Raw genomic sequence first — 54,996 nt, 5'->3', positions numbered from 1 at the left:
GAGATATGAGATATGAGATATGAGATATGAGATATGAGATATTTTGAGAGCGACACTTGTTCTAAGCAAGAGAAAATGCCAAGTATTATGATGCCAGATCGAAAAGCAATAGATACAAAAAAGCCGAGCTAGGCTCGGCTTTTTGTATTAACAATCTAGTATAGATTACTCAGCAGCTTCTTCAGCAGCTGGGCGGTCTACAAGCTCAATGTAAGCCATTGGAGCTTTATCACCAGTACGGAAACCACATTTAAGAATGCGAGTGTAACCACCTTGGCGAGCCGCGAAACGCGGGCCTAGTTCATTAAATAGTTTTGCTACCACTTCGTTATCACGAGTGCGAGCGAATGCAAGACGACGGTTAGCAACACTGTCTGTCTTAGCTAGGGTAATCAACGGCTCAATTACGCGACGTAGTTCTTTTGCTTTAGGCACGGTAGTTTTGATAACTTCGTGACGAACAAGAGAGCTAGCCATGTTGCTGAACATCGCTTTACGATGACTGCTGTTGCGGTTGAGTTGACGACCACTTTTACGATGGCGCATGACCTAATCCTTCTAACTTTTCGATTAATCTTCAGCGATTGACGCTGGTGGCCAGTTTTCTAGACGCATGCCTAGAGACAGACCACGTGAAGCAAGCACATCTTTAATCTCTGTAAGAGATTTCTTACCAAGGTTTGGCGTTTTAAGTAGCTCAACCTCAGTGCGCTGTACAAGATCACCGATGTAGTGAATCGCTTCTGCTTTCAAACAGTTAGCAGAGCGAACTGTTAGTTCAAGATCGTCTACAGGACGTAGTAGGATAGGATCGAATTCTGGCTTCTCTTCCTTCTCCTCAGGTACACGTACATCGCGAAGATCTACGAACGCATCCAGTTGTTCAGCTAGGATAGTAGCTGCGCGACGGATTGCTTCCTCAGGTTCTAGAGTACCGTTCGTTTCCATATCGATAACAAGCTTGTCTAAGTCAGTACGTTGTTCTACACGTGCCGCTTCTACAGCGTAAGCGATTTTATCAACCGGGCTGTAAGTAGCGTCAACAAGTAGACGACCGATTGGACGCTCATCTTCTTCAGTATGGATACGAGCTGAAGCTGGAACGTAACCACGACCACGTTCTACTTTGATACGCATTGCGATCTCAGCGTTGTCATCCGTTAGGTGACAAATTACGTGCTCAGGGTTAGCGATCTCTACATCACCATCGTGGGTGATGTCACCTGCAACAACAGGGCCTGAGCCTGATTTGTTCAGTGTAATAAACACTTCATCTTTGCCTTCAGCAACGCGCACAGCCAAACCTTTAAGGTTTAGAAGGATTTCCAGGATATCTTCCTGAACGCCTTCTTTAGTGCTGTATTCGTGTAGCACACCTTCGATTTCAACTTCTGTTACGGCACAACCCGGCATAGAAGATAGAAGAATGCGGCGAAGAGCATTACCTAGAGTGTGGCCGAAACCGCGCTCTAATGGCTCAAGAGTTACTTTCGCGTGTGTCGTATTGATCTGTTCAATGTCAACAAGACGCGGCTTAAGAAATTCTGTTACAGAACCCTGCATTGTGTCCTCTCTTTTTTTAACCTTACTTAGAGTAAAGTTCGACGATCAAGTGTTCATTGATGTCAGCTGATAGGTCAGAACGCTCAGGCATACGCTTGAATGTACCTTCCATTTTGCCAGCATCTACTTCAATCCAAGTTGGCTTTTCACGTTGTTCAGCAACTTCTAGAGCCGCTTTAATACGAGATTGCTGTTTAGCTTTCTCGCGGATAGAAACAACGTCGTTTGCCGCTACTTTGAAAGAAGGAACGTTTACAACTTTACCGTTAACTAGGATAGACTTGTGGCTAACTAGTTGACGAGATTCAGCACGAGTTGCGCCAAAGCCCATACGGTAAACTACGTTATCAAGACGACCTTCAAGAAGCTGAAGCAGGTTTGCACCCGTGTTGCCTTTTAGACGTGCAGCTTCTTTGTAGTAGTTGCGGAATTGTTTTTCTAGAACGCCGTAGATACGACGAACTTTTTGCTTCTCACGAAGCTGAACGCCATACTCAGATAGACGACCGCGACGAGCGCCGTGTACACCTGGTGCGTTATCAATTTTACACTTGGTATCGATCGCACGGACACCAGACTTAAGGAATAAGTCAGTACCTTCGCGACGGCTAAGCTTTAGCTTAGGACCCAAATATCTTGCCATGATCTTTCTCCAATATTCCTAGAAACGAAACTTAAACGCGACGTTTCTTAGGTGGACGACAACCGTTATGAGGGATTGGTGTCGCATCAACAATGTTAGTGATACGGAAACCAGCAGCGTTCAGTGCGCGAACAGTAGATTCACGACCTGGACCTGGACCCTTAACCATAACTTCCAAGTTCTTTAGGCCATATTCTTTAGCCATTTCACCACAACGCTCAGCTGCAACTTGTGCTGCGAACGGAGTAGATTTACGAGAACCGCGGAAACCTGAACCACCTGCTGTAGCCCATGCAAGAGCATTGCCTTGACGGTCAGTGATAGTTACGATTGTGTTGTTGAAAGAAGCATGAATGTGCGCTACGCCATCAGCTACTTGCTTGCGTACGCGCTTACGCGCGCGAGTTGGTTGTTTTGCCATTGTACTCTACCTTATCCGACTATTTCTTGATCGGCTTGCGCGGACCCTTGCGGGTGCGAGCGTTGGTTTTAGTACGCTGTCCACGTAGTGGTAGACTGCGACGATGACGAAGACCGCGGTAACAGCCAAGGTCCATAAGACGCTTGATGTTCATCGATACTTCACGACGTAGATCACCTTCTACAGTGTACTTAGCTACACCATCACGCAGTTGATCGATCTGCTCTTCAGTTAGTTCACTGATCTTAGCATCTTCAGCAATACCCACTTCAGCTAGAATAGCTTGAGAGCGAGTTTTGCCGATACCGTAGATTGCAGTAAGTGCAATTACAGAATGCTTGTGATCAGGAATGTTAATGCCTGCTATACGGGCCATTATTCACTCCTAAGGGGTTCATAAAAGAATTATCCGCAGCAAAGCCCGTTATGGATACGCTGCGGCATACTACTTCTTTTGCACGCAAAAGGTAGGCCGAGGAATATACTCGACTCTACCTTGTATTTCAAGTAAAAATTTCTGCTGATTAGCCTTGGCGTTGCTTATGCTTTGGCTCACTGCAAATCACGCGAACGACACCGTTACGCTTGATAACTTTACAGTTACGGCAGATTTTTTTAACGGAAGCACGAACTTTCATTGCTAAACTCCGTAAATGGAACTGAAATTATTACCACCGAATTAACGGCCGTAACCTTTCAGATTCGCTTTCTTTAACACAGAATCATACTGTTGTGACATCAGATGAGTCTGTACCTGTGCCATGAAATCCATGATAACTACCACTACGATTAGTAGTGAAGTACCGCCGAAGTAGAAACGAACGTTCCACGCGACCATCATGAATTCAGGAATCAGACATATAAAAGTAATGTATAGAGCGCCCGCAAGGGTTAGTCTAGTCATCACTTTATCGATATATTTCGCTGTCTGCTCACCTGGGCGGATACCGGGTACGAATGCACCAGACTTCTTCAAGTTATCAGCTGTTTCACGTGGGTTAAACACCAACGCTGTATAGAAGAAACAGAAGAAGATTATAGCTGCTGCATAAAGCATTACATATAGAGGCTGACCTGGGCTAAGAGCTAATGACACGTCAGTTAACCAACCGAACGCGCTGCTTTCACCATTTTGACCAAACCACTGTGCTAATGTTCCTGGGAACAAAATAATGCTCGATGCGAAAATCGCTGGAATAACACCTGCCATATTAATTTTAAGTGGCAAGTGAGAGCTTTGTGCTGCAAAAACCTTACGACCTTGTTGACGTTTCGCATAGTTAACAACGATACGACGTTGACCACGCTCCATGAAAACTACGAAGTAGATAACAGCAAAAGACAATACAGCAATCAACAGCAGAAGAAGCACATGCAATTCACCTTGACGCGCTTGCTCGATTGTTTGACCGATTGCAGAAGGCAATCCAGCAACAATACCTGCAAAAATCAGAATGGAAATACCATTACCGATTCCTCGCTCAGTGATTTGTTCACCTAACCACATTAAGAACATGGTACCAGTTACTAAACTCACGGTAGCAATAAGCGTAAACATGGTTTGGTTGATAACAACCAGATTGTCGACCATGTTTGGTAAGCCCGTTGCAATACCAATAGCTTGGAATGTTGCAAGTACAAGCGTGCCGTAGCGTGTATATTGGCTTATCTTACGACGGCCTGCTTCACCCTCTTTCTTGAGTTCCGCTAACGCTGGATGAACTACAGTTAACAATTGGACTACGATCGATGCCGAAATGTACGGCATGATACCCAATGCTAATATAGATGCACGCTCAAGAGCACCACCGGAGAACATGTTAAACATTTCAACGATGGTACCTTTTTGCTGATCGAACAAATCGGCAAGTACAGCTGCGTCAATACCAGGGATCGGCACAAAAGAGCCGGCTCGGAATACTAAAAGTGCACCAATTACGAATAATAAGCGCGACTTTAGTTCACTTAAGCCGCTCTGAGCACTACGAAAATCTTGTCCTGGTTTCTTAGCCATCTGTACCTCGTTCCTCGAGATTATTCCTCGATTTTACCGCCTGCAGCTTCGATTGCAGCTTTAGCGCCTTTAGTCACGCGTAGACCTTTAACAGTCACAGCTTTGCTTAGGTCACCAGAAAGAACGATCTTAACGAATTCGATGTTCTTAGTGATAACGTTAGCAGCTTTAAGGCTGTTAAGATCAACTACGTCACCTGTTACTTTCGCTAGCTCAGCTAGACGAACTTCAGCAGACACTAGGCTCTTACGAGAAGTGAAACCGAATTTAGGTAGACGTTGTTTTAGAGGCATTTGACCGCCTTCAAAACCTGGACGTACAGAGCCGCCAGAACGTGACTTTTGACCTTTGTGACCGCGGCCACCTGTTTTACCAAGGCCAGAACCGATACCACGACCTACACGCTTCTTAGAAGGTTTAGAGCCAGCAGCCGGTGATAGAGTATTCAAACGCATTCTGATTACTCCTCAATCTTAACCATGTAGTAAACCTTGTTGATCATACCGCGTACGCACGGAGTATCTTCAAGTTCTACTGTATGGTTGATGCGACGAAGACCTAGACCTTTAAGACACGCTTTGTGCTTAGGTAGGCGACCAATTGAGCTTTTAGTTTGAGTTACTTTAATAGTTGCCATCGTGTGCTTACTCCGAAATAGATTCAACAGTTAGACCACGTTTAGCAGCAACCATTTCTGGTGACTTAACGTCTACTAGAGCACCAATCGTTGCACGAACGATGTTGATAGGGTTCGTAGAACCGTATGCTTTAGAAAGTACGTTATGTACGCCCGCAACTTCAAGTACAGCACGCATTGCACCACCGGCAATAACACCTGTACCTTCTGCAGCTGGCTGCATGTAAACTTTAGAGCCCGAATGACGACCTTTCACCGGGTGGTGAAGAGTGCCTTCGTTCAGCGCAACAGTAACCATGTTACGACGCGCTTTTTCCATTGCTTTTTGAATCGCAGCAGGTACTTCACGAGCTTTGCCGTAACCGAAACCTACACGACCATTACCGTCACCAACTACTGTTAGTGCAGTGAAGCTCATGATTCGACCACCTTTAACCGTCTTAGATACACGGTTAACAGCGATTAGCTTTTCTTGCAAATCATTAGCTTGTTGTTGTTCTTTAGCCATCTTCCAACCCTACCTTAGAATTTCAGACCAGCTTCGCGAGCAGATTCTGCTAGCGCCGCTACTCGACCGTGGTATTGGAAACCAGAACGATCGAATGCAACTGAAGCTACGCCTTTTTCAAGAGCGCGCTCAGCAACAGCTTTACCAACTGCTTTAGCTGCATCAACGTTACCAGTGTTCTTAACTTGCTCACGGATCGCTTTTTCTACAGTAGAAGCAGCTGCGATAACCTCAGAGCCGTTTGCCGCGATAACTTGTGCGTAAACATGGCGAGGAGTACGGTGTACTACCAGGCGAGTTGCACCAAGTTCTGCAATCTTACGACGTGCACGTGTAGCACGACGGATGCGAGATGCTTTCTTATCCATAGTGATACCTTACTTCTTCTTAGCTTCTTTAGTACGCACATTTTCATCTGCGTAACGAACACCTTTACCTTTGTAAGGCTCAGGAGCACGGTAAGAACGAATGTCAGCCGCAACTTGACCAACTAGCTGCTTGTCACAACCAGTTACAACGATCTCAGTTTGGCTAGGGCACTCAGCTTTAATACCTTCAGGTAGAGCGTGCTCTACTGGGTGAGAAAAACCAAGAGTTAGAGCTACAGAGTTGCCTTTCATAGCAGCACGGTAACCAACACCCTTTAGAGTTAGCTTCTTAGTGAAGCCCTCTGTAACACCTACAACCATGTTGTTAACTAGAGCGCGAGCTGTACCAGCTTGTGCCCATGCGTTAGCAACACCTTCTTTCGGACCGAAAGTTAGGTTGTTTTCTTCCTGTGCAATAACTACGGCGTTGTTAAGAACGCGAGTAAGCTCACCTTTGCTACCTTTTACAGTAACTTCTTGGCCGTTTAGTTTCACCTCTACGCCAGCTGGAATAGCGACAGGTGCTTTAGCAACACGAGACATAATCTACTCCTTATTAAGCTACGTAACAGATGATTTCACCGCCAAGACCTGCTTTACGAGCAGCACGGTCAGACATTAGACCCTTGGAAGTAGAAACAACTGCAATACCAAGACCGCCCATCACTGTTGGTAGAGAGTCTTTATTTTTATAAACTCGTAGACCAGGACGTGATACACGCTTGATTTGCTCGATTACAGGTTTAGCTTGGAAGTACTTAAGAGTAACTTCTAGCTCAGGTTTTGCTTCGCCTTCAACAGCGAAGTCTACGATGTAACCTTCAGCTTTTAGTAGTGCAGCAATTGCAACTTTAAGCTTTGAAGAAGGCATTTTTACAGCAACTTTGTTTGCTGCCTGACCGTTACGAACGCGGGTCAGCATATCCGAAATCGGATCTTGCATGCTCATAAGATTTACTCCAAATGATTAAGTGGCAATTACCAGCTAGCCTTACGAAGACCCGGAATCTCGCCTTTCATGCAAGCTTCACGAACCTTAATGCGGCTTAGACCGAATTTACGTAGGTAACCGTGTGGACGACCAGTTTGGTTGCAACGGTTACGCTGACGTGATGCACTTGAATCACGTGGAAGAGACTGCAGTTTAAGAACCGCATTCCAACGATCTTCTTCAGATGCGTTTACATCGCTAATGATAACTTTTAGCGCAGAACGCTTTTCAGCGAACTTAGCTACTAGTTTTGCACGTTTAGCTTCACGTGCTTTCATTGATTGTTTAGCCATAACAGTAACCCTACCCTTACTTACGGAATGGGAAGTTAAAGGCAGCCAGCAGAGCTCGGCCTTCCTCATCGGAACCCGCAGAAGTCGTGATAGTGATATCAAGACCGCGGACACGATCGACTTTATCGTAGTCGATTTCCGGAAAGATGATTTGCTCGCGAACGCCCATGCTGTAGTTACCGCGACCGTCGAAAGACTTAGCGCTAACACCACGGAAATCACGTACACGTGGAAGTGCGATAGAGATTAAACGCTCTAAAAATTCCCACATGCGCTCACCACGCAAGGTTACTTTACAACCAATTGGGTAGCCTTCACGAATTTTGAAACCAGCTACAGATTTACGCGCTTTAGTGATAAGTGGCTTTTGACCAGAGATCGTTGCCATATCAGCTGCTGCGTTTTCTAGCAGTTTCTTATCGTTGATTGCTTCACCAACGCCCATGTTTAGGGTGATTTTCTCAATCCTAGGGACTTGCATGACGCTTGTGTAGCTGAACTCTTTGGTAAGCTCAGCGACTACAGACGACTTGTAGTAATCATGCAGTTTCGCCATAGTAGAACTCCAAATTACTTCTAATTAGTTAGAAACAGTTTCGCCGTTAGATTTGAAGAAACGAACTTTCTTGCCATCTTCGATACGGAAACCGATACGGTCTGCTTTACCAGTAGCCGCGTTAAAAACTGCAACGTTAGAAGCGTCAATAGCTGCTTCTTGTTCAACGATGCCACCTTGTTGACCTAGAGCCGGAACCGGCTTTTGGTGTTTTTTAACAAGGTTGATGCCTTCAACGATAACTTTACCAGTTGTCAGAACCTTAGTTACTTTACCTTTCTTGCCTTTATCTTTACCAGCAAGAATGATTACTTCGTCATTACGACGGATTTTAGCTGCCATATTGCCGCTCCTTACAGAACTTCAGGTGCTAGTGATACAATCTTCATGAATTTCGCATTACGAAGTTCACGAGTCACAGGACCAAAGATACGTGTGCCGACTGGTTGCTCAGTAGTGTCGTTTAACAATACACAAGCATTACTGTCGAAGCGAATGACAGAACCGTCTGGGCGACGAACGCCTTTACGGGTGCGCACTACTACCGCCTTCAGAACATCACCTTTTTTTACTTTACCGCGAGGAATTGCTTCCTTAACTGTAACTTTGATGATGTCACCGATATGTGCATAACGGCGGTGAGAGCCACCCAGAACCTTAATACACATTACCTTGCGCGCGCCAGAGTTATCTGCTGCGTCAAGTGTACTTTGCATCTGGATCATTGTTAGTGCTCCGCTAAATATTAAAACTAGACCCTCTCGGGTCGGGCTGCCTCTTTAAAAGGGACGCGAATTGTACCACCCTTTTTTTAAATTGGGTAGACAAAAAACAAGCGGCCCCAAAAATAATTTGGAGCCGCTTATAAGTTATAGAATTACAAAGATTAAATCTTCGCTTTTTCTAGAACTTTAACCAATGTCCAAGACTTAGTCTTAGACAGAGGACGACACTCAGCGATTTCAACTTTGTCGCCTAGGCCACAAGTGTTGTCTTCGTCGTGTGCGTGTACTTTAGTCGTGCGTTTAACGTATTTACCGTAAATTGGGTGTTTTACAGTACGTTCGATAGCAACAACGATAGACTTGTCCATCTTGTCACTTACTACACGGCCTTGCTGGATGCGGTTAGTTTCGCTCATTATGCGCCTGCCTTTTCAGTCAAAACAGTTTTCACACGTGCGATATCACGGCGTACAGCTTTTAGAGTATGAGTTTGCTGAAGCTGACCAGTTGCAGCTTGCATGCGCAAGTTGAACTGTTCACGTAGCAAATTCAATAGCTCAGCGTTAAGCTCTTCAACGTTCTTTTCGCGTAGATCTTGTGCTTTCATCACATCACCTGCTTAGTTACAAAAGTAGTTTTAACAGGCAGTTTACGTGCCGCTAGGCGGAACGCTTCACGTGCCAACTCTTCAGGTACGCCATTCATTTCGTACATAACTTTGCCAGGTTGGATTTGAGCAACCCAGTACGCTACTGAACCTTTACCTTTACCTTGACGAACTTCAAGAGGCTTTTCAGTAATCGGTTTGTCTGGGAATACACGAATCCAGATTTGACCTTGACGCTTAATGTGACGTGTCATAGCACGACGTGCCGCTTCGATTTGACGTGCAGTCAGACGACCACGGCCAACAGCTTTAAGACCGAATTCGCCGAAGCTTACTTCAGTACCTTTAGCTAGACCACGGTTACGACCAGTCATAACCTTGCGGAACTTAGTACGTTTTGGTTGTAGCATCGTTCGACTCCTTACTTACGGCCTTTACGCTGCTTCTTAGGCTTGTCGCCTTTAGGCTCTACTGCGTTAGCAGCTGGCATACCGCCTAGAATCTCACCTTTGAAGATCCAAACTTTAATGCCGATCACACCGTATTGAGTGTGAGCCGAAGAAGTTGCGTAATCAATGTCTGCACGTAGAGTGTGTAGAGGCACACGGCCTTCACGGTACCACTCAGAACGTGCGATTTCAGCGCCGCCTAGACGACCACTTACTTCCACTTTGATACCTTTAGCGCCTAGACGCATAGCGTTTTGTACTGCGCGCTTCATAGCACGACGGAACATAACACGACGCTCTAGTTGAGACGCGATGCTATCAGCTACAAGCTGACCATCTAACTCAGGCTTACGTACTTCAGCGATATTGATTTGCGCTGGTACACCTGCGATTTTAGCTACAGCTGCGCGTAGCTTCTCTACGTCTTCACCTTTCTTACCGATAACAACGCCAGGACGAGCTGTGTGAATAGTCACACGGATGCTCTTAGCTGGACGCTCGATAACGATACGAGATAGTGATGCTTTTTGTAGTTCCTTTGTAAGGAACTGACGTACCTTGAAGTCGCCGTCTAGGTTGTCAGCGAAATCTTTGGTATTAGCAAACCATGTAGCATTCCAAGGCTTAACGATGCCAAGACGAATACCATTAGGATGTACTTTCTGACCCATTGCTTACTCTCCTAGTCTTTAGCGATCTGCTACAACAATAGTGATGTGGCTTGAACGCTTCAAGATACGATCCGCACGACCTTTAGCACGAGGCATAATACGCTTCATGATAGGGCCCTCATCTACGAAGATTTTAGCGACATTTAGATCGTCGATATCTGCACCTTCGTTATGTTCCGCGTTAGCGATAGCTGACTCTAGAACTTTCTTAACTAGAACAGCAGCTTTTTTGTTGCTGAAAGTTAGAATTTCTAGAGCTTGGTCTACCGACTTACCGCGAATTTGGTCTGCAACTAAGCGAGCTTTCTGTGGAGAAATACGAGCAAAGTTATGTTTAGCTAAAGCTTCCATCATCTACTCCTTACTTCTTCTTAGCTTTCTTATCTGCAGCATGACCGCGATAAGTACGAGTTGGTGCAAATTCGCCCAGTTTGTGACCGATCATTTCTTCGGTAACGAAAACTGGAACGTGCTGACGACCATTATGGACAGCGATGGTCAAACCAATCATTGTTGGGATGATCATTGAGCGACGGGACCAAGTCTTAATAGGCTTTTTGTCTCCGCTTTCCACCGCTTTCTCTACCTTCTTCAGCAAGTGTAGGTCAATAAAAGGACCTTTCTTGAGAGAACGTGGCATGGCGATTCCTCTTTATAAATTATTTAGTGCGACGACGTACGATGTACTTGTCAGTGCGCTTGTTCTTACGAGTCTTGAAGCCCTTAGTAGGAACGCCCCAAGGAGAAACTGGGTGACGACCACCAGATGTGCGGCCTTCACCACCACCGTGTGGGTGATCCACCGGGTTCATTACTACACCACGTACGGTTGGACGTACGCCGCGCCAGCGTGAAGCACCAGCTTTACCAAGTTCACGTAGCATATGCTCAGAGTTACCAACTTCACCGATCGTTGCACGACCTTCAGAAAGCACTTTGCGCATTTCACCAGAACGTAGACGGATAGTGATGTATGCACCGTCGCGAGCAACGATTTGAGCATAAGCACCAGCCGAACGAGCTAGTTGAGCACCTTTACCAGGCTTAAGTTCAACACAGTGTACAGTAGAACCTACTGGGATGTTGCGCATCGGCAGAGTGTTACCTGCTTTGATTGGCGCATCAACACCAGATTGGATCTGGTCACCGGCTTGAATGCCTTTTGGTGCGATGATGTAACGACGCTCACCGTCTGCGTACAGAACTAGAGCGATGTTAGCGCTACGGTTTGGATCGTATTCTAGACGCTCAACTTTCGCTGGGATGCCATCTTTAGTACGTTTGAAGTCAATTACACGGTAGTGGTGCTTGTGACCACCGCCGATGTGACGTACTGTGATACGACCGTTGTTGTTACGACCACCGTTCTTAGAGTTTTTCTCTAGAAGAGGTGCGTATGGCTTACCCTTGTGTAGGTCAGCGTTAACAACTTTAACGACGTGACGACGACCAGGGGAAGTCGGCTTACATTTAACAATAGCCATTTTTAACTACTCCTGTTATTCCGCGCCGCCAACGAAGTCAAGATCTTGACCTTCTTTCAAAGTAACGTAGGCTTTCTTAACGTCTGAACGACGGCCTTCACGCATACCTTGACGTTTGGTCTTACCCTTTTGAACAAGAGTATTTACAGACTTAACTTCAACTTCAAATAGCTTTTCTACAGCTGCTTTGATCTCTTTCTTAGTTGCATCTTTAGCTACTTTGAAAACGATAGTGTTCGCTTTCTCAGCTGCCATAGTTGCTTTTTCAGAGATGTGCGGAGCACGTAGAACTTTTAAGATACGCTCTTCAGTGATCATGCTAGCATCTCCTCAACTTGCTTAACTGCGTCAGCAGTCATTAGAACCTTGTCGAATGCAATTAGAGATACTGGATCAACACCAGCAACGTCACGTGCATCAACTTTGTATAGGTTACGAGCAGCTAAGAATAGATTTTCATCTACTTCGCCAGTAACAATCAGAACGTCGCTTAGCTCAAGCTCTTTAAGCTTAGCTACAAGTTCTTTTGTTTTTGGTGCTTCTACTGAGAAGTTATCAACAACGATTAGACGCTCTTGACGAACAAGCTCAGAAAGAATGCTCTTCATAGCACCGCGGTACATTTTCTTGTTTACTTTTTGGCTGTGATCTTGTGGTTTCGCAGCAAAAGTAACACCACCTGTACGCCAGATTGGGCTACGAATTGTACCAGCACGTGCGCGGCCAGTACCTTTTTGACGCCATGGCTTAGCGCCACCGCCAGATACTTCAGAACGAGTCTTTTGAGCACGAGTACCTTGACGAGCACCTGCTGCATATGCAACAACTACTTGGTGTACAAGAGCTTCGTTGAAGTCACGTCCGAAAGTAGTCTCGGAAACAGTTAGTGCATCAGCACCTTTAACCATCAATTCCATTACTTACTCCTAGACGTTATGCTTTAACAGCAGGTTTTACGATCACGTTGCCGCCTGTTGAGCCTGGTACTGCACCTTTAATAAGAAGCAGATTGCGCTCAGCGTCAACACGTACGATCTCTAGGTTTTGAGTCGTTACACGCTCAGCACCCATGTGACCTGCCATTTTCTTGCCTTTAAACACGCGACCTGGAGTTTGACATTGGCCAATTGAACCCGGTGCACGGTGAGACAAAGAGTTACCGTGAGTCATATCTTGAGTAGAGAAGTTCCAACGCTTAACAGCGCCTTGGAAGCCTTTACCTTTAGATGTACCAGTAACGTCTACTTTTTTAATTTCGTTGAAAAGTTCTACGTTTAGCTCAGCGCCAACTTCAAACTCTTCGCCGTTTTCTAAACGGAATTCCCAAAGACCGCGACCTGCTTCTACACCCGCTTTCGCGAAGTGACCAGCTTCAGGTTTAGTTACACGGTTAGCTTTCTTAGCACCAGTAGTTACTTGGATTGCTGCGTAGCCGTCGTTCTCTAGAGTTTTAACTTGAGAAATACGGTTCGCTTCAACCTCAACAACAGTTACTGGGATAGAAACGCCTTCTTCAGTAAATACGCGGGTCATACCCACTTTACGTCCGACTAGACCAATCATTATTCTTATCTCCCTTAACCTAGGCTGATTTGAACATCAACGCCAGCTGCAAGATCAAGACGCATTAGAGCATCAACAGTTTTGTCTGTTGGCTCAACGATGTCGATCAAACGCTTGTGAGTACGGATTTCGTACTGGTCACGTGCATCTTTGTTGACGTGTGGAGAGGTAAGAACAGTGAAACGCTCTTTACGAGTAGGTAGTGGGATAGGACCACGAACCTGTGCGCCAGTACGTTTTGCTGTTTCAACGATTTCCGCAGTTGAAGCATCGATTAGCTTGTAATCAAACGCTTTAAGGCGGATACGAATACGTTGGTTCTGCATGAGACAGAGCTCCAATTATTAAAAATTACACAAACAATATCGCCACTCAAACTCGATAAAACGAGAGAATGCCGATTGATTTATGTGAAACCGTAGCATCCAAAATTAGGACGCATTGTCAGTTAACTTTTGAAGTAAAGACAAGCCTTACTATTTTTATTAACCGCGAACATAAGCTGAGTATACATTACTAGGTAAAACCTACTCCTCAGTGCTCATTGGTTCACAACCAGCTTAAGCCAGTGCGGTGCATTATACAGATCACACTTTAACTTGCAAGCTGTGTTTGAAAAATAATCGAAGAATCTATTGAGAGGAGTAATTGGCGCTTTTTTAGCTCTTGGTAGTGCCCTACCGCCGGGAAAAGAAATGCTAGGTAGCCACTAGGATGCGCCTGAGCAGCTACCCTTGTTATCGATATTTTTTAGCCTTCGTCTTCATCGACATATTGAGCTTGTAGGTAATTTTGAATACCTGTCATTTTGATGAGGCCGAGTTGAGTTTCTAACCAATCGACATGTTCTTCTTCATCTTCCAAAATCTCAAGAAACAGATCGCGTGATACATAATCATGAATATCTTCTGCATAAGCGATAGCGTTTTTCAGATCAGGAATGGCTTCCATCTCTAACGATAAGTCACACTCTAGCATTTCCTGAGTATCTTCGCCGATTTTAAGTTTGCCTAGATCTTGCAGATTGGGTAGCCCTTCGAGAAACAAGATTCGTTCAATCAGATGGTCGGCATGTTTCATTTCGTCGATGGATTCATGATACTCCTTGTCGGCTAAATGCTTTAAACCCCAGTCTTTGTACATGCGCGCATGCAAGAAGTACTGATTTATTGCGACAAGTTCGTTACCAAGAATTTTATTAAGATGTTGAATGATGATTGGATCGCCTTTCATGACATAGCCCTCCTCTTTGGCTCTTCTAACTGTAGAACCGAATCGAGAAGTGTCAAAAAAGCTACTGCGCTTTGAGCAGAATTAGCTTGCCTGTTTGAACAGGTCTTTCGCGGTGTCGTCAATGACTTCTTTTGCTGAACGTACACACTTTCCGCATTGACTGCCAAGTGCTGTACACTTTTTAATTCCTTTTATGTCAGTAATGCCCTCTTCTAATACCAACTTGCGGATTTTCTTGTCCGAGACCCCATGGCATAAACAAACGTACATAGTAAAACCTAACCCTTTAATTTGAGGTTAAATATAAAAAGGAATCATTCTTATTACCAGTCAAAATTAGCGTATGTTTATATCGATTGGTTATAGTATTTCGTCGAAAAGAAAGATTAATGGGCTTTGAAGAGGAGATAGTTTAGGTGAGCGACTTAAGCTGCTAAGTAAATAACTGTATTTAAATCGGAATACAGATTTCGGATATTACGTGTTGGGAATTTGCCTTATAACCAAAATAAAAAGGGAAGCCGAAGCTTCCCTTTTTTGATGCGTGCTCTTCTGATGAAGAGAGTGCAAAAATCTAAATGCTATTAAGCGAAGATTTTAGCTACAACACCAGCACCTACAGTACGGCCACCTTCACGGATAGCGAAACGTAGACCTTCGTCCATTGCGATTGGAGCGATTAGCTCAACAGTCATTTGAACGTTGTCACCTGGCATTACCATTTCTACGCCTTCTGGTAGAGTGATGTCGCCTGTTACGTCAGTTGTACGGAAGTAGAACTGTGGACGGTAACCTTTGAAGAAAGGAGTGTGACGGCCGCCTTCGTCTTTAGAAAGTACGTATACTTCAGACTCAAACTTAGTGTGTGGGTTGATAGAACCTTTAGCAGATAGTACTTGGCCACGTTCAACTTCGTCACGCTTAGTACCACGTAGAAGTGCACCAACGTTCTCACCAGCACGACCTTCGTCTAGAAGCTTACGGAACATTTCAACACCAGTACAAGTAGTTACTGTTGTTTCTTTGATACCAACGATTTCTACTTCGTCACCTACACGTAGGATACCACGCTCGATACGACCAGTTACAACTGTACCACGACCTTGGATCGAGAATACGTCTTCGATTGGTAGTAGGAACGGTTGGTCTACTGCACGCTCTGGCTCTGGGATGTAAGTATCTAGAGCTTCAGCTAGCTCAACGATCTTGTCTTCCCATTGCTTCTCGCCGTTTAGTGCGCCAAGAGCAGAACCTTGGATTACTGGTAGGTCATCACCTGGGAATTCGTACTCAGAAAGAAGTTCACGAACTTCCATTTCTACTAGTTCTAGTAGCTCTTCGTCATCAACCATGTCACATTTGTTCATGAATACGATGATGTAAGGGATACCAACTTGACGACCAAGTAGGATGTGCTCACGAGTTTGAGGCATTGGGCCGTCAGTCGCAGCAACAACTAGGATACCACCGTCCATTTGTGCAGCACCAGTGATCATGTTTTTAACATAATCCGCGTGTCCTGGACAGTCTACGTGTGCGTAGTGACGAGTTGGAGTGTCGTACTCAACGTGAGAAGTTGCGATTGTGATACCGCGCTCACGCTCTTCTGGAGCGTTATCGATAGATGCGAAGTCTTTCGCTTCACCACCGTACACTTTAGAAAGTGTAGTACAGATAGCAGCTGTTAGAGTTGTTTTACCGTGGTCAACGTGGCCGATAGTACCAACGTTTACGTGCGGTTTCGTACGTTCAAATTTTTCTTTAGACACGATCGTGTTCCTTCCTAGTTATGATTCGCCACGACCATTATTGGTCGAGACGCGCCAGAAATTGCTATTTTATGCGCCAACTCTCGTTAGCGCAATATTTGGACGCATTAGATCTTTCAAAAAATGAAAAAAATGCAGCCCTATTGTTTAACCACGCTCTGCAATGATTGCTTTTGCAACATTGTTAGGCACTTCAGCGTACTCACTAAACTCCATGGAGTAAGAAGCACGACCTTGTGTCGCAGAACGTAAATCAGTTGAGTAACCGAACATGACAGACAACGGAACTTGTGCACGAATTATCTTCAGGCCAGCTGTACCCTCGTCCATACCTTCGATGATGCCGCGACGACGGTTAATATCGCCAACAACGTCACCCATCCAGTCTTCTGGAGTAGTTACTTCAACTTTCATCATAGGCTCAAGCAGAACTGGTTGCGCTTCAAGTGCACCTGCTCTGAAAGCCATAGAGGCAGCGATTGTAAACGCCATCTCACTTGAATCTGTTTCATGGTAAGAACCATCATATAGTGTAGCTTTGATATCCAGAACTGGATAGCCAGCAAGCACACCATTGTTCATCTGTTCTTCAACGCCTTTAGCTACTGAAGCGATAAACTCTTTTGGTACTGTACCATCGGCAATTTCATCCACGAAGACAAAGCCTTCGCCAACTTCTGATGGTTCCAGTTTCAGCCAAACATGACCGTATTGACCTTTACCACCGTGTTCACGGATAAATTTACCTTCCGCTTTCGCTGTACCACGAATTGTTTCACGGTAAGCCACTTGCGGGTTACCAACGTTGCAGTTCACGCTAAATTCGCGCTTCATACGGTCAACGATGATATCTAAGTGTAGTTCACCCATACCAGAAATCAGTGTCTGGCCGGTTTCGTCATCCATATCGACGCGGAACGATGGGTCTTCTGCCGCTAATTTACTTAGCGCGATAGTCATTTTATCTTGATCGGCTTGTGAGCTTGGCTCTACAACGATCTGAATAACTGGGTCTGGGAATTCCATGCGCTCTAGAACAATCTTATGGTTCTGGTCACACAGAGTTTCACCAGTGGTCACATCTTTTAGGCCGATAATAGCCGCAATGTCACCTGCTCGTACTTCTTTTACTTCTTCACGCTTGTTTGAGTGCATTTGTACAATGCGACCTAAACGTTCACGTTGTTTCTTCACAGAGTTGTAAGCTGTTTTACCGCTTTCAACAACACCAGAGTAAACACGGATGAAAGTTAGAGTACCAACGAATGGGTCTGTTGCGATCTTGAATGCTAGCGCTGAGAACGGTTCTTTGTCGTCCGCGTGACGCTCTGCTTCATTCTCGTCTTCATCGATGCCCTTAATTGCAGGTACATCAACTGGAGAAGGAAGGAAATCAACCACTGCATCTAGAACAGCTTGTACACCTTTGTTTTTGAATGCACTACCACAAGTTGCTAGTACGATTTCATTGGTAAGGGTACGAGTACGAAGACCTTGTTTGATTTCAGCTTCTGTCAGTTCACCTTCTTCAAGGTACTTATCCATTAGCTCTTCAGAAGCTTCTGCCGCTGCTTCAACAAGTTCTGTACGATATTCTTCAGCCATTTCTTGCATGTCTGCTGGAATGTCTTCGTACGTAAAAGTCATGCCCTGGTCAGCTTCGTTCCAGTTGATTGCCTTCATCTTGATAAGATCGACAACACCTTGGAAGTTTTCTTCAGCGCCAATGTTCAGTTGAATCGGAACAGGAGTCGCGCCTAGGCGGTCCTTGATCTGCTCGATAACGCGCAAGAAGTCTGCGCCAGTACGGTCCATTTTGTTAACGAAAACCATACGAGGAACTTGGTACTTATCAGCTTGACGCCAAACTGTCTCTGATTGAGGCTCAACACCAGATGAACCACAGAACACAACAACGGCACCATCAAGTACACGTAGAGAACGTTCTACTTCAATAGTGAAGTCAACGTGTCCAGGAGTGTCGATGATGTTGATACGGTGATCTGGGAATTGCGCTTCCATACCACGCCAGAACGTAGTGGTTGCTGCTGAAGTGATCGTAATACCGCGCTCTTGCTCTTGCTCCATCCAGTCCATGGTTGCTGCACCATCGTGAACTTCGCCGATTTTGTGAGAAAGACCGGTATAGAACAGAATACGTTCACTTGTGGTTGTTTTACCTGCATCTACGTGAGCAACGATACCAATGTTACGGTACTGCTCAATAGGAGTTTTACGAGCCACGGTTGAATCCTCTTATTCGAGACTTAGGGACTATTGCTATACCTAGGATAAAAATTGCCTGCCCTAGAAATAGCAATAGTTCCTAGCGTAAGCATAGGAACTAAAGAAGTGCTGCAAGGAACCTTGCAGCACTAAAAAGGTATTACCAACGGTAATGTGCGAACGCTTTGTTTGCGTCAGCCATGCGGTGAACGTCTTCACGTTTCTTAACCGCAGTACCTTTGTTCTCAGACGCGTCTAGCATTTCAGCAGCTAGGCGTTGAGCCATAGATTTTTCACCACGCTTACGCGCAGCTTCAACTACCCAACGCATAGCAAGTGCGTTACGGCGAACCGGACGAACTTCTACAGGTACTTGGTAAGTTGAACCACCTACACGGCGAGATTTAACTTCTACCGCTGGGCGAACATTTTCAAGAGCTTCTTCAAATACAGCTAAGTGGTCTTTACCAGACTTCTCAGCCATTGCATCTAGTGCAGTGTAAACAATTTTTTCTGCAGTAGATTTCTTTCCGTCAACCATTAGGATGTTAACGAATTTTGCCAGCAGTTCAGATTTGAACTTTGGATCTGGAAGGATCTTACGCTGACCTATTACGCGACGACGTGGCATGGATATTCTCCGTTGTCTTCTTCAGGTTTTTTCCAAAACTTTTCAGAATAATAAATAAAATAGTGTTTGGCCTTACTTAACGATTTCTTTTTAAAAAAAGAGAATCAATTAAGACTTAGGACGTTTCACACCGTACTTAGAACGACCTTGTTTACGGTCATTAACGCCAGCACAGTCAAGTGCGCCGCGAACAGTGTGGTAACGAACACCCGGAAGGTCTTTTACACGACCGCCACGGATTAGTACAACACTGTGCTCTTGTAGGTTGTGGCCTTCACCGCCGATGTACGAAGTTACTTCGAAACCGTTAGTTAGACGTACACGACATACTTTACGTAGTGCCGAGTTAGGTTTTTTAGGTGTAGTAGTGTAAACACGAGTACATACACCACGTTTTTGTGGGCACGCTTCTAGTGCAGGCACGTTGCTTTTAACAACTTGCTTTACACGAGGTTTGCGAACCAACTGGTTAATAGTTGCCATTAACTAGCTCCTGAAATTTACTTGAAAGTAAGCTTTGTGAAAAATCTATCCCTAACTACATGTCGCAATTAGGGACGCAAAATTCTATTCAGCAGTGGGATGTGTGTCAAGAAATATACAGATCTTTTTTAGCCGTCTAGAGCTCAGGATGGTCTAGTTTTGACCAAACTGATAGAACATAGCTACCAAGTAACTGATTTGTCATTTAAAACCGTCAATTCAACAAAGCCATCAAAGCCTATTTGCGGGATGGCTTCAGAGGCCAACTGTTGTAGGCCGCGACTCTCTAGATCGGGTTTTAATACCGACATGTGCTCGACTGCACTGATTTGAGTGAATAACTCATGATTTGGAAGGCAAAGATACACTGCATCTTCAACTAACAAGAACTGGTCTTGTGGTTGAGAGTAGATAAGTGCAAGCTTGAGTTTATCCGCTGTTTTAACAATATGAAGCATAGCGATTCCTAGAAAGTCAGTATCTGTTGGCACTGAGCTAACGTCTGCGCTAACTCATCAGCTTCAGCGACGGTGACATCAATCAACAAGTCATCAGCGGAAAGACCAAACTGACTCAGGCTTCGTTGACAAACGTATACCTGTTCGATGTCGTACAGATCCATCAACTTAAACGCCGAAATGTAGTCACGGGACAGTGTCTGTTCAGGCTGCTGTGCTTTGAGAAGTTGTGTCACACCATCACCAACAAAAAACACGGCGATATCTTCACTATATGCGGACGCAGCTAATAACGCGTCTAAACCTTCCCTACCCGCAGCGGTAGTATGAGGAAAGCTATTAAATACAAAGGCTAATTTTCTCAAAACTGTACCACTCTGTCTTGCGTGAGTAGCGCTTCCGATAGGCTCCCTAAACCAGCCTGGGTAAATCCAGAAGCTAAGTTAGAGCCACTCAACTGATGCTGCTCTGCTTCTTCAGAGCTGATGATGCCACGTCTTAGTGCCGCCGCAACACAGGTCTCAAGACTCACATTGTGTTCATTTGCCAATTTCTGCCAAGCCGCAGCCAAATCAAACTCATCATTAGCTGGCACAGTAAGGTCAGAGCCGTTACTTACGCCGTCTTGATAAAAGAATACACTGTGGAGTTTGTGGCCCTGTTGAAGCAGAGCCACGGCAAACTGGTAAGCACTTCTTGCTGACTGTGAACCGTAGAGAGGCCCATTAACTAGGAGTGTATAGCTTAACAACCCTCTTCATCCTCTGTTTTACGCTGACGGATATATAGGTATACTGTGTGCTTAGAAATATTCAATCGCTCAGCAACACGGTTAATCGCATCTTTGATATCAAAAATACCTTTGTCGTACAGCTCCATCACGATTTGACGGTTCTTGGTATTGTTCGATACTGACTTGTCGGCATTGATCTCTTCAATAGTGCGCTCAACCGTTTGGTCGACAAGCTCTTCAACGTCGCTTGCAAAGTTAACTGATGAGGCAGCTTCGTCTGCGTCTTGTGTCGGCATGAAAGATTGCAGCACTTGTGAGAAAGGCGCATCCAGGTTCACGTTAATACACAGCAGGCCAATCACTCGGTCTTCACCATTACGGATAGCCACTGTGATCGACTTCATCAACACGCCACCTTTAGCACGGGTGAAGTATGAGCGTGAGAAGTTACGCTTAGAACCTTCGATATCTTTTAGCATCTTCAATGCAAGGTCAGTAATTGGCGAGCCAACCTGACGCCCCGTATTCTCACCGTTAGCAATTTTAATTGCAGAGGTGTTGAGGTCTTCTAAAGAGTGCAAAACGATCTCACAAAATGGGCCAATTAGACTCGCAATGCCGTCTACCACCGCTTCATAAGATCTTAGAATGATTTTATCGTGTTCACTGAATGGCATGACATTGACTGATTCCATTTCAAGTAACACATCTGCATTGACTGTTTCTGTAGTAGTCACTTATTCCTTACCTTCGTGTGAAAAATCAACAAATTTATGTAAGTTTATCAGAAAATTTTAATTGCACACCTAGCTAACATTGCAACTAGTGATTTAGAACAAGTTTAAAAATCAAATACTCATATTTGAATCATAAAAAAAGCCTAACGTGAAGTTAGGCTTTTTAGTCAATCTGCGCTTTTTACAGCGGGATTTCTTTCAGCTATTACTGAGCAGCAGGTGCTTCAGCGTTATCAATGCTTAGTAGTTCAACTTCGAATACTAGCGTTGAGTTAGCAGGGATTGTCGGTGTGTCTTGCTCACCGTATGCTAGCTCTGGCGGGATTACGAATTTGTACTTAGAACCAACTTGCATTAGTTGTACGCCTTCAGTCCAGCCTGGGATTACGCGGTTTAGAGGGAATGTTGCTGGTTCACCACGGTCGTAAGAGCTGTCGAACTGAGTACCGTCAGTTAGTGTGCCTTTGTAGTGTACTTGAACGGTATCTGTGTCTTTTGGAGAAGCGCCTTCACCTTGTGTCATTACTTGGTAAAGTAGGCCAGATTCAGTTTGCTTAACGCCTTCAGTTTTAGCGAATTCAGCACGGAAGTCATCACCAGCTTTCTTAGTTGCTGCCGATTTCTCTGCCGCTTGTGCTTGCATAGTTTCAGCAACACGCTTGTCTAGAGCTTCAAGTGCTGCACGAGTTTCTTCTTCGTTTAGTGCCGTTTTTTCTGCGAATACGTCTTCAATACCTTGAAGAACCATGTCTTTGTCTAGGTTAATGCCTAGCTCGCTTGGCTTATCAATGCTTGTGCTCAGGTAGTTAGCGAAAGATACGCCGATTGCGTATGCCGCTTTGTCATCTTCGGTTTTAAAGTTTACTGCTTCTACTTTAACTTCTTCTACTTGAGGTGCTTCTGCCTTTGGTTCTTCTTTCTGACAACCAACTGCTAGCATAACCGTTGCGGCAAGCAGTGATACTTTTAAAACTGATTTCATTGAATTCTCCAATTAATGGCCAAGCCATTGGTTATTGTGCACAAATCTAATGATTAGATTGGTGTGAATACGTTAGTTATAACAATATACTAGTCATATGTCTTTCGACACAAACCGGATTATTAGAAGTGATGCAAATATTTTTCCATTCCTTGCTATGTGCAATTGTCATCACCTTGTTAAATGGATGCTTTTTCTTTCAAGACGATGAGCAGCGTTGGGAAATTGAGCCCAGCGGCGCCACCAGCTTTGCTTTAAGCAGAGATGGACGCTTCGCCCTGCTCTACTCTCAGCAGAAACAATTGCTGCTTTGGGACCTTGCCGAAAACAAAGAGTTAGCCCAACTTGGCCCTCAAGATCAGTCCGAAAACCAAGTGTCGCGTATTCGAATCTCTGACAATGGCCGCTTTGCCATTACTGCCAGCCAAATGAACTTCGCCGTTTGGGACCTATCTTGGACCCAAGCTGAAGGACTATGGTCTATCTCTGACGGCTTGATTCGCGATGTTGACATCTCTAGCAATGGTGAAAAAGTACTACTCGGTTTATCGAATGGTAAAGCCATCTATGTGGACTTAGTCACCGGACGCCGTCTGGAGTTCCTTGCTCATAGAGAAAAAGTTAATTCCGTCGCCCTCTCTTCGAACGGTCGCTATGCACTTTCCGGTGGTAACGACTACAAAGCCTATCTGTGGGACACCGAAACTGGCTTGGTATTGCGCACCTTTGAACACAAGCAAAGAGTCGTACGTGTCGCCTTACAACGGGATGGCGAATTAGCCTTTACCTCTGATGGTGGCAATCAAGCGATGATTTGGGATCTTAAAACGGGTGAACCTCAAGCTCAGCTACAGAGTTGGTCGAGACAGCTGATATTCTCCAGTGCCCGTTTTTCCGATGATGGCAGCCTGTTAGTGACCGGTACTCCATCCAGCCAGGTGAGTGTTTGGGATGCTCAGGATGGCAAACGACTTTCACGACACGATGCAGAGCCACTAAAAGATACTCGCCCTCCTCGTGCGGTAGTGTATGATGCAGCCTTTGATGATAAGAACCGTGTAATATCGGGCACCTCTGCGGGCATCGCCCAAGCTTGGAATGTGGATTAAGAACGATGACAGAAAAGCGAGTTGAACAGTTAGAAAGCCGCGTTAATGACTTAGAATGTCAGCTAGCTTTCCAAGAGCAAACCATTGAAGAACTTAATGAAGCGCTTAGCCAACAACAGATGTTGATCACTAAGATGCAAGACCAAATGAAATATGTAGTGGGTAAAGTGAAGAACATTGATGGATCGAACTTAGCTGACGCATCCGAAGAGACACCACCACCACATTACTAATGTGCGTTGCCAACAAGCTACGGCTTATTGCTCTGGTTGAAAAACAAAAGGCGGCAGAGAATATCTGTCGCCTCTTGTGTATCTGATTGGGAATTTGAGTTACACCGGAGCTTGGTTAGTCATCGGCATAGATCTTCACTTCCACTCGTCCTTCAGTATCAACGCTAGCACGGTACATACCGGAACTGTTCATGCCGAAGTGAATATCACCTTGACCGTCAATTGCGATCAAACCACCTTCGCCACCCATGGTTTTCAATTCACCTTGGATGATATGTTCACATGCAGTATGAACGTCTTCTTTAAGATAACGCATGCGCGCAGCCACATCACTGGCAACCATTTTTCTTAAGAAGAACTCACCCATGCCTGTGGTAGAAACCGCAACATTACCATTCTCAGCAATAGTGCCCGCACCAATGATTGGCGAATCACCGACTCGGCCGTACTTCTTGTTTGTCACACCACCAGTACTGGTCGCTGCCGCCAAGTTACCCACTTGATCTAATGCCACAGCGCCAACCGTGCCGTACTTTTTGTCGTCTGGATATTTTTCAGCTTGCTGCCCATCGTATTTCGCTTCAGACAGAGCAAATACGCCCTTCTCTTTCATCGATTGAAGCTGGTCGTAACGGCGCTCAGTGAAGAAATAGTCTTGCTCAGTAAAGGTATAGCCGTGTTCAAAGGCAAACTTCTCTGCCCCTTCTCCAATCAACAGTACATGGTCGCTTTTCAGCATCACATCGCGAGCTAATTCGATCGGGTTTTTAATGTGGCGAACACCAGCAATGGCACCCGCATCCATTTCACGACCGTGCATCACCGACGCATCCATTTCCACAAACTCATCATGCGTAAGAACGGAGCCCTTACCTGCATTGAAATGTGGACTGTCTTCCATCACCTTTACCGATGCCACTACCGCATCCAACGCATCACCGCCCGATTGCAGCACTTGGTAACCAGCTAACACTGATTTTTCTAAAGCCTCAGTAATGCCCGCTTTTAGCTCATCACTCATCTGCTCTCGCAAGATGGTTCCAGCACCACCGTGAATGGCAATTGAAAAAGGTTGCGACATGTATACTCTCCACTGACGTATTCTTATTATCTGTCGCTATCAATATCATATCCAAAGCTCGATGTCTGATAGCAACAACAAATCTTTCGCTAGCGGTCATGCTCACGCCAGAAAGCACAACCCCAATACGAAAAAAGCCTCCACAAGGGAGGCTTTCATATTCTAAAACTAAACCGTTAACTCGGTATTAGTGAGAACCACAGCTACCGCCGCCGCAGCAGCCGTCTTTTTTCTCTTCACCGTGGTCGTGGCCTTCGCCACCGCAGCAGCCGCCTTCTTGGTGTACGTGACCGTGTTGAACTTCTTCTTCAGTCGCTTCACGAACCGCTACTACTTCAACGTCAAACGTTAGAGTTTGGCCAGCTAGCATGTGGTTGCCATCAACAACAACTTCTTCGCCGTCTACTTCAGTTACTTCTACTGGGATTGGACCTTGGTCAGTATCCGCTAGGAAGCGCATACCAACTTCGATTTGTTCAACACCTTGGAATACGTCAGCAGGAACACGTTGCACTAGTGCATCGTTGTGCTCGCCGTAAGCGTCTTCTGGAGTAACAGTTGCAGAGAACTTGTCGCCAGCAACTTTGCCTTCAAGCTCTTTTTCAAGACCTGTAATTAGGTTGTTGTGACCGTGAAGGTAATCTAGTGGAGCTTCTGCAGTTGATTGGTCAACTACTACGCCATCTTCAAGTTTCACTTGATATGCAACACTAACTACTACGTTCTTTTCAATTTTCATGAGAGCTCCAAGGAGGTTTGGACTAAGCTCTAACAATTGAGCTTAGGAAAAATTCTGTACCAGGATATTATGGGGATCAATTATCGAAACTCAATCACTCAGGCTTAAAAATACCGATCATTTCTTGATTCGCGTGTTCAGATTTCTCTACAGTTTTCGGTTTACGTTGCTCTGAGAAGTCACAATCGACACATTCCACCAGCTCGATATTATTCTCAATCCACCAACGAAGCGTGTCTTGAGTATTGCAGCTTGGGCAGCTCGCCCCTGCGATAAAGCGTTTTTTCTGTTTCACGTTAATATCCTTTACTACTCTGGATTCGCGGTTCTCTATGCTTGATATGGAAGCGAATAGGACCACGTTTATTATTAGGTTTCTCTTGGCAATAACTTTTGGCTCAAAGCATGCATTACATACTCGAGCCGTTCACTGTAAACAGAGGCTATTGCCAATAGTTACGAGATTGGTGGTCATTCTCCATCTCGTGCCCAAAGATCTCTTCAAGCTCTTTACGAGCCTCTTTCGCTCTTTGGGCTAACTCTGCGTCTTCATTGTGCTGAGGCAGTAACTCTTTCAGCATACCATTATCCAACTTCCTAAAATGTGCTTCTGCTCGCTTCGCTTTGTATGGATGCATGCCAAGCTCAGTCAGAGTTTGACGGCCAAGGTCCAATGCGCCAAGGAAGGTTTCACGCGAGTAATTGTTTACCCCGTGATTGAGCAATTGGTACGCTTCAACACGGCTTCGTGCACGTGCCAAGATTTTCAGACGTGGAAAATGCTGCTTACACAAGTCGACGGTTTTCATGATTTCGTCTGGAGAGTCTGTACACAACACTATCGCTTCGGCCTTATCTGCCCCCGCAGCTCGTAACAGCTCTAAGTGAGTGGAATCACCGTAAAATACCTTGTAGCCAAACTTTCTCAGGATGTGGATTTGGCTAGCGTCACTTTCCAAGATCGTAATACGGATCTTATTAGCGTACATCAGACGTCCAATGATCTGACCAAAACGACCAAAGCCGGTAATAATCACTCGAGGGCTACGATCAACCACATCCGAAGACATCGCATTCTCGCTAATTTGATTCAATTGGCGAGCAAAGAACTTATCTTGCAGCTTAAGCATTAATGGCGTGGTCACCATTGAGAGACTCACAACAACTAGCAAGAACGACACTTGCTCACCACTCAAGATGCCTTGTGCACTTGCCGCTGTGAAGATAACGAAAGCAAATTCACCGCCTTGGCTAAGAATCATTGCCATGCGGCTACGTGCTTTGGCTTGAGTACCAAACACTCGAGCAAGAGCGTACAAAACCAAACCTTTTAGTACGACTAACGCAAGAACAGCGATCAGTATTGCAAACGGGCTTTCGGCCAATAACCCCAAGTTAACGGCCATACCGACCGAGATAAAGAACAGACCAAGTAACAGCCCTTTGAATGGGTCAATCGCGATTTCCAGCTCATGTCGGTATTCACTTTCCGCTAGAAGTACGCCCGCTAAGAAAGTACCCAGAGCCATCGACAAGCCTATCTGCTGCATGATAACGGCAATACCAATTACCAATAGCAGAGCAGCAACGGTGAACAACTCACGCACACCACTCATGACTACATAGCGGAAAAGAGGCCTCAACAAGAAGTGGCCACCGACTAGTAAACCAACCACACCACCTAACATCCACAACATGTCTGTCCAACTGCCGCCCGTGTTACCTGCAAGCAGAGGCAACATCGCTAACATAGGGATCACGGCAATATCTTGGAATAGCAAAACCGCAAAGCCAGATTGCCCAGCTTCTTTACCACCAAGCTCTCGCTCTTCAATGACCCTTAAAGCGATCGCGGTTGAAGATAAGGCTAAACCCATGCCTATTACTAGGCTTGTTTGCCACGTTAAGCCAAACATACAGGCGATAGCGGTGATGATCAGAGTGGTAATCAGCACTTGCGCGCCACCGAGCCCGAGAATAGGCGCTCGCATCTGCCACAGTTTTTTAGGGTTAAGCTCTAAACCAATCAGGAAGAGCAGCAGCACCACCCCGAATTCGGAAAAGTGTAGAATCGCTTCTACATCGCTGATTAAACCAAGCCCCCATGGGCCAATTGCCACACCCGCCAGCAAGTAGCCCAAAACTGAGCCTAAACCGGCGCGCTGAGCGATAGGTACCGCAACCACGGCTGCAGCAAGGAATATAACGCTACTTTGCAAAAAATCATTAGTCAGAGCCATCGTTCGCTCCTATATCTTGTAGCGGGTCTCGCAACCAGTTTCGATAAGCCTCTGCGTGTTGATAACGAGTCATGTCTGAGACATTTCGTGCCCAGTGTAAAACCAAAGGTGGAATCCAGTTCATCTGACACAAAGCGGCTGTGAGTTCGAAAGGCTGTAAAATCTCTTGTAATGGATATTTATTATAGCCTGCTGCTCCAAACGCCTCTTCTTTACCACCCGTAGTGATGACACTGCGCCAGTGTTTACCTTTCAGTGCACTTTGCTCACCAAACGCAAAGCCTTTACCCAAGACTCGGTCAAACCACTCTTTTAACAGTGAAGGACAGGAATACATAAACAGAGGGTGTTGGAACACAATCACATCATATTCAAGGAGCAGAGAATGCTCGTAAGGCACATCGATAAAGAAATCAGGATAGATGGCATAGAGGTCGTGAATTTTAACGTGCTCGAGCGACTCTATTTTCTTAACCATCATCTGATTGGCAATAGAGGTTTCTGGCTCTGGGTGCGCGTAGATAACCAATACTTTGGGCACTACTTTGTCTGTCGAGGGAGTATTACTCATTCCTTTGAAGCTTTCCTTTTAAGGCTAAACGGTGGCAAGGCCACAAGAATTTAAGCAAAAGTTATTAATATGTTATTGGCATCATAACGCAAATTGCATTGTGATCGACTTTTATCTGGTTTAAGCCTACTATGCAGGCGTCTGTTCATCTCTAATTTCAATGCTATTTCTATGATTACTTTCTCTGATATTCAATTGCTACGCGGCGGTAAGCCCCTCCTCGACCAAGCATCTGCGACTCTTCACCCTGGCGACAAGATTGGCTTGGTGGGTAAAAACGGCTGTGGTAAATCGACGCTGTTCGCTTTAATTAAAGACGAACTATCGATTGATGCTGGCTCATTCAGCAAACCTGCTCACTGGGAAATGGCGTGGGTTGCTCAAGAAACCCCAGCATTAGAAAGAACAGCAATTGAATACGTGATTGATGGTGACCGTGAATATCGTGGCCTTGAAGGTCAGCTGCAAAAAGCGGAAGTAGCCGACAACGGCACACTCGTCGCAGAGATTCACGGCAAGATAGAAACCATTGGTGGTTACAGTATTAAGGCTCGCGCAGCCGAATTGCTAGACGGCCTAGGCTTTAGCCAAGAACAAATGACGTGGAACCTGACCCAATTCTCAGGTGGTTGGCGTATGCGTTTGAACCTAGCGCAAGCCCTACTGTGCCGCAGTGACTTACTGCTGCTCGATGAGCCAACCAACCACTTGGACTTAGATGCGGTAATGTGGCTAGAGCGTTGGCTACAAAGCTACCCTGGCACACTGATTCTTATCTCGCACGATAGAGACTTCTTAGACCCTATCGTCAACCGCATCGTGCACGTAGAAAACCAAAAGTTAAATGAGTACACAGGTAACTACTCATCGTTTGAGAATCAACGAGCGCAAAAACTGATTCTGCAACAGGCGATGTACCAGAAGCAGCAAAAGCAGATGGCTCACATGCAGAGCTACATCGACCGTTTCCGTTATAAAGCTTCAAAGGCTCGCCAAGCGCAAAGCCGTATTAAAGCGCTAGAGAAAATGGAACAAGTACTGCCAGCTCAGTTTGATAACCCATTCAGCTTTGAGTTCAGAGAGCCAGACGCGCTACCAAACCCAATCATGATGATGGATGAGGTCTCTGCAGGCTACGATGACAAATTAATCCTAGAGAAGATTCGCCTTAACCTTGTTCCAGGGAGCCGTATCGGTCTACTGGGTCGTAACGGCGCAGGTAAATCGACACTTATTAAGCTGCTTTCTGGTGAACTGAAACAGCAAGGCGGCGAACTGAGCTACTCACAAGGCGTTAAGATTGGTTACTTCGCACAGCATCAACTAGAAACGCTGCACCCAGAAGAGACACCACTGCAACACATGATGCAGATTGCGCCTAAGCACACCGAACAACAGCTGCGTGATTATCTAGGTAGCTTTGGCTTCCAAGGCGAGAAAGCACTGGATAAAGTGGCTCCTTTCTCCGGTGGTGAGAAAGCACGTTTAGTATTGGCGCTGCTAGTATGGCAAAAACCGAACCTATTGCTACTCGATGAACCAACCAACCACTTGGATCTCGATATGCGTCAGGCGCTGACATTCGCTCTACAAACATTTGAAGGCGCGATGGTTATCGTATCGCACGACCGTTACCTACTTCGTGCAACCACTGATGACCTGTACCTTGTACACGACCGCCAAGTTGCACCGTTTGACGGCGACCTGAACGATTACTACAAATGGCTAACCGAACAGCAAAAAGTAGAACGCAAAGAAGCACAAGCGCAGACTCCAGCGAAAGATGGCGCCAACAGTGCTGCTGCGAAAAAAGAGCAAAAACGTAAAGAAGCGGAGTTCCGTAAGTTAACCGCACCAATCCGTAAAAAGCTGACTCAATTTGAAAAGCAGATGGATAAACTGACGCTTGCTCTTGAAGAAGCCGAGCAACAATTATCAGACACTTCACTGTATGAAGCTGAAAATAAGGCTAAACTGAATGAAGTACTCGCCCTACAAGCGAGCAGTAAATCACAACTTGAAGAAGTTGAAATGGATTGGATGTCCACTCAAGAAGAGCTTGAGCAGATGGAACAGGATATGGATAGCTTATGAGCCCAAAGCACGCCCCAATATCACTAACACTGGAACGACTATGGCAATTTAGCCTTCAGTATTACAGTGTGCGCGGTGTTAAAGATGCGTGCTTAGCTTTGCAAAACCAGTTCCACGGCAACGTCAATCTACTGCTGCTCCTCAAATGGCTCGATGAGCAGCAGGTGTCTTTTGCAGAAGAAGAGTGGCACAAAGTACAACAGTGCTTAAGCCGCTCCGAAACCCTACTTCATAGTTATCGAGAGTTACGTAAGCACCTTAAAGAGCATGTTGTCGACTCTCTCTACCGTGAAGCCTTACAGTTTGAACTGCAACTTGAGAAACAGCAGCAATCCGATCTTGTCGACTGTATCAACTCGCTGCAATTGTTCACCAATCAACAAGCGCCACTGGCTCTGCAATATTGTCGTCTACTCGGGGCAGAAAACCTCTATGACGCATTTTCTGAACCCGCCCCTCAGCCTTAACTCGTTTTCTTTCTCTTTTGAGTTGTTCCGGTACAAGCTTACTCTCGTATTGATATTTCGCTCCACCTAACAAAACGAGTGCTCATAGCAAGCAGAGGCTAGCTCGTACAAGTTTGATAATATTCAATCAGTTACTCACAACATGTTTTTACATTGAGTCTCAGTGAAAGGCTTGCGCTAGCACCGAGAATCAACCAAGCTCAAATAAAAACGTGGGCGCATCGCAATACTTAATACTTTTCAAAGCCCATAAAAAGCACGGACTGTTTTATGACCATATTTACCGCAGCTGCTGGTTTATCTAACCCACACTTACAAACTTTAGTGCCAAGGTTTATCAGAAAGCAGGCGTTGTTCCACCCTACGTGGCAAACCTTAGAAACACCTGATGGGGACTTCCTAGACCTTGCTTGGAGTGAATCACCAGATAACGATGAACTAACAAGCAACAAACCTATCTTTATTCTGTTCCACGGATTAGAAGGCAGTTTTGAGAGCCCTTATGCCAACGGGCTGATGAATGCGTTTGCGAAGGATGGTTGGTTGTCGGTGATGATGCATTTTAGAGGCTGTAGCGGTAAACCGAACCGCTTGGCTCGTGCATATCACTCAGGTGAAGTTGAAGATGCTCGCTTTTTCCTAAGACACCTGCACGCACAGTTTCCCAACATCCCTAAGGTGGCGGTCGGCATCTCTTTAGGCGGAAACATGCTAGCAAATTATCTGGCTGAGTATTCAGACGATCCCCTGCTATCAGCAGCAACCATAGTGTCAGCTCCGTTTGATCTGGCTTGTTGTGCGAGTCGCATTGAGAAAGGCTTTTCTAAGCTCTACAAGAAGTACCTGCTCAGCTCTCTCAAATCAAACGCCCTAAAAAAGATTAACTTGCTGCAAGAGAAGCTCGACATCACCGCAGAGACAATCAAGAAAATTGATAAGTTGTATGAGTTTGATGAACGAATCACCGCACCTCTGCATGGATTCAAGAACGCTCAAGACTATTACGCACAGTGCTCAGCTCTTCCTAAGCTCAATAAGATAACGCTACCAACTCAGATAATTCATGCTAAAGACGATCCTTTCATGACTGATGATGTGATTCCTAAATTCGTTCTGCCGGATAACATCGATTATCGCTTGTTCCAGAAAGGGGGTCATGTTGGGTTCATTACTGGTAGTACACTAAAACCAAGGTTTTGGTTAGAAGAAGCGCTACCAGCCTACTATGAAAGTATTCAAGACTCGGCATAACGCTAAGCCTACTAAAGATATAAGTGAAACCTTGATAAGATAGCGCAGCCCCTAATTGGGGTTGTACTAAAAACACCGCTAGACACACTCATCGACATATCAATGAACATAAAAGAGAGAAGTATTTATGATCATCCCATGGAAAGACATTGAGCCTGATACACTGGAAAATCTCATCAAAGAATTCGTACTTCGTGAGGGTACAGACTACGGCGACGTGGAGATCTCTCTACAAAACAAGATTGACCAAGTGAAACATCAATTAGCTTCTGGTGAGGCTAACATCGTGTTTTCCGAACTGCACGAGACCGTTGATATCCAGCTAACAAAACGCTTCTAAGCTGCGCTTAACACAGAGCCGTGTTATAGTGGAAAACGATTGCTAACAAGTAAGTTACTCATAAGACAAGGGTTGTCATGTCCGCTAAACATCCAATTATTGCGGTGACGGGTTCTTCAGGAGCCGGCACCACCACTACCTCAGAAGCCTTCCGAAAAATGTTCAACATGATGGACGTGAAGGCCGCTTGGGTTGAAGGGGATAGTTTTCACCGCTTCACTCGACCAGAAATGGATGTCGAGATCCGTAAGGCGCGCGAGCAAGGTAAGCACATCAGCTACTTTGGTCCACAAGCCAACGACTTCGGGGCCTTAGAAGAGTTTTTCCGTAAATACGGAAATGAAGGTACTGGCCAAGTACGTAGTTACCTACATACGTTTGACGAAGCGGTTCCTTATAATCAAATGCCGGGCACCTTTACGCCATGGCAAGATATCCCTGAAAATTCAGACGTGATGTTTTACGAAGGCCTACACGGCGGCGTGGTTGATGGCGACATTAATGTCTCACAACACGTCGACCTGCTGATTGGCATGGTTCCTATCGTAAACCTAGAGTGGATTCAAAAGTTCGTTCGTGACACACGCGATCGTGGCCACTCACGTGAAGCAGTAATGGACTCCATTGTTCGTTCAATGGATGATTACCTTAACTATATTACCCCGCAATTTTCGCGTACTCATATCAACTTTCAGCGTGTTCCAACTGTAGATACATCGAACCCACTCAACGCCAAAGGGATTCCAAGTTTAGACGAAAGCTTCGTAGTTATACGTTTGCGCGGCATCAAAAACGTCGATTTCCCTTACCTTTTGGCAATGATTGATGGCTCATTCATGTCTCGTCATAACACCCTAGTGGTGCCAGGTGGCAAGATGAGTTTTGCTATGGAGCTCATTGTGAGGCCAATCCTACAACAACTCATCGAAACCGGGAAAATAGGTTAACAAAACGGCATTCTGGCTGATTACTTTTCATACCGTGATCATGTGCACAATTTTGCGTAAAAAATCGTAGCTTGGTCACGATTAAAATCAAGAAATAGTACCTGAAAAAGGATACTATTCTTAAACGAAACACAAGATAGCTTGCAGCGCTCACCGAGTGCTCTTATCCTAAGAAGTCAATTCAGGCTTAGCTAAAATACGGAAAGCGGCAAGCATACCCTGCAGAGGAAGTGAGATATTATGGTTCTAGGTAAACCTCAAACCGATCCAACATTAGAGTGGTTCCTTTCACACTGTCATATTCATAAGTACCCTTCAAAAAGTACTTTGATCCATGCTGGTGAAAAGGCAGAGACCTTGTACTACATCGTTAAAGGTTCTGTGGCAGTTCTTATTAAAGACGAAGAAGGTAAGGAAATGATTCTTTCTTACCTAAACCAAGGCGACTTCATCGGTGAGCTAGGCTTGTTCGAAGAAGACCAAGAGCGTACAGCTTGGGTTCGTGCTAAATCTCCTTGTGAAGTAGCTGAAATTTCTTTCAAGAAGTTCCGTCAACTTATCCAAGTGAACCCAGACATCCTAATGCGTCTTTCAGCGCAAATGGCAAGCCGCCTACAAGTAACTAGCCAAAAGGTTGGTGACTTAGCGTTCCTTGACGTAACAGGTCGTATCGCTCAAACGCTACTAAACCTAGCGAAACAGCCAGATGCAATGACTCACCCTGACGGCATGCAAATCAAGATCACCCGTCAAGAGATTGGCCAAATCGTTGGTTGTTCTCGTGAGACAGTAGGTCGTATCTTGAAGATGCTAGAAGAGCAGAACCTAATTTCTGCACACGGTAAGACTATCGTGGTATACGGCACTCGTTAATTTCGATTAACTGAGTCAAAAATATGAAAGCCACCAAATGCGAATTTGGTGGCTTTTTCTTTATTGAGAGAAGGTGCGAGATACGAATGGAACACGTGAGGCTCTCGCCTTGTAAACATTCTCAAAGCGAAGCGTACCCGCACCTCTCGAGCAAAGCCCGTGCTCGTACCTTTCGTTACCCGTTGGTGCTTTCGAAGATCTTATCCGCCGATGCAGCAACAAAACCGGTATAAAGCTCACCATTGGCCATCGCATAACGCTTAGCGAACTCATAGAAGCCACCAGGAATCATCTCATTGCCTTCAACGAATGCCACTGGCACTTTATCTGCCATGGTTGATGATTGCTCTAATAACACCTCTGGAGAGCCTTTCACTTCACCACCAGATGCGTTAATCGTAAAGCCAGCATCACTTAGGTAATCATTCACAGCTTGCACTTCATCGAACTTGTTCAGTTGATTGACACTAACTGTGAAGTGGTTAGCACCGTAACCGTGAGCCGCTAACCAAGAGGCGTATTCGCTCTCCTTCGCTAACAGTTGGAAATCAGCGAAGCTCAAATCCCAAAGGCGGCCACCAAATAGGAATTCGTGTCCCTCTAACTTACTTACATCAACCTGCTCAACCAATTTGGCAACGATCTGCTGTAATTCACTAGAACACTCCTCTACCTTCAACTCACTAATGAACACTTTCGGTTGCTTTGGATCTGGGTGTTCGTAGTGTTTAGCCACTAGCTTCTTACTTTCAAACAAGTAATCACCACATGCTTTGTAACCCCGCTCAAGGAAAGGTTTGGCTAATGTTTCAATACCTAGAGGGGCAACATTAAAAGTACGCAATGCAATGTGATCATTGATCAGCGCTTCATCTTCTTTTAGCAAGTGATGTACTTTCTCTGCCGACGGGCAAAGTCTGTGAATGTAATCGTCCCATAGTGATTTAAAGAGTAGATCGGGCGTCATGGTGACTCCTTGTCAGAGGTTCTAGCAAGCTAGTGATTTGGATTAGAAAGGGAGAGACTGAGACACAAAGTCAGCAGCCATCAGCCTGTGACATACTTGTTCTATTATTATCTGCCGCCCAATCTTGATGCTGAGCGTGGTTAAAGTAAGGAAGCGATACGCCGCTTCCTTATCTCATAACTATTGAATAAGCCTTAGCTTAATATCAATCTAAACTACAGTTCGATACCTGGGCTAAATGTTGCTGGCAGCTGAGTTTCACCACCTTCCATTGAAGCCATTGGGTAAGCACAGTAGTCCGCTGCGTAGTAAGCACTTGGACGTAGGTTACCTGACGCACCCGGGCCACCAAATGGTGCATCACCACTTGCGCCTGTTAGCTGGCGGTTACGGTTAACAATACCCGCGCGGATATGGTCAACAAAGTATTCCCACTCAGCATCGTCGGTTGATACCAGACCAGCAGACAGACCAAAGCGAGTGTCGTTAGCTAACTCAACCGCTTGCTCTAGCGATTGATAACGAACCACTTGCAGCAATGGACCGAAGTACTCTTCATCTGGTAGATCAGCAATGTTGGTTGCATCGATAATGCCTGGAGAAACAAATGCTGCTTCGCCCGCTTTTGCTTCCACTAGGCTAATACCACCTAGAGATTGCAGGTTAGCTTGTGCCTCTAGAATAAACTTAGCTGCAGCTTCAGAGATTTGCGGCCCCATAAAAGGAGCTGGTTCAGCGAATGGCTGATCAACACGAATCTTTTGCGTCGCTGCGACCAGTTTGTCGAGTAGCAGATCGCCCTTCTCGCCAACAGGAACATACAGGCGACGAGCACATGTACAACGTTGACCAGCACTGATGAACGCTGATTGAATAATGGTGTATACCGTTGCGTCTGCATCACCGTATTGGTCACTGATCACCATTGGGTTATTGCCACCCATCTCTAGTGCCAGCATCTTGCCTGGTTGACCCGCGAATTGACGGTGAAGGATGTGACCCGTATTAGCACTACCCGTGAATAGCACACCATCAAGACCTTTAGCATCCGCCAGTGCGATACCTGTCTCTTTAGCACCCTGCACTAGGTTGATTACACCCGCAGGAAGACCCGCTTCTTGCCATAGCTTCATCGCAAATTCACCTGTCCAAGGTGTCTGCTCTGAAGGTTTAAATACCACAGTGTTACCCGCTAGCAATGCAGGAACAATATGACCATTAGGTAGGTGGCCCGGGAAGTTGTAAGGACCAAACACCGCCATCACGCCCAACGGACGGTGACGAAGTACAATTTGGTTACCCGCTGCTTCACGTGATGCTTCACCAGTACGGTCGTGGTAAGCACGAATAGAGATAGCGATCTTGCCCGCCATTGCGCCGGCTTCAGTGCGAGTTTCCCATATAGGTTTGCCCGTCTCTTTTGCGATAATCTGCGCGATCTCTTCGCTGTTCTCTTTTACCTTTTCCGCAAACTTCAACACGATCGCTTCACGCTCAGCAAAGCTCAGTTTTTTCCAAACTAGAAATGCTTCGCGAGCCGCTGCCACTGCAGATTCAACCTGTGCCGGTGTTGCACTATCACCCTGCCACACTACTTCGTTGTTGTATGGGCTTACTGATGTCATGGCGTCACCTTGACCTGCCACCCATTGTCCTGCTATCCACTGAGTCATACTTCTATCCTTAAAATCTTCGACAGATAATCACTGCTCTTATTGAGCCAGCATGCGAACGAAATCGCCTTCTTTTACTTCAAGAGCGCTTGCTACTTCAGATGATAAAATCACTGTGTCGCTTGCTTGGTCATACGCACCTTTCGCGGCTACTGCGCGGAAGTTTTCAAACGAGGTATTACCAATTAGGAAGTCTTGAGAGCTAGAGTGCTCTGCAATTTGAACCTGTGCTCGAACGGAGTGACGTACAGATTCGATGTTTCTTAAATCACACTCAACCGTTGGTCCCCCATCAAAGATGTCGACGTAACCACGATTAGTAAAACCTTCACGCTCCAGCAGTTTCAATGCTGGGCGAGTGTTGTCGTGCACTTGACCAATCACCGCCTGAGCTTCTTCACTCAATAGGTTTACATAGATTGGCAGCTTCGGCATAAGATCCGCGATGAAGCCTTTCTTACCAATACCTGTTAGATAATCGGCTAGTGTGAAATCAATCGAGAAAAAATGCTCTTGCAACCATTTCCAAAATGGCGAATTGCCTTCTGCATCTGAGACACCACGCATCTCAGCAAAGATCGTTTTCGAGAAACGCTCTGGGTGCTCAGCCATCAGTAGGAAGCGACACTTAGACATCAATCGACCGTTCAAACCTTTGCGGTAATCAGGACGTAAGAACAACGTACAAATTTCGCTGCAACCTGTGTAGTTATTACCGAAGGTCAACAGCTTAACCACGTTATTCACTTTAAGGCGCTGTGAAGAGTGCACCACTTTACTGATGTGGTACGAGTAAAAAGGTACATCCCAGCCAATTGAAGCTTCGATACCTGTTGTACCAGCGACTTCGCCAGTTTCGGCGTCGAAACCCACCATTAGGTAACCTTCATCACCAGGTTCAGTCACGTCTGCTTTCGCAAAGCTGTATTCAGAGTGGGTAATTCGGTTAGTTAACAATTCTTCGTTAACCGGAAGAGATGTGAATCCATGACCTGATTCAACTGCACAGGTGTGCAGCGCATCGTAATCAGACAGTTTTATTGGGCGAACAACTAGCATCAATATTCCCTCCAGATGCAAAATAGGCCCAAAACCAGAAGTTTGGGCCTTTAGCAGTACGTCATGGGATCGCTCTAGTGGCGATCATTCCTATGACGCCGCTCAGGCTAAACTAGCGTAGCGATTGCTTTGTCTAGTTTTGATAAGCCTTCTTCAATTTCTTGTTTAGTGATAACCAGTGATGGAGTAAAACGAACCACGTTTGCACCCGCAACCAGTACCATCAGACCTTGCTCGCCTGCTGCTACCAATACGTCGCGCGCACGTCCTTGCCATTCGTCATTCAGTGCAGCACCTAACAGTAGGCCTTTACCACGAATCTCACTGAAAATTTGGTATTTATCGTTAATCTTAGTTAGACCATCACGGAATAGCGCTTCGCGCTCTTTCACGCCAGCCAGAATTTCAGGTTGACTAACTACGTCAACTACAGCTTCTGCTACCGCACACGCTAGTGGGTTACCACCGTAAGTAGAACCGTGCGTACCAATCTTAAGGTGTGTTGCCAGTTCAGATGTCGTTAGCATTGCGCCGATAGGGAAACCGCCACCTAGTGACTTCGCCGTGCTTAGGATATCTGGTGTTACACCTAGACCTTGGTAAGCATAGAAATCACCAGTACGACCATTACCTGTTTGCACTTCATCAAAAATCAGCAGTGCATTGTGTTTGTCACACAGTTCACGAACCGTATTCACGAATTCAGCCGTTGGAGCAATGATACCGCCCTCGCCTTGCAGAGGTTCCATCATGATTGCACAAGTGCGATCAGAGATATGCGCTTCTAGAGCCGCAATATCGTTGTAAGGCAGGTGAGTTACATCGCCAGGTTTAGGACCGAAGCCATCAGAGTAAGCCTCTTGACCACCAACGGTTACAGTAAAGAAAGTACGACCGTGGAAACCTTGTTTGAATGCAATGATTTCAGATTTCTCAGGACCGTGAACATCCGCTGCCCAACGACGAGCTAGCTTAAGTGCTGCTTCATTCGCTTCTGCGCCAGAGTTCGCAAAGAATACTTTGTCTGCAAAACATACGTCAGTTAGCTTCTTCGCTAGACGCAGTGCAGGTTCGTTGGTCATTACATTACTTAGGTGCCAAATCTTGTTTGCTTGCTCAGTAACGGCATTCACCATTGCTGGGTGACAGTGACCCAAACAGCTCACAGCAATACCACCAGCAAAGTCGATATACTCTCGGCCTTGTTGGTCCCATACACGTGCGCCTTCCCCTTTTACCGGGATCATTTCCATTGGGTTATAACAAGGCACCATCACCTCATTAAATAGACTACGTTCTACATTATTTTCCACTGTCATCGTACATTCCTTCTCGATACCGCAAGCTTCGCAAATAAGCGTAATGATTCATAAGTGAGACGAAAAAATTTTGTCTCGCTACAATCCCGCTGCAGCATTATATTTACATTTAATTAACGTTTTCAATAGTGGATTATTCTTTAGCCATCCCTCACAACCAGCTAAACCTCACTACCTATGACTATTTATGCATCAATCAACCTGTTTTATGAAGCTTTTTTTACGTATACGCCTATCCTGCAAAGGCAAAGCCTTACTGGCACAGCGGTATATTGGGTTCAAAAGGAAATACGGCGAATAACTTTGCATAGGCTAAAAACTTAGCCTGATGAGGAAGAAATGTTATAAAAAGTGATCGGCGTCAGAAGGATCGAGCTCGGTAAAACTCGAATTAAAACGTATAACGAAGGAGTTCGCAGGTTAAGCTCACCTATTTAGGAGAGTAAAACGCCTGCTTTAAACACTTAACGTGCTAAAAAGTTAGCCAGAAGTTGGTGCCCTTGCTCTGTTTTAATCGATTCAGGGTGGAACTGAACCGCATCAATTGGCAAGGTTTTGTGTTGATAGCCCATGATCTCATCCATACTGCCATCTTCAAGCTCTGTCCAAGAAGTCAGTTCAAAGCAATCTGGTAGTGTGCCGTTTTTCACCACAAGGGAGTGATAACGCGTGACGGTTAGTGGGTTATTTAGCCCTTGGAAAACGCTCTTACCATTGTGGCGTATTGGTGAGGTTTTACCGTGCATCACTTGTCTGGCTCTCACCACTTCACCGCCAAACACCTGAGCAATGGCTTGATGGCCAAGACACACACCTAAGATCGGCAACTTGCCAACAAAGTGTTCTATGACTTGTAGAGAGATACCCGCATCATCCGGCGTACAAGGACCCGGGGAGATCACAAGATGACTAGGATTAAGCGCTTCAATACCCGCAATATCAATTTCATCGTTGCGTACAACTTTTACAGTTACCCCTAACTCACAGAAATACTGATATAAGTTATAGGTAAAAGAGTCGTAGTTATCGATGATAAGTAACATGGGTGAAATCGTTTGCTAAATACTAAATGATTGGGAGATATAGGGGCGGTATTGTGCAATACCTATAGCGAAAGGCAAGTGGAAACTGCATTTCACCAATAATTAAGGCCAACCTAAGTTGACCTTAATTGTTTACAGATAACTGTCAATTACCCGCATTCGGTGACGTGTACTCACTTTCACCGTTAGCAGTAAAGCTGATTCGCTCACTACTTACGACGGCGCCACATCGCTAAGCCAAACAGTGACATCAACGCGCCAAAGCCAAACGAACCACCGACTTTTAGCTCAAGAACCGCTGGATCATGATCCGATGAACGGAAGTGGTCTTGGTACTTAGGTAGGTCGCCTTTGTACTCTTCGTTGTAGTCAAACAACGTCGATTCACCACCATTGATATGCCAATCGGTCGCACCCACCACCATATCTTTCAAGCTCTCGCTCACCAATAAGTGGTCTAACGCACCCACTTCATCGTTATATGAATAGCTCCAGCTGTCTGGGTGCTTCTGCGCGACCGCATTAACATAGCCGTAGTTCTTAGTAATCACAGCACCGTTATCACCAAACTGCTCAACGCCATTAATGTAAGTGTTACGCGCCGCTTTGATCTGCTTACCGTACTTCTCTTCAGAGTAATCTGTCAGTATCAGCATTGGATCTTCCATGCCATAGGAGTTCATATCACCCAGAATTACTTTGTGGCCTTCAATACCATCGAGAGCTTCGCCCAGCGCAACCGCCGCTGCAACACGGAAGTTCTCACATGAACCTTGCTTATCAGCATCTACACCACCTTGACCGCCTTGCTCAACAGGGGCAGCATCTTCCCAACACTTAGAACCTTTCGATTTAAAGTGGTTAATCGCTACAGTCAGTTTCTCTTTGGTGCCCTTCACCTTAAAGGTTGGCGCCAATGAGTCACGTTGGTAGTTCTTACCATCTTCAATCACCTTACCTGAATCGTCTAACACCTCTGGTGCTTGCTGGCTTGGCATCGCGATAACACGGCTGTCTTTAAGCTTAACCACCTTCTTACGGTAGATAACGCCCGTAGTAATCACATCAGTGCCGATCGAGTCCATTTCGTCGGTAACTCCATCTTCATTAGAGTCGACAGCAACAAAGGTGTAACGGTCTTTCTTATGCTCAATACGATCGTTCAGTTGATTCACAAGCTGTTGAATTGCCGAACCTTCACCAAAGCCGTTGTTCTCAATTTCCATCAAGCCAATGATGTCAGCATCCAAGCGAAGAATCGCGTTTACAATCTTCTCTTGTTGCACTTCAAACTCAGTGATGGTGTTTGCACCACGGTTGTTACCATGCTGGTTCGCATCACCGCCAAATGGAGAGTTGAAGTAGTTCAGTACATTAAAGGTCGCAATACGTAAGTCGCCTTCATCCATATCTGGTTTGTCGGTACGTGGGTCGTTGCGAACGAAGTTTTCAGCGGTGATCTGGTTAGTCGTGATCAGGCGGTATTCACCATAGCTGTAGGTCAACACGCCCTCTAGACCAACAATAGTGTCATCAATACGGATATAGTCTTCCGTTGAGCCATCTTGGTCGATGTCGGTACGGCCAAAGTCTGGGTAGAAAGGTACTTGTCCATCACCCGCTTTTTGGTCAGTCTCTACGAAAAGACGACGGTCAGCATTGTCTTCCGTTTGCTGTTTCGCTTCATCAGAACCCGCTGCGAAAAGTTGGTTTGGTTGCATGTTGATACGCTCATGCGCCAAAACCATGTTGTTACGACGACCAGCATAGTCATAACCGAAGGTACGCGTTACACGCATATCTAGTGCTTCGGTTGTTTTCACCAACATGCCTTCGTAGCGCTCAAGTGTCGCAGTGAAGTTCTCATCGGTGTCTAATACTTCAATGGCTGTCGCTTCAGGCGCGTCCTGCTCGCCTTGTTTTAACCACTGATTGTTTTCAACTTTAAGCTGAGTGTGGCTGTAGTATTCTTGTACTTTACCTTTAACACACACCACATCGCCTGCAGCTAATTCAGAGCTAGATTGATTGGTATGAACAAATAGACCTTCAGAAGTGCTTGAGTTGAAATCATCCTCAAGAGCTTGCAGGTAGAAACCTTTAGTGAGGCCGGTAGTAACTGCGCTTACCACTCCTTTTACGAAATACTCATCGTCGGTGATGTACGGGTAGCCATCGATGAACGGCGATGTTGCGCCCTCACCTTGGATTTCTTGAATGGTGGTGAATACTGGAGCAGCGCCGTCTTGCGTACAAGCAAAGGCGTCTGGCAACTCAACATTATCTAGAGAACCTAGACCTTCAATGCTGTCTTTCGGTAGCGATACCCATTGTGAAGCATCAAACGTCGCCGATGGGGTTTGTTCAGCACGAACCAAGGTAACATCTTTACCCCAGTCGACATCGCCCATCACGCCAATCATGTCCAGCACGCTTGAGTCTGCATTCAAGATAGCCAACGGGTCATCACCATTGTGATTAGCCAATGAAGCATTAAGAATGTCAGCGACCGCTTTAATCTCATCGCTTGCACTGCTATGCGCAACAACAAGTACCTCACCAGGCGCTAAAACGTGGCCATCTAAAGGTAAAGTGGCGCCCCATGATCCGTTGCCATTCGCTGATTTAGCCAGTGAATAACCATCTAAATTAATGCTGCTGTCGCCGTTATTGGCGATCTCAACCGCTTTGTTGTAGCTGCCGCCTTCCACGTATTGTGAAATAAACAAATCAGCGTGTGCACTTGTCGTTAACAAGCTACCAATTGCCACTGCTAGCAATGAAGGTTTGTGTAAAAGAGCCATCCGTTTCACCTGAGTTCATCGATTTATAATTACTGCCATCTATGGGCAGTCATGTATTTTGTGGTAACTATCAGGTTTATTTATGAAAGGAATAAGTCAGTTGGCAAGAAAATGAGGAACTTATCACTTTGGAATCATCAATTGTTTGGCACGCAATATATTTCCAACACAAATAGAAATGAGTGAAAATTTATAAAACCAAAACTCATTTAATAAGATATTCTGCACAACATAGATGTTACAGATGTGTTAGCCATTACATGCGTAAATCATCAATTAAAACAGCACGATTGTTGGGAAGCCTTAACTAGCGGGTACTAAAAAGCCCAAAGTAAACGCAGTCACTTTGGGCTTAGATTTTATAGCGGAAGGTGTTGAGTCACCCTATGGGCGAGTTACAAAACCTACTGCTTCGTATGCTTTCTTCAGCGTTACTGCTGCGCGCTCAGAAGCTTTTTCTGCGCCCGCTTTCATTACTGCGTCCATGTAGGCACGGTCAGCACGGATACGGTGGTATTCCGCTTGAATCGGCTCAAGCATCTCAACAATCGCTGCACCCACATCTTTCTTGAACGGGCCGTACATTTCAACGCCTTGGTACTGCGCTTCAATCTCTTCGAATGTTTTACCTGTTGCTGCCGAGTAAAGGCCCATCAGGTTAGAGATACCCGCTTTGTTTTCCCAATCATGAGCAATGCGTGGTGGTGTTTCTGCATCCGTTTGCGCTTTGTTGATCTTCTTGATGATCGACTTTGGCTCTTCTAGCAGAGTAATCACGTTCTTACGGTTGTCGTCCGACTTAGACATCTTCTTCGTTGCATCTTGCAGGCTCATTACACGTGCATTCACTGTTGGGATGTACGGTTCTGGCACTTCGAAGATTGGCTGTTCTGGCGAGTAGATGTTGTTGAAGCGAGTTGCGATATCACGCGCTAACTCTAGGTGTTGTTTCTGGTCGCTACCTACAGGTACTTGGTGAGCACCGTAAAGCAGGATGTCCGCAGCCATCAGTACCGGGTAATCAAACAGACCTACGTTCACGTCGTTTGAGTGACGTGCAGATTTGTCTTTAAACTGAGTCATACGGCTCAGTTCACCCATTTGTGTGTAACAGTTAAGAAGCCAACCAAGTTGAGCATGCTCTGGTACGTGAGACTGAACAAATAGCGTGCTCTTCTTTGGATCAACACCGACAGCAAGACAGATAGCTAGTGCGTCTAGAGTCGCTTCATGCAGTGCTTTCGGATCTTGGCGAACCGTAATTGCGTGAAGGTCTACCACACAGTATTGGCAATCGTAGTCATCTTGCATCTGTTGCCATTGACGTAGAGCACCCAAGTAGTTACCGATACTTAGTTCACCAGATGGTTGAACACCACTCAATACGATGGGCTTGCTCATGGTTTTAATTCCTTTGCTTATTCGCTAAGTCAATTGATGGCTTAGCTTCTTAACTTAAATATAGAAAAGCCGCACAGCTCTTTCTGCGCGGCTCATCCAGTGTACTCATTGATAAGTATTTTGCTAGTGGGTTAGCTAACTTTTGTCCGCTTTATGCAGAAACTAGAACGACATCGAGCAATTGCGCGACATTATCTGCCACATAGTCAGGGTTTGATGCTGAAATAGGCTCACCGTGGTTGTAGCCGTAAGTCAGGCCAAACGAGTGACACCCCGCGTTCTTTGCCGCTTTAATATCGTTGCTTGAGTCGCCAACCATTAGCATCTCTTCTGCTTTCACATTGTGCTTTTCTAGCAACCAGTTTAGCGCTACTGGGTTCGGTTTTTTCTCTGGGAAAGAGTCACCGCCAAGTACATCTACAAAGTACTTATCGATACCGTGTTGCGCTAGTACGTCTGGCACAAACTTCGATGGCTTGTTAGTTACCAATGCCATAGTAAAGCCCGCTTTGTGCAGCTCTGCCAGCGTCTCTTTTACTGATGGGTAAAGGTGGCTCAGCTTATGACCACCCTGCTCGTAGAAGTCATCAAACAAGATACGCGCTTTTTTCAGTAGCTCTGGCTCTAAGCTTGGGTCCACAGTTAGGTTGCGGCTTAATGAACGACCGATAAGCACGTCAGCACCGTTACCTACATAATCACGAACTTGTTCTTCACTCACTGAAGGGAAGCCTAGCTCCTGACAAGCTTGGTCAGCAGCTACTGCCAAATCAGGCACGCTGTCTAACAAGGTTCCATCCAAATCAAAGGCGATCAGTTTTATTGAGCTTAATGACATCTTACTTTCCTATTAATTATATTCGTCTCATGTGTTGAGCTATAAGACGTAAAAAAGGGGCTAATCAGCCCCCTTAATCTAAATTTTTTGATTTTAGGTCAACTGACCCTAGTTCTACTTTTATGCGTTTACTTTTGCAAGCTCTGCACGCATCTCATCAATCACTTCTTTGTAATCTGGTTGATTGAAGATAGCTGAGCCAGCAACGAACATATCTGCGCCCGCTTCTGCGATTTCACGAATATTATCAACCTTTACACCACCGTCGATCTCTAGGCGAATATCACGACCAGACTCGTCAATCAGCTTACGAACTGCGCGCAGCTTATCAAGCGTGTGAGGAATGAAAGATTGGCCGCCGAAACCTGGGTTCACAGACATCAATAGAATCATGTCTACTTTGTCCATGATGTAATCTAGGCAAGATAGTGGTGTTGCAGGGTTTAGAACCACGCCCGCTTTACAGCCGTGCTCTTTGATCAGCTGTAGAGTACGATCGATGTGCTCTGATGCTTCTACGTGGAAGGTAATCATCGATGCGCCAGCTTTTGCAAACTCAGGCACGATGTTATCAACCGGCTTCACCATTAGGTGAACATCGATTGGAGCAGTAATACCGTAGTCACGCAGTGCTTTACAGATAGGCGCGCCAAAAGTCAGGTTAGGTACGTAGTGGTTATCCATCACATCAAAGTGCACAACGTCGGCACCGGCTGCGAGTACTTTTTCAACGTCTTCACCAAGACGAGCAAAATCTGCAGACAAAATTGATGGAGCGATTAGAAAATCTTTCATACCAAACCTCTTAAGAGTAAGTAAATTGCGAGTTCACCGCCTTGGTGGCACCTCATACGCATACAAGATTCAACCCCAAGACTATTTGGTGTGCAATTCTACCTAAGCACCTAGGCAGATCCTAGCAGTTCGAAAGATTAGTTTAAGAAAGTACCTGTTGGTCACTCAATTTGAGGTGTTCGAGGTTATTCTGCTGCAGCGTGTTGCTGGTTTTTATCTTGATGGAACAGCGCCAAAAGCTCATCCACTTTATTACGACCAGCGCCATTTCGGCTGATGGTGCGTTTCACCTTTACCACGTTCAATTCTGCACCATGATACAAGCGACGCGTTAATGTCGTGTCGTGATTAGAAATCAAAACAGGGATGCCGCGTTCTGTCGCCGCTTTTTCAGCAACGTCAGCCAGTGCTGCTTGATCATCTAAGCTGAAGCCATTGCCTGCGTAAGAGGTAAAGTTAGCGGTATTTGACAGCGGTGCGTACGGCGGATCGCAGTAAACCACGCAACCTTTACGGGCACGGCTAAAAGTCTCATGGTATCCCTCACACACGAAGGTGGCCTTTTTCGCTTTCTCAGCAAAAAACTCCAGCTCAGCTTCTGGGAAGTAAGGTTTTTTGTAAGAACCAAACGGAACGTTAAAACCGCCTTTCTTGTTGTAGCGACATAGACCATTGAAGCCAAATCGGTTCATGTACAAGAAAGCAAGTGAGCGATACATAACATTGTCAGTATCGTTGAACTGAGCTCGAATATCTAAGAAAGCTTCTTTGCGGTTGTTCTCAGGGCAGAACCAACGCTTTGCTTCCGCAATGTAGGTCTCAGGGTCGGTTTTAAGTAGGTTGTACAGGTTGATAAGATCGGGATTGATGTCAGCCAGCAGGTACTGTTCGTAGTCTGTGTTCAAAAACACAGAACCAGCACCAACAAATGGTTCTACCAATTTACGAGCAGGTGGCAGGTGACGTTGGATGTCTTCAACTAGGCCATATTTACCACCAGCCCATTTTAGAAAGGCACGCTGCTTTTTCATTTACTGCTCTATCTATCAACACAAAAATACGGCTGCGGAATGTAACATATTTTGAGACTAAGCTCAGGGTTATTTCGCACGTTCTATCTCTCGATGCACTTGATTCATCGATTTTGCCCAAGGTTCTAACTGTTGAAGTGGTTTTGAGAGTGTACTTACCGCATCTCGCGCCACCTGAATCGTTGGGTAATCTTGGTAAGTGATGATAAACCACTTGGTATCGTTACGCAGAGTTGGGTAAATACGAACCTTGTTCTCTAGGTCATATTCTTCGATGAAAGATTGCACGTCCTCCAGTGAAGTCATCGCACTCAGCTGTAAGGTGTACGCTCGCGGTGAGATAGCTTGTAGCTCCTCACGAGAAAACGAGAAGGTGATCTTCTTAGTCGGAGGCGTTGATTCGGTTAAGTCTGACTCTTCATTAGCTGGAGCAACCGCTTCAGCGTCAGCCTGTGAATTAGCCTCTACTTGAGTGTTCTCTTCAACCGCAGCATCAATGGCACTGGTATCAGCACTCTGAGCTTTATCATCCAGTAGAGCATCAACCACATCCGAAGTAATCACGACACGCTGTTGGTCTTGCTCAACCTCACCTACGCTAGCCGTCTCTTCCACCACAACCGGTGGCAAAGATGAACTGTCATCATCAGCGCCTTGATAACTGATATCAGTTGACGTTTCAGTGTCTACCACTCCCTCAACACCAGCTTGTTCTGAGCCACTGTCCACTTCAAAGGTTGGAATAGCAGTCTGCTCGATTGGTGCGATCAGAGATTGCGCTTTGTCATCCGGGGTCGGTTGGCTGAACATCCACCAATAACCACCACCAATTAACAACAGCAACAGGGCTACCACAATCGCGATATTGATTGGTGAGCCAATGATTGAGCGAATAATAATCCTTTTTTCCACTTTCAATTCTCCTAAAGCCATTAACTCGCCAGGCAGAGGTTGCGCTTTGTTAAACGCACGTCGCACACGAGTTTCAGACTCATCATCCACATATCGAATCACCAGTGATTCAAAGAAATGTTCAGCTTCTGGTTGCGAAAGGTCATCGATCTCAAGATCGATAGGCTTGTGTTGTTGGCCGTAACTTAGACGTGTGAGTAAGGTATCTAGGTGACCAATTTCTGAGAAAAGAACGACATTGATCGTCCATTGGGGATTAGCTTGAGCTTCCAGTACCAACATCCATAGTTCGGATACCAATAGCTCAGAGAGTCGGTGGGCATCATCGACAACGATAACCACGCTGCACGGCTCACCATCCAGCAACCTTGCTAGGCTATCAGATAAGGAGTCATGTTGATTAAATAGCGGATCAGAAACAATTTGGCTAAGAATAAGCGCGCGGCGTTGTTGGTCGTCTTGGCTTGGATGACAAAGCAGTAAACACTGATTTTTTTCTGTCGCCCACGCTTCGAGATAACGCTGTGCTAACCAAGAACGGCCAGAGCCAGGTTTACCAGCCACCGTTACTAGATTTGAACCAAAGTTAGTCAAAAGCTGTAAGCGCTCTAGCAGCTCAACTTGAGACTCTAACTCTAATACTCTTAATTCATGAGCCAAACTCATTGCGGATCCCTACTGATTAGATCGATCAGTAAAACGCTTCAGTTGCCTAGAGTTTAACTAGGCAACCTCACAACCAAATTTAAAGAGTACGGCAGAAATCAATCGCTTGTTTAATGATGTCCTGAGGCACATCAGCAACCACTTCAGCAGTACCAATACTTGTTGGCAATACCAGACGTAATTGACCAGACAGCACTTTCTTATCACGCATCATGTGCGTCATAAAGTCTTCAAAAGACATGCTTTCTGGCGTATGAACTGGCAGTTTCGCATTCTTGAGTATAGAAATAATTCTCTCAAGCTGCTGCTGAGTGATCAGTCCCTGTAACTGAGCCGTTTTCGCTGCCATTACAGTACCTGAAGACACAGCTTCACCATGTAGCCAATTACCATAGCCTAGTTCTGCTTCGATCGCATGACCAAATGTATGACCTAGGTTCAATAACGCTCTGATTCCTGACTCTTTTTCATCTAAAGCAACCACTTCAGCCTTAATTGCACAACAACGAGCAATTGCAGTAATCAGTGCTTGTTCATCAAGTTGATAAAGTTTCTCTAGATTCTGCTCCAACCAATCAAAGAAGGCTTCATCGTAAATGATGCCGTATTTGATGACTTCAGCAATGCCCGCTGCAAACTCACGCTCAGGAAGCGTTGATAAACAGTTGGTATCGATGATCACAGATTTTGGTTGGTAGAATGCACCGATCATGTTCTTACCAAGAGGATGGTTTACTGCGGTTTTGCCACCAACAGAAGAGTCCACTTGAGAAAGAAGCGTTGTCGGGATTTGAATGAAATCAATACCACGCTGGTAACAAGATGCAGCAAAACCGACCAAATCACCGATAACACCACCACCTAAAGCAATTACCACCACATCTCGGCTGTAATTTCCTTCAAGCATGTAGCTCATCACTGAATTGAACGTTTCAAGCGTTTTGTATTGCTCACCATCAGGTAACTCTAGAAGAGATGTCTGACAGCCAACTTGATCCAGTAGAGATAGAATTTTATCAGCGTAAAGAGGCGCTACTGTCACATTACTGATAACAACAACTTTCTGCTTGCCTGATAAAAAAGAAAGGTACGCCGGGTCGTCAAATAACCCGGCGCCAATAGAGATAGGGTAGCTACGCTCAGCTAGATTGACCGTAATCCGTTCCATGGGTTTGCTCTCCGAAAAAATGAACTTAACGTTCTTCTAGCATTTTTACGATCTGGTTGGCTACCACTTTTGCACTTTGGTCGTCAGTACGAACTGTGTAGTCCGCCACTTCTTCGTATAGTGCGTTGCGAGATACAGCTAGATCTTCTAGCACATCACGCGGGTTGTCTGTTTGAAGTAGAGGGCGTTTCTTGTCGCGGTTTGTGCGAGCAAGTTGCTTTTCAATTGTTGTCTCTAGGTATACAACAATGCCTCGTGCAGATAGACGGTTACGGTTTTCTTTGCTCATCACTGAACCACCGCCTGTCGCTAGAACAATACCTTGCTCTTCAGTCAGATCGTTGATTACAGATTCTTCGCGCTTACGGAAACCTTCTTCGCCCTCAACATCAAAAACCCATGCGATGTCTGCGCCAGTGCGCTCTTCGATCACAGTGTCAGAGTCTAGAAACTCCATATGAAGTTGGGAAGCTAGGTGTCTACCAATTGTACTTTTGCCGGCGCCCATTGGGCCAACAAGAAAAATATTGCGTTTCTCAGCCATGTTTTTAGCAGTAATTTACAACGTTAATTCAATGACATCGCCACAAGGTAGGTCAGTACAAGTACTGAAATTAAAAGGCCCGTGGCACCGATTCCTCACAGATAATTCGTGATAAGACCCGAAATTATCAAGGTTAGGTGCCACTAATGCAACTTTATTTTTAATCTAATTGTACGTTACTGAATCACAACTTTAGGTGTAACAAAGATAAGCAGTTCACTTTTACCCACATTTTCGTAGCTGCGACGGAACAATGCACCCAATAAAGGAAGGTCTCCTAACAGAGGAACTTTATCGACTGTACTACTGACACTGTGTTGAAATATTCCACCAAGAACAACGGTTTCACCATTATTAACAAGCACTTGCGTACCTATTCTTTGGGTGTCTATCGCGACCGCTTCCCCCGTTCCAGTTTTCACCACTTGCCCAGGTCTATCTTGAGTCACACTCAGATCCAGAACCAAGCGATTGTCTGGCGTGATTTGAGGGGTAACTTTCAAACTCAGCACGGCTTTCTTAAATGCGACGGACGTTGCACCACTCGAAGAGGACTCTAAGTAAGGAATTTCAGTACCTTGCTCAATGTAAGCCGGCTTTTTATTAGTGGTAATTAAGCGTGGGCTAGAGATGATCTCCGCCTTAGACTCTTGTTGCAGGGCTGATAACTCAAGATCGAGCAGCGTATCTGAGCCAAGCTTGGCTACCTGAAACGCAATACTCGAGGCATTTGGCGATGTCGCGGCCAAATTCACGTTAAGGTAGTCATCAATCACGTTGCTGCTATCGCCGTCATAAGGTGGAATGGCTGATGGGTGATTCCCCTCGATTGAGCCGCCAACGGTGAAGCTTCCGTTGGTCGATGAAACGCCCCAACGCACGCCGAGTTCATCAAGGTTACCTTCGGTGACGGTAACAATGCGCGCCTCTATCTGTACTTGCTTCACTGGAATATCTAACGACTCAATAATGCCGCGGATCACCGCAATGTTCTCTTCCAACTCGCGAATCAACAAAGAGTTAGTACGTTCATCTATGGTAATTGAGCCGCGATCAGACAGCATACTCACCGCCCCTTCACCGCCAATCATGTCGGCAATATCGGTAGCTTTGGCAAAGTTAACCTTGATGATTTCTGATTTAAGCTCCCCAAGTTCTTCTTCTAGGCGAGATTTTTCGAGCGCTTGCTGTTCTCTCAGATCCAGTTCTGCTTTGGGAGCGACCAAGATAACGTTGCCATCAACACGCTTATCCAAGCCCTTAACTTGCAAGATAATGTCGAGAACTTGCTGCCAAGGAACACCATCCAAACGTAGCGTCAGGTTACCCGCGACCGAGTCTGATACCACCAAGTTGAACTCATTGTAGTCAGCAATCAACTGAAGGACATTTCGAACTGGGATATCTTGGAAGTTAATCGATATCAGCTTACCTTCTTTTTCAAGTACGCTTTTCTCCGTCGCAACTTCTTCAATTGTAGGCTTGCTGATCACCACCTCGATAAAGCGCCCCTTGAGGTCATATTCGTATTGATAGTCACTGTTAATCGTTGCCAGCAAGCGAGTGCTTGGTGTCTCTTTGTATACTTCAATACCCTCAACCAAAGTCGCGAAATCTTTGACGTCCAGGAGGTAGAGCTTGTCATCATCCACTTCTGTATTGATAAGTTCGATGCTCAAGCCTTCTTGTGCTCGCTGAACATCAACGACCGCGCTACTGGTTGCTAGCTCAATGATAATGACAGCGTCTTTATCCTTGTTAACTCTAAAATCAATGTTCTCTAATTTATTGGACGAGCTCTCTGCGTAACCGAAGACGCTAAAAACCAACATCACAGACACAGCAAAACCTTGTAGAGCTTTGCTCACTAATCCACTTATTCCTTTATTCATATTTACATCTCATATCCACATCATGTGACATTGTTTTATTTCAGAGCCAGCCTAACGTTGCGCTTATGCCAACAACCTAAGCCATCTGGAAGAGTTTCATTAATCAGAACGTACTGGCTCGTCACCTTAGTAACTCGACCGTTGTTTAAGCCAATAAACTGGCCTCTTTTCACATTGACGACATTTCCCTTGGGGGTTTGTACAAGCCCAAACACACTCGTTCCACTGCCCATCACACCTTTCAAGCGCAATTTACTCAGTGGGTATTTCTCTAACTTGCCACTGCGAACACGAGCACTAGGTTGCCAGCAATCTTTCTTCACCAAAGGCTGGTTTTGCACGATCGCTTCTTTGGGTAGTTCAAAGGGAGGGCGAAAAGCACGTCGTTGATAGGTAGCGGCTGAGAACTCAGTCGCAGGAACAAGCTGCTCAACTTCTTTTTTCGCCTTGAGCTCAACCTGCACCACGAAGTCTTCTAGTGAGTCTTGATTGGCTTTGCAGCCTGACAACATCAGCAGTAACAATGTTGAATAGAGCGCGCTATTGAGCCTCATCGTTGACCTCCGACTTAAACTGGTAGGTATAAGCTCGAACCCTAAAGTGAAGTGTGCTGCTTTCTTGGCTCACTCTCTGCCAACTCACATCATCAAAGCTGATGATTCGCGGGAGCTTGGCGATAGCAGCAGAGAAATCACCAATCTCGTGGTAATCACCCGTCAGTTCGATGTTAAGAGGTAAACGGTATAGAAAGGCTTTGTTCTGTTTTTCGCCCCAGTCGATTCGGGTAAAGGTGAGTGAGTTGTCTAAGCCAAGCTCATTGACTGATGCCAACATGCTCGCCAACTCCTTTTGTACAGGCAGCTGTTCTAACAGGTAATCGTAGCGGCTGGTGAGTTCATCCAACTGCCCCTGAAGCTTAGGTAAAGCAGCAACCTTATTGGCTTTGATACGCAGTGTTGCTTTCAAGGTCTGCTCTTGCTGCTTCATTTGTTGTAGCTCATCATCCAAGGGCAGAATATAGAACCAGGTTCCCAGCCCTTGAATGAGCGCCACCAGCAATAGAATCACCAATAGCTGAGGCAACAATGGCCACTCGGTGATCTCATCGATATCAAGCTCTTGCAGGCTCATCATGCTTGGAAAGCTAGCCATGGTTAGCCCCCTTACCCTTTCGATGTGCAGTTGTGCTCTCTAATGACACAGGGCTGAACACGAAAGATACCTTGAAGGTCTGAAACTCTTTATTGAAGCGCTTACGATTATGGACAATAGAGTGCATTTCGACCCCTTTCAGAGATTCAGAGCGTTCTAAGTTATCCAACATGGTGGCGAGACGAGCGGTACTGTCACTGATACCCGCCATCTCAATCTCTTGGCCGTTCATCTTTATCTTGTCGACATACACGCCCTCAGGAATCAACTCCGGCATCAAGTTCATAAAGTCGGTGGTTTTATTGCGACCGAGCTGCAAAGATTCAACGACATCAAGTCGAGTCAAAATGGCTTTGTGCTCTTGCTCCGCGACTCTGAGTGACTGAATCTGCCTGTCGAGACCTGCAATGTATTGGTTCAGGTAATTAAGACGAGCTTGCTGTTTAGCCTGTTGATCATGGAAGTAGTTTCCGACTGCCCATTGCCCTGCCCCAGCCACAATCACGCCAAGGATAACTAAATGAATAAAACGCTTTCGGTGTTGAGCACGAATCTCATCTCGCCAAGGTAGCAGGTTAATTTGATGCAACATGCTTTTCCCCCTGCCATTTAAGTCCGCTCATCGCCATGCCCGCAGCAATTCCAAAATGTTGCCAATCCATTTGCAGGCGGCGTTTCCTCGCGACCTTATTCTCAAACAGGGATAAAGGGTTCAATGATTCACAGCTCAGCTGAAAATGGCGCTCGAGCTCTTCAGTCACCATTGGTGTACTGGCCCCCTCACCCATTAACCAAATACCAGAGATAGGTTGGTGAGCATTCACCGAGGAATAGAGCTGCAACTGACGTTTGAGTTTTTCAATCAAGTTAACGATAAATTGATGAGTGTCCTGAGCAATGCCAAACGCAGCCTCGATATCATTGGGGTTCTCGATACTACAAAGGTCTTGCGTACCAAAGGCGATGTCTTTATAGAAAGGGGCTGCACCCTGAGGAATGATGCCCAGCGAGGTTTGATCAACGCCAATGTCCACCAACAGCC

Annotated in this window: 70 protein-coding genes (1 of these 70 running past the window's edge); 8 read left to right on the top strand and 62 right to left on the bottom strand. The window is 45.6% G+C overall.

All coding sequences use genetic code 11. From position 1 onward, the window contains the following. Positions 1-165: 165 nt before the first annotated feature. The 39 genes from rplQ to fkpA form a co-directional block, all read right to left on the bottom strand. Positions 166-546 (bottom strand): 50S ribosomal protein L17, encoded by a 381-nt coding sequence (gene rplQ / locus BTO10_RS22340; protein ID WP_004729812.1) that lies wholly within the window; start codon positions 544-546, stop codon positions 166-168. A gap of 24 nt (positions 547-570) precedes the next feature. After that, complete coding sequence (locus BTO10_RS22335; RefSeq protein ID WP_004729813.1) at positions 571-1,563, bottom strand: DNA-directed RNA polymerase subunit alpha; 993 nt, start codon at positions 1,561-1,563, stop codon at positions 571-573. Between the two features lie 22 nt (positions 1,564-1,585). After that, the gene (gene rpsD / locus BTO10_RS22330) at positions 1,586-2,206 is read right to left on the bottom strand and encodes a 30S ribosomal protein S4 (RefSeq protein ID WP_004738777.1); all 621 of its coding nucleotides are present in this window, start codon (positions 2,204-2,206) and stop codon (positions 1,586-1,588) included. A 31-nt stretch (positions 2,207-2,237) separates the two neighbouring features. Continuing rightward, the gene (rpsK, locus tag BTO10_RS22325; RefSeq protein WP_004738778.1) at positions 2,238-2,627 is read right to left on the bottom strand and encodes a 30S ribosomal protein S11; all 390 of its coding nucleotides are present in this window, start codon (positions 2,625-2,627) and stop codon (positions 2,238-2,240) included. 19 nt (positions 2,628-2,646) lie between these two features. Beyond that, on the bottom strand, positions 2,647-3,003 hold the full coding sequence (gene rpsM, locus BTO10_RS22320; protein WP_004738779.1) for a 30S ribosomal protein S13: 357 nt from the start codon (positions 3,001-3,003) through the stop codon (positions 2,647-2,649). A 148-nt stretch (positions 3,004-3,151) separates the two neighbouring features. Then, positions 3,152-3,265 (bottom strand): 50S ribosomal protein L36, encoded by a 114-nt coding sequence (rpmJ, locus tag BTO10_RS22315; protein ID WP_000868186.1) that lies wholly within the window; start codon positions 3,263-3,265, stop codon positions 3,152-3,154. Between the two features lie 41 nt (positions 3,266-3,306). Continuing rightward, positions 3,307-4,641, bottom strand: coding sequence for a preprotein translocase subunit SecY (gene secY, locus BTO10_RS22310; protein ID WP_004738781.1), 1,335 nt, complete (start codon positions 4,639-4,641; stop codon positions 3,307-3,309). A 20-nt stretch (positions 4,642-4,661) separates the two neighbouring features. After that, positions 4,662-5,096, bottom strand: a complete 435-nt coding sequence (gene rplO, locus BTO10_RS22305; RefSeq protein ID WP_004736758.1) for a 50S ribosomal protein L15 — start codon at positions 5,094-5,096, stop codon at positions 4,662-4,664. A 5-nt stretch (positions 5,097-5,101) separates the two neighbouring features. Then, positions 5,102-5,278, bottom strand: a complete 177-nt coding sequence (gene rpmD, locus BTO10_RS22300; protein ID WP_004736756.1) for a 50S ribosomal protein L30 — start codon at positions 5,276-5,278, stop codon at positions 5,102-5,104. A 7-nt stretch (positions 5,279-5,285) separates the two neighbouring features. Next, the gene (gene rpsE / locus BTO10_RS22295; RefSeq protein WP_004738783.1) at positions 5,286-5,786 is read right to left on the bottom strand and encodes a 30S ribosomal protein S5; all 501 of its coding nucleotides are present in this window, start codon (positions 5,784-5,786) and stop codon (positions 5,286-5,288) included. 14 nt (positions 5,787-5,800) lie between these two features. After that, entirely contained in the window at positions 5,801-6,154 is a 354-nt protein-coding gene (gene rplR / locus BTO10_RS22290; protein ID WP_004738784.1) for a 50S ribosomal protein L18, read from the bottom strand. Between the two features lie 9 nt (positions 6,155-6,163). Then, complete coding sequence (gene rplF / locus BTO10_RS22285; RefSeq protein WP_004738786.1) at positions 6,164-6,697, bottom strand: 50S ribosomal protein L6; 534 nt, start codon at positions 6,695-6,697, stop codon at positions 6,164-6,166. Positions 6,698-6,710: 13 nt separating this feature from the next. After that, the gene (gene rpsH, locus BTO10_RS22280) at positions 6,711-7,103 is read right to left on the bottom strand and encodes a 30S ribosomal protein S8 (RefSeq protein ID WP_004738788.1); all 393 of its coding nucleotides are present in this window, start codon (positions 7,101-7,103) and stop codon (positions 6,711-6,713) included. A gap of 29 nt (positions 7,104-7,132) precedes the next feature. Further along, positions 7,133-7,438 (bottom strand): 30S ribosomal protein S14, encoded by a 306-nt coding sequence (gene rpsN, locus BTO10_RS22275; protein ID WP_004738789.1) that lies wholly within the window; start codon positions 7,436-7,438, stop codon positions 7,133-7,135. Positions 7,439-7,454: 16 nt separating this feature from the next. Beyond that, positions 7,455-7,994: a 50S ribosomal protein L5 gene (gene rplE, locus BTO10_RS22270; RefSeq protein ID WP_004738790.1), complete on the bottom strand. Its 540-nt coding sequence runs from the start codon at positions 7,992-7,994 to the stop codon at positions 7,455-7,457. Between the two features lie 24 nt (positions 7,995-8,018). Beyond that, the gene (rplX, locus tag BTO10_RS22265) at positions 8,019-8,336 is read right to left on the bottom strand and encodes a 50S ribosomal protein L24 (protein ID WP_004738792.1); all 318 of its coding nucleotides are present in this window, start codon (positions 8,334-8,336) and stop codon (positions 8,019-8,021) included. A gap of 11 nt (positions 8,337-8,347) precedes the next feature. Further along, on the bottom strand, positions 8,348-8,719 hold the full coding sequence (rplN, locus tag BTO10_RS22260; protein WP_004738793.1) for a 50S ribosomal protein L14: 372 nt from the start codon (positions 8,717-8,719) through the stop codon (positions 8,348-8,350). A 161-nt stretch (positions 8,720-8,880) separates the two neighbouring features. Next, on the bottom strand, positions 8,881-9,135 hold the full coding sequence (gene rpsQ / locus BTO10_RS22255) for a 30S ribosomal protein S17 (protein ID WP_004738796.1): 255 nt from the start codon (positions 9,133-9,135) through the stop codon (positions 8,881-8,883). Then, positions 9,135-9,326 (bottom strand): 50S ribosomal protein L29, encoded by a 192-nt coding sequence (gene rpmC, locus BTO10_RS22250; RefSeq protein ID WP_004736737.1) that lies wholly within the window; start codon positions 9,324-9,326, stop codon positions 9,135-9,137. The genes rpsQ and rpmC overlap by 1 nt, the downstream gene beginning before the upstream one ends. Beyond that, positions 9,326-9,736: a 50S ribosomal protein L16 gene (rplP, locus tag BTO10_RS22245; RefSeq protein ID WP_004736736.1), complete on the bottom strand. Its 411-nt coding sequence runs from the start codon at positions 9,734-9,736 to the stop codon at positions 9,326-9,328. Before rplP ends, rpmC begins: the two co-directional genes overlap by 1 nt. Before the next feature lie 11 nt (positions 9,737-9,747). Next, entirely contained in the window at positions 9,748-10,446 is a 699-nt protein-coding gene (gene rpsC / locus BTO10_RS22240; protein ID WP_004738797.1) for a 30S ribosomal protein S3, read from the bottom strand. 18 nt (positions 10,447-10,464) lie between these two features. After that, complete coding sequence (gene rplV, locus BTO10_RS22235) at positions 10,465-10,797, bottom strand: 50S ribosomal protein L22 (RefSeq protein WP_004736732.1); 333 nt, start codon at positions 10,795-10,797, stop codon at positions 10,465-10,467. Between the two features lie 10 nt (positions 10,798-10,807). Then, entirely contained in the window at positions 10,808-11,086 is a 279-nt protein-coding gene (rpsS, locus tag BTO10_RS22230; RefSeq protein WP_004736729.1) for a 30S ribosomal protein S19, read from the bottom strand. Positions 11,087-11,105: 19 nt separating this feature from the next. Continuing rightward, positions 11,106-11,930, bottom strand: coding sequence for a 50S ribosomal protein L2 (gene rplB, locus BTO10_RS22225; RefSeq protein WP_004738800.1), 825 nt, complete (start codon positions 11,928-11,930; stop codon positions 11,106-11,108). A gap of 15 nt (positions 11,931-11,945) precedes the next feature. Beyond that, a complete protein-coding gene (gene rplW / locus BTO10_RS22220; protein WP_004738802.1) occupies positions 11,946-12,248 on the bottom strand; it encodes a 50S ribosomal protein L23 in 303 nt (100 codons plus the stop codon). Next, on the bottom strand, positions 12,245-12,847 hold the full coding sequence (gene rplD, locus BTO10_RS22215) for a 50S ribosomal protein L4 (protein WP_004738803.1): 603 nt from the start codon (positions 12,845-12,847) through the stop codon (positions 12,245-12,247). The genes rplW and rplD overlap by 4 nt, the downstream gene beginning before the upstream one ends. Positions 12,848-12,863: 16 nt before the next feature. Further along, complete coding sequence (gene rplC, locus BTO10_RS22210; RefSeq protein WP_004738804.1) at positions 12,864-13,493, bottom strand: 50S ribosomal protein L3; 630 nt, start codon at positions 13,491-13,493, stop codon at positions 12,864-12,866. Positions 13,494-13,507: 14 nt separating this feature from the next. Next, the gene (rpsJ, locus tag BTO10_RS22205) at positions 13,508-13,819 is read right to left on the bottom strand and encodes a 30S ribosomal protein S10 (RefSeq protein ID WP_004736761.1); all 312 of its coding nucleotides are present in this window, start codon (positions 13,817-13,819) and stop codon (positions 13,508-13,510) included. Between the two features lie 424 nt (positions 13,820-14,243). Further along, on the bottom strand, positions 14,244-14,726 hold the full coding sequence (bfr, locus tag BTO10_RS22200) for a bacterioferritin (protein WP_061033929.1): 483 nt from the start codon (positions 14,724-14,726) through the stop codon (positions 14,244-14,246). A gap of 81 nt (positions 14,727-14,807) precedes the next feature. Further along, the gene (locus tag BTO10_RS22195) at positions 14,808-14,996 is read right to left on the bottom strand and encodes a (2Fe-2S)-binding protein (protein WP_105025850.1); all 189 of its coding nucleotides are present in this window, start codon (positions 14,994-14,996) and stop codon (positions 14,808-14,810) included. A gap of 314 nt (positions 14,997-15,310) precedes the next feature. Next, entirely contained in the window at positions 15,311-16,495 is a 1,185-nt protein-coding gene (tuf, locus tag BTO10_RS22190) for an elongation factor Tu (RefSeq protein ID WP_105025790.1), read from the bottom strand. Between the two features lie 147 nt (positions 16,496-16,642). Then, positions 16,643-18,739 carry an elongation factor G gene (gene fusA, locus BTO10_RS22185; RefSeq protein WP_105025849.1) on the bottom strand — a complete coding sequence of 699 codons (2,097 nt, stop codon included), beginning with the start codon at positions 18,737-18,739 and terminating at the stop codon, positions 16,643-16,645. A gap of 142 nt (positions 18,740-18,881) precedes the next feature. Continuing rightward, positions 18,882-19,352, bottom strand: a complete 471-nt coding sequence (gene rpsG, locus BTO10_RS22180) for a 30S ribosomal protein S7 (RefSeq protein ID WP_004737195.1) — start codon at positions 19,350-19,352, stop codon at positions 18,882-18,884. Positions 19,353-19,460: 108 nt separating this feature from the next. After that, positions 19,461-19,835 (bottom strand): 30S ribosomal protein S12, encoded by a 375-nt coding sequence (rpsL, locus tag BTO10_RS22175; RefSeq protein ID WP_004737194.1) that lies wholly within the window; start codon positions 19,833-19,835, stop codon positions 19,461-19,463. A gap of 182 nt (positions 19,836-20,017) precedes the next feature. After that, positions 20,018-20,293 (bottom strand): sulfurtransferase complex subunit TusB, encoded by a 276-nt coding sequence (gene tusB / locus BTO10_RS22170; RefSeq protein ID WP_105025848.1) that lies wholly within the window; start codon positions 20,291-20,293, stop codon positions 20,018-20,020. Positions 20,294-20,301: 8 nt separating this feature from the next. Next, entirely contained in the window at positions 20,302-20,658 is a 357-nt protein-coding gene (gene tusC, locus BTO10_RS22165; protein ID WP_105025847.1) for a sulfurtransferase complex subunit TusC, read from the bottom strand. Next, positions 20,655-21,044, bottom strand: coding sequence for a sulfurtransferase complex subunit TusD (gene tusD / locus BTO10_RS22160; protein WP_004737191.1), 390 nt, complete (start codon positions 21,042-21,044; stop codon positions 20,655-20,657). The genes tusC and tusD overlap by 4 nt, the downstream gene beginning before the upstream one ends. Next, positions 21,038-21,763, bottom strand: a complete 726-nt coding sequence (locus tag BTO10_RS22155) for a helix-turn-helix transcriptional regulator (protein ID WP_004737190.1) — start codon at positions 21,761-21,763, stop codon at positions 21,038-21,040. Before BTO10_RS22155 ends, tusD begins: the two co-directional genes overlap by 7 nt. A 205-nt stretch (positions 21,764-21,968) precedes the next feature. Then, positions 21,969-22,745, bottom strand: a complete 777-nt coding sequence (gene fkpA / locus BTO10_RS22150; protein WP_102425866.1) for an FKBP-type peptidyl-prolyl cis-trans isomerase — start codon at positions 22,743-22,745, stop codon at positions 21,969-21,971. Positions 22,746-22,876: 131 nt separating this feature from the next. On the opposite strand from fkpA, the gene BTO10_RS22145 reads away from it, so the two are divergent. Beyond that, positions 22,877-23,854, top strand: a complete 978-nt coding sequence (locus BTO10_RS22145; RefSeq protein WP_105025846.1) for a WD40 repeat domain-containing protein — start codon at positions 22,877-22,879, stop codon at positions 23,852-23,854. Between the two features lie 5 nt (positions 23,855-23,859). After that, positions 23,860-24,087: a SlyX family protein gene (locus BTO10_RS22140; protein WP_004737187.1), complete on the top strand. Its 228-nt coding sequence runs from the start codon at positions 23,860-23,862 to the stop codon at positions 24,085-24,087. 115 nt (positions 24,088-24,202) lie between these two features. Here the strand turns inward: BTO10_RS22140 and BTO10_RS22135 are convergent, their stop codons facing one another. The 5 genes from BTO10_RS22135 to kefG form a co-directional block, all read right to left on the bottom strand. Beyond that, entirely contained in the window at positions 24,203-25,168 is a 966-nt protein-coding gene (locus BTO10_RS22135; RefSeq protein ID WP_105025845.1) for an isoaspartyl peptidase/L-asparaginase family protein, read from the bottom strand. Positions 25,169-25,355: 187 nt separating this feature from the next. Next, positions 25,356-25,907: a peptidylprolyl isomerase gene (gene slyD, locus BTO10_RS22130; protein ID WP_105025844.1), complete on the bottom strand. Its 552-nt coding sequence runs from the start codon at positions 25,905-25,907 to the stop codon at positions 25,356-25,358. 94 nt (positions 25,908-26,001) lie between these two features. After that, the gene (locus BTO10_RS22125) at positions 26,002-26,202 is read right to left on the bottom strand and encodes a YheV family putative zinc ribbon protein (protein WP_004737184.1); all 201 of its coding nucleotides are present in this window, start codon (positions 26,200-26,202) and stop codon (positions 26,002-26,004) included. 148 nt (positions 26,203-26,350) lie between these two features. Beyond that, the gene (gene kefB, locus BTO10_RS22120) at positions 26,351-28,147 is read right to left on the bottom strand and encodes a glutathione-regulated potassium-efflux system protein KefB (RefSeq protein ID WP_105025843.1); all 1,797 of its coding nucleotides are present in this window, start codon (positions 28,145-28,147) and stop codon (positions 26,351-26,353) included. Further along, positions 28,134-28,718: a glutathione-regulated potassium-efflux system ancillary protein KefG gene (gene kefG, locus BTO10_RS22115; protein ID WP_004737183.1), complete on the bottom strand. Its 585-nt coding sequence runs from the start codon at positions 28,716-28,718 to the stop codon at positions 28,134-28,136. The genes kefB and kefG overlap by 14 nt, the downstream gene beginning before the upstream one ends. A 171-nt stretch (positions 28,719-28,889) precedes the next feature. Here kefG and BTO10_RS22110 point away from each other — a divergent pair, with 171 nt between their 5' ends. The 6 genes from BTO10_RS22110 to crp all read left to right on the top strand — a co-directional run bounded on the left by BTO10_RS22110 (position 28,890) and on the right by crp (position 34,690). Next, on the top strand, positions 28,890-30,812 hold the full coding sequence (locus BTO10_RS22110) for an ABC transporter ATP-binding protein (protein ID WP_105025842.1): 1,923 nt from the start codon (positions 28,890-28,892) through the stop codon (positions 30,810-30,812). Beyond that, positions 30,809-31,279, top strand: a complete 471-nt coding sequence (locus BTO10_RS22105; RefSeq protein WP_004737181.1) for a TIGR02444 family protein — start codon at positions 30,809-30,811, stop codon at positions 31,277-31,279. Before BTO10_RS22110 ends, BTO10_RS22105 begins: the two co-directional genes overlap by 4 nt. A gap of 270 nt (positions 31,280-31,549) precedes the next feature. Next, a complete protein-coding gene (locus BTO10_RS22100) occupies positions 31,550-32,530 on the top strand; it encodes a hydrolase (RefSeq protein WP_105025841.1) in 981 nt (326 codons plus the stop codon). Between the two features lie 127 nt (positions 32,531-32,657). Then, a complete protein-coding gene (locus tag BTO10_RS22095; RefSeq protein WP_004737179.1) occupies positions 32,658-32,870 on the top strand; it encodes a YheU family protein in 213 nt (70 codons plus the stop codon). 77 nt (positions 32,871-32,947) lie between these two features. After that, complete coding sequence (locus tag BTO10_RS22090; protein ID WP_008222326.1) at positions 32,948-33,817, top strand: phosphoribulokinase; 870 nt, start codon at positions 32,948-32,950, stop codon at positions 33,815-33,817. Between the two features lie 240 nt (positions 33,818-34,057). Continuing rightward, complete coding sequence (gene crp, locus BTO10_RS22085) at positions 34,058-34,690, top strand: cAMP-activated global transcriptional regulator CRP (RefSeq protein WP_004410522.1); 633 nt, start codon at positions 34,058-34,060, stop codon at positions 34,688-34,690. Positions 34,691-34,865: 175 nt separating this feature from the next. On the opposite strand, the gene BTO10_RS22080 is transcribed toward crp, so the two are convergent. From BTO10_RS22080 to pilM, 18 genes are all read right to left on the bottom strand, one after another. Further along, on the bottom strand, positions 34,866-35,657 hold the full coding sequence (locus BTO10_RS22080; protein WP_105025840.1) for a DUF1338 domain-containing protein: 792 nt from the start codon (positions 35,655-35,657) through the stop codon (positions 34,866-34,868). 215 nt (positions 35,658-35,872) lie between these two features. Further along, complete coding sequence (gene astD, locus BTO10_RS22075; RefSeq protein ID WP_105025839.1) at positions 35,873-37,330, bottom strand: succinylglutamate-semialdehyde dehydrogenase; 1,458 nt, start codon at positions 37,328-37,330, stop codon at positions 35,873-35,875. Between the two features lie 39 nt (positions 37,331-37,369). Then, positions 37,370-38,389, bottom strand: coding sequence for an arginine N-succinyltransferase (gene astA / locus BTO10_RS22070; RefSeq protein ID WP_105025838.1), 1,020 nt, complete (start codon positions 38,387-38,389; stop codon positions 37,370-37,372). A 107-nt stretch (positions 38,390-38,496) separates the two neighbouring features. Next, a complete protein-coding gene (locus tag BTO10_RS22065) occupies positions 38,497-39,708 on the bottom strand; it encodes an aspartate aminotransferase family protein (RefSeq protein WP_105025837.1) in 1,212 nt (403 codons plus the stop codon). Positions 39,709-40,172: 464 nt separating this feature from the next. Next, positions 40,173-40,751, bottom strand: coding sequence for an aminodeoxychorismate/anthranilate synthase component II (locus BTO10_RS22060; protein ID WP_102425085.1), 579 nt, complete (start codon positions 40,749-40,751; stop codon positions 40,173-40,175). Positions 40,752-40,960: 209 nt separating this feature from the next. After that, positions 40,961-43,555: an ExeM/NucH family extracellular endonuclease gene (locus BTO10_RS22055; RefSeq protein WP_105025836.1), complete on the bottom strand. Its 2,595-nt coding sequence runs from the start codon at positions 43,553-43,555 to the stop codon at positions 40,961-40,963. Positions 43,556-43,939: 384 nt separating this feature from the next. Then, positions 43,940-44,956, bottom strand: a complete 1,017-nt coding sequence (trpS, locus tag BTO10_RS22050; RefSeq protein ID WP_004737171.1) for a tryptophan--tRNA ligase — start codon at positions 44,954-44,956, stop codon at positions 43,940-43,942. 151 nt (positions 44,957-45,107) lie between these two features. Next, positions 45,108-45,794, bottom strand: coding sequence for a phosphoglycolate phosphatase (locus BTO10_RS22045; protein ID WP_061033626.1), 687 nt, complete (start codon positions 45,792-45,794; stop codon positions 45,108-45,110). 120 nt (positions 45,795-45,914) lie between these two features. Beyond that, positions 45,915-46,589, bottom strand: coding sequence for a ribulose-phosphate 3-epimerase (gene rpe / locus BTO10_RS22040; RefSeq protein WP_008222304.1), 675 nt, complete (start codon positions 46,587-46,589; stop codon positions 45,915-45,917). A 185-nt stretch (positions 46,590-46,774) separates the two neighbouring features. Further along, a complete protein-coding gene (locus BTO10_RS22035; RefSeq protein ID WP_004737168.1) occupies positions 46,775-47,620 on the bottom strand; it encodes a Dam family site-specific DNA-(adenine-N6)-methyltransferase in 846 nt (281 codons plus the stop codon). A 69-nt stretch (positions 47,621-47,689) separates the two neighbouring features. Further along, positions 47,690-49,198, bottom strand: coding sequence for an SPOR domain-containing protein (locus BTO10_RS22030; RefSeq protein WP_105025835.1), 1,509 nt, complete (start codon positions 49,196-49,198; stop codon positions 47,690-47,692). 79 nt (positions 49,199-49,277) lie between these two features. Then, complete coding sequence (aroB, locus tag BTO10_RS22025; RefSeq protein ID WP_004737166.1) at positions 49,278-50,366, bottom strand: 3-dehydroquinate synthase; 1,089 nt, start codon at positions 50,364-50,366, stop codon at positions 49,278-49,280. A gap of 25 nt (positions 50,367-50,391) precedes the next feature. Further along, positions 50,392-50,910, bottom strand: coding sequence for a shikimate kinase AroK (aroK, locus tag BTO10_RS22020; protein ID WP_004737165.1), 519 nt, complete (start codon positions 50,908-50,910; stop codon positions 50,392-50,394). A gap of 176 nt (positions 50,911-51,086) precedes the next feature. Beyond that, complete coding sequence (locus BTO10_RS22015) at positions 51,087-52,802, bottom strand: type IV pilus secretin PilQ (protein ID WP_105025834.1); 1,716 nt, start codon at positions 52,800-52,802, stop codon at positions 51,087-51,089. A gap of 35 nt (positions 52,803-52,837) precedes the next feature. Further along, positions 52,838-53,356 carry a pilus assembly protein PilP gene (locus BTO10_RS22010; RefSeq protein ID WP_004737163.1) on the bottom strand — a complete coding sequence of 173 codons (519 nt, stop codon included), beginning with the start codon at positions 53,354-53,356 and terminating at the stop codon, positions 52,838-52,840. After that, a complete protein-coding gene (locus BTO10_RS22005; RefSeq protein WP_105025833.1) occupies positions 53,343-53,954 on the bottom strand; it encodes a type IV pilus inner membrane component PilO in 612 nt (203 codons plus the stop codon). Before BTO10_RS22005 ends, BTO10_RS22010 begins: the two co-directional genes overlap by 14 nt. Beyond that, entirely contained in the window at positions 53,947-54,546 is a 600-nt protein-coding gene (locus BTO10_RS22000; RefSeq protein WP_105025832.1) for a PilN domain-containing protein, read from the bottom strand. The genes BTO10_RS22005 and BTO10_RS22000 overlap by 8 nt, the downstream gene beginning before the upstream one ends. Further along, positions 54,530-54,996, bottom strand: partial view of a type IV pilus assembly protein PilM gene (pilM, locus tag BTO10_RS21995; RefSeq protein WP_105025831.1) — the end only. It continues 559 nt past the right edge of the window; only the last 467 of its 1,026 coding nucleotides appear in the window; the start codon falls outside the window, past its right edge — the gene reads right to left on this strand; it ends in the stop codon at positions 54,530-54,532. Before pilM ends, BTO10_RS22000 begins: the two co-directional genes overlap by 17 nt.

This window comes from Vibrio chagasii, from assembly GCF_002954585.1.
In the GTDB taxonomy this organism is placed as follows: domain Bacteria; phylum Pseudomonadota; class Gammaproteobacteria; order Enterobacterales; family Vibrionaceae; genus Vibrio; species Vibrio chagasii_A.
This window is presented reverse-complemented; position numbering and strand designations above follow the sequence as displayed.

Excerpts from the sequence above, each read along its gene's own strand:
- rplQ (WP_004729812.1), bottom strand. The coding sequence starts at position 546 with ATGCGCCATCGTAAAAGTGGTCGTCAACTCAACCGCAACAGCAGTCAT.
- BTO10_RS22335 (WP_004729813.1), bottom strand. The coding sequence starts at position 1,563 with ATGCAGGGTTCTGTAACAGAATTTCTTAAGCCGCGTCTTGTTGACATT.
- rpsD (WP_004738777.1), bottom strand. The coding sequence starts at position 2,206 with ATGGCAAGATATTTGGGTCCTAAGCTAAAGCTTAGCCGTCGCGAAGGT.
- rpsK (WP_004738778.1), bottom strand. The coding sequence starts at position 2,627 with ATGGCAAAACAACCAACTCGCGCGCGTAAGCGCGTACGCAAGCAAGTA.
- rpsM (WP_004738779.1), bottom strand. The coding sequence starts at position 3,003 with ATGGCCCGTATAGCAGGCATTAACATTCCTGATCACAAGCATTCTGTA.
- rpmJ (WP_000868186.1), bottom strand. The coding sequence starts at position 3,265 with ATGAAAGTTCGTGCTTCCGTTAAAAAAATCTGCCGTAACTGTAAAGTT.
- secY (WP_004738781.1), bottom strand. The coding sequence starts at position 4,641 with ATGGCTAAGAAACCAGGACAAGATTTTCGTAGTGCTCAGAGCGGCTTA.
- rplO (WP_004736758.1), bottom strand. The coding sequence starts at position 5,096 with ATGCGTTTGAATACTCTATCACCGGCTGCTGGCTCTAAACCTTCTAAG.
- rpmD (WP_004736756.1), bottom strand. The coding sequence starts at position 5,278 with ATGGCAACTATTAAAGTAACTCAAACTAAAAGCTCAATTGGTCGCCTA.
- rpsE (WP_004738783.1), bottom strand. The coding sequence starts at position 5,786 with ATGGCTAAAGAACAACAACAAGCTAATGATTTGCAAGAAAAGCTAATC.
- rplR (WP_004738784.1), bottom strand. The coding sequence starts at position 6,154 with ATGGATAAGAAAGCATCTCGCATCCGTCGTGCTACACGTGCACGTCGT.
- rplF (WP_004738786.1), bottom strand. The coding sequence starts at position 6,697 with ATGTCTCGTGTTGCTAAAGCACCTGTCGCTATTCCAGCTGGCGTAGAG.
- rpsH (WP_004738788.1), bottom strand. The coding sequence starts at position 7,103 with ATGAGCATGCAAGATCCGATTTCGGATATGCTGACCCGCGTTCGTAAC.
- rpsN (WP_004738789.1), bottom strand. The coding sequence starts at position 7,438 with ATGGCTAAACAATCAATGAAAGCACGTGAAGCTAAACGTGCAAAACTA.
- rplE (WP_004738790.1), bottom strand. The coding sequence starts at position 7,994 with ATGGCGAAACTGCATGATTACTACAAGTCGTCTGTAGTCGCTGAGCTT.
- rplX (WP_004738792.1), bottom strand. The coding sequence starts at position 8,336 with ATGGCAGCTAAAATCCGTCGTAATGACGAAGTAATCATTCTTGCTGGT.
- rplN (WP_004738793.1), bottom strand. The coding sequence starts at position 8,719 with ATGATCCAGATGCAAAGTACACTTGACGCAGCAGATAACTCTGGCGCG.
- rpsQ (WP_004738796.1), bottom strand. The coding sequence starts at position 9,135 with ATGAGCGAAACTAACCGCATCCAGCAAGGCCGTGTAGTAAGTGACAAG.
- rpmC (WP_004736737.1), bottom strand. The coding sequence starts at position 9,326 with ATGAAAGCACAAGATCTACGCGAAAAGAACGTTGAAGAGCTTAACGCT.
- rplP (WP_004736736.1), bottom strand. The coding sequence starts at position 9,736 with ATGCTACAACCAAAACGTACTAAGTTCCGCAAGGTTATGACTGGTCGT.
- rpsC (WP_004738797.1), bottom strand. The coding sequence starts at position 10,446 with ATGGGTCAGAAAGTACATCCTAATGGTATTCGTCTTGGCATCGTTAAG.
- rplV (WP_004736732.1), bottom strand. The coding sequence starts at position 10,797 with ATGGAAGCTTTAGCTAAACATAACTTTGCTCGTATTTCTCCACAGAAA.
- rpsS (WP_004736729.1), bottom strand. The coding sequence starts at position 11,086 with ATGCCACGTTCTCTCAAGAAAGGTCCTTTTATTGACCTACACTTGCTG.
- rplB (WP_004738800.1), bottom strand. The coding sequence starts at position 11,930 with ATGGCTATTGTTAAATGTAAGCCGACTTCCCCTGGTCGTCGTCACGTC.
- rplW (WP_004738802.1), bottom strand. The coding sequence starts at position 12,248 with ATGATCACTGAAGAGCGTATCTTAAAAGTTCTACGTGCTCCGCACATC.
- rplD (WP_004738803.1), bottom strand. The coding sequence starts at position 12,847 with ATGGAATTGATGGTTAAAGGTGCTGATGCACTAACTGTTTCCGAGACT.
- rplC (WP_004738804.1), bottom strand. The coding sequence starts at position 13,493 with ATGATTGGTCTAGTCGGACGTAAAGTGGGTATGACCCGCGTATTTACT.
- rpsJ (WP_004736761.1), bottom strand. The coding sequence starts at position 13,819 with ATGCAGAACCAACGTATTCGTATCCGCCTTAAAGCGTTTGATTACAAG.
- bfr (WP_061033929.1), bottom strand. The coding sequence starts at position 14,726 with ATGAAAGGCGATCCAATCATCATTCAACATCTTAATAAAATTCTTGGT.
- BTO10_RS22195 (WP_105025850.1), bottom strand. The coding sequence starts at position 14,996 with ATGTACGTTTGTTTATGCCATGGGGTCTCGGACAAGAAAATCCGCAAG.
- rpsG (WP_004737195.1), bottom strand. The coding sequence starts at position 19,352 with ATGCCACGTCGTCGCGTAATAGGTCAGCGTAAGATCCTTCCAGATCCA.
- rpsL (WP_004737194.1), bottom strand. The coding sequence starts at position 19,835 with ATGGCAACTATTAACCAGTTGGTTCGCAAACCTCGTGTAAAGCAAGTT.
- tusB (WP_105025848.1), bottom strand. The coding sequence starts at position 20,293 with ATGCTTCATATTGTTAAAACAGCGGATAAACTCAAGCTTGCACTTATC.
- fkpA (WP_102425866.1), bottom strand. The coding sequence starts at position 22,745 with ATGAAATCAGTTTTAAAAGTATCACTGCTTGCCGCAACGGTTATGCTA.
- BTO10_RS22145 (WP_105025846.1), top strand. The coding sequence starts at position 22,877 with ATGCAAATATTTTTCCATTCCTTGCTATGTGCAATTGTCATCACCTTG.
- BTO10_RS22140 (WP_004737187.1), top strand. The coding sequence starts at position 23,860 with ATGACAGAAAAGCGAGTTGAACAGTTAGAAAGCCGCGTTAATGACTTA.
- BTO10_RS22135 (WP_105025845.1), bottom strand. The coding sequence starts at position 25,168 with ATGTCGCAACCTTTTTCAATTGCCATTCACGGTGGTGCTGGAACCATC.
- slyD (WP_105025844.1), bottom strand. The coding sequence starts at position 25,907 with ATGAAAATTGAAAAGAACGTAGTAGTTAGTGTTGCATATCAAGTGAAA.
- kefB (WP_105025843.1), bottom strand. The coding sequence starts at position 28,147 with ATGGCTCTGACTAATGATTTTTTGCAAAGTAGCGTTATATTCCTTGCT.
- kefG (WP_004737183.1), bottom strand. The coding sequence starts at position 28,718 with ATGAGTAATACTCCCTCGACAGACAAAGTAGTGCCCAAAGTATTGGTT.
- BTO10_RS22110 (WP_105025842.1), top strand. The coding sequence starts at position 28,890 with ATGATTACTTTCTCTGATATTCAATTGCTACGCGGCGGTAAGCCCCTC.
- BTO10_RS22105 (WP_004737181.1), top strand. The coding sequence starts at position 30,809 with ATGAGCCCAAAGCACGCCCCAATATCACTAACACTGGAACGACTATGG.
- BTO10_RS22100 (WP_105025841.1), top strand. The coding sequence starts at position 31,550 with ATGACCATATTTACCGCAGCTGCTGGTTTATCTAACCCACACTTACAA.
- BTO10_RS22095 (WP_004737179.1), top strand. The coding sequence starts at position 32,658 with ATGATCATCCCATGGAAAGACATTGAGCCTGATACACTGGAAAATCTC.
- BTO10_RS22090 (WP_008222326.1), top strand. The coding sequence starts at position 32,948 with ATGTCCGCTAAACATCCAATTATTGCGGTGACGGGTTCTTCAGGAGCC.
- crp (WP_004410522.1), top strand. The coding sequence starts at position 34,058 with ATGGTTCTAGGTAAACCTCAAACCGATCCAACATTAGAGTGGTTCCTT.
- BTO10_RS22080 (WP_105025840.1), bottom strand. The coding sequence starts at position 35,657 with ATGACGCCCGATCTACTCTTTAAATCACTATGGGACGATTACATTCAC.
- astD (WP_105025839.1), bottom strand. The coding sequence starts at position 37,330 with ATGACTCAGTGGATAGCAGGACAATGGGTGGCAGGTCAAGGTGACGCC.
- astA (WP_105025838.1), bottom strand. The coding sequence starts at position 38,389 with ATGCTAGTTGTTCGCCCAATAAAACTGTCTGATTACGATGCGCTGCAC.
- BTO10_RS22065 (WP_105025837.1), bottom strand. The coding sequence starts at position 39,708 with ATGACAGTGGAAAATAATGTAGAACGTAGTCTATTTAATGAGGTGATG.
- BTO10_RS22060 (WP_102425085.1), bottom strand. The coding sequence starts at position 40,751 with ATGTTACTTATCATCGATAACTACGACTCTTTTACCTATAACTTATAT.
- BTO10_RS22055 (WP_105025836.1), bottom strand. The coding sequence starts at position 43,555 with ATGGCTCTTTTACACAAACCTTCATTGCTAGCAGTGGCAATTGGTAGC.
- trpS (WP_004737171.1), bottom strand. The coding sequence starts at position 44,956 with ATGAGCAAGCCCATCGTATTGAGTGGTGTTCAACCATCTGGTGAACTA.
- BTO10_RS22045 (WP_061033626.1), bottom strand. The coding sequence starts at position 45,794 with ATGTCATTAAGCTCAATAAAACTGATCGCCTTTGATTTGGATGGAACC.
- rpe (WP_008222304.1), bottom strand. The coding sequence starts at position 46,589 with ATGAAAGATTTTCTAATCGCTCCATCAATTTTGTCTGCAGATTTTGCT.
- BTO10_RS22035 (WP_004737168.1), bottom strand. The coding sequence starts at position 47,620 with ATGAAAAAGCAGCGTGCCTTTCTAAAATGGGCTGGTGGTAAATATGGC.
- BTO10_RS22030 (WP_105025835.1), bottom strand. The coding sequence starts at position 49,198 with ATGAGTTTGGCTCATGAATTAAGAGTATTAGAGTTAGAGTCTCAAGTT.
- aroB (WP_004737166.1), bottom strand. The coding sequence starts at position 50,366 with ATGGAACGGATTACGGTCAATCTAGCTGAGCGTAGCTACCCTATCTCT.
- aroK (WP_004737165.1), bottom strand. The coding sequence starts at position 50,910 with ATGGCTGAGAAACGCAATATTTTTCTTGTTGGCCCAATGGGCGCCGGC.
- BTO10_RS22015 (WP_105025834.1), bottom strand. The coding sequence starts at position 52,802 with ATGAATAAAGGAATAAGTGGATTAGTGAGCAAAGCTCTACAAGGTTTT.
- BTO10_RS22010 (WP_004737163.1), bottom strand. The coding sequence starts at position 53,356 with ATGAGGCTCAATAGCGCGCTCTATTCAACATTGTTACTGCTGATGTTG.
- BTO10_RS22005 (WP_105025833.1), bottom strand. The coding sequence starts at position 53,954 with ATGGCTAGCTTTCCAAGCATGATGAGCCTGCAAGAGCTTGATATCGAT.
- BTO10_RS22000 (WP_105025832.1), bottom strand. The coding sequence starts at position 54,546 with ATGTTGCATCAAATTAACCTGCTACCTTGGCGAGATGAGATTCGTGCT.